Genomic DNA, 57671 nt, shown 5'->3' with positions numbered 1-57671 from the left:
GGTTCGGCGAAGACGGCTGCGTCCAGGGGTTGCTTGAGATGCTGGGCATCGCGTACACGGGGAGCGGCGTGCTCGCCAGCGCCCTCGCGATGAACAAGATCAAGGCCAAGGAGCTCTTCCGGCTCCACAACCTGCCGACGCCGCCCTACTACGTGGTCACCCAGAGCGAGCTGCCCACCCTCGCCGAGAACCACGGAGCGTTCGGCTTCCCCGTGGTCGTCAAGCCCGCGGGCGAGGGCTCGAGCATCGGGGTCTCCGTGGCGGAAGACCTCTCGGAACTGGCCACCGCGTGTGAGCTGGCGCTGCAGCACGACGACGCGGTGCTAATCGAGCGGATGATACCGGGCAAGGAGGTGTGCGTCGCGATCCTGAACGGGCGCGCCCTCGGGGCCATCGGCGTCGTCAGCCACCACGACATCTTCGACTACGAGGCGAAGTACGTCCCGGGCAACGCGCACTACCACGTGCCCGCGCGTCTGTCGCCCGAGCGCTACCGCGGCGTCCTCACCCAGGCCCTGCGCGCGCACCAGGCGCTCGGCTGCACGGGAGTCACGCGCGTGGACATGATCGTGAGCGACCTCGGCAACGAGTACATCCTCGAGGTCAACACGATTCCCGGCCTCACGCCGCAGAGCCTGCTCCCTCGCATCGCCCGTCACGCCGGCCTCGGCTTCGAGGAGCTCGTGGAGGAGATCCTGAAGGGCGCCCGCCTCAATGCCATCGCCTCCGGGCCCCGCCAGGAGCGGCGGTCGGTCCGCGTGGTCTTCCCTGGGCCCGAGCGGCGCTCCATGCTGGCCGGGGGGATCTAACCTCGCACCCTCGTAGGCCGTTGCACGGCGCTTCCTCGCCCTCGCGCCTGCCAAAAAGTTGGTCCCCTCGCTCGCGCCACCTATGATCGGGTGGCCGCATGCAGCCCTCGATGCCCCACGCAGCACCGGCAGAGCGGTGGCTCACGCCTCCGGACGAGAGCGCTTCGCTGCCCGAACCGGCGCTCACCGTCCGCCGCCTGGCGTGGAGCGTCCTCGCCCTGCTCGCCCTGGCGGCCCTCGCGGGACTCGGGTACCGCATCCACCTCGGCACGCTCGCGCACCTCAATCGGACGCTGAGTCGCGGCCTGGGGGTGCCGGTACTCATTCGTGGCGTGAACGCGCGGTGGGGCCCGCAGGTGCTCCTCGAGGGCGTACAGATCGGTCCGTGGATCACTGCGCGCGAACTGCGGCTCGGACTCACCGTCGAGTCGCGCTGGCCCCCGCGCGTCGGCATCCGCGCGGCCACGCTCGTCGGCCCGGTCCTCCAGTGGGACGGAGAGCCGGCACTCCTCGAGCGCCTCCTGGGGGCGCCGCCGGAGCGTCGTCCTCGGGCCCATCCCGCTCCTGCCGCGGCGAGCTCGCGACGAAAGCCTCTCGAGCTTCACGTCGCGGACGGCGCGCTGGCGCTCAAGTTGCGTTGGCGCGGACGGTCCATCGAGCTTCAGGCCGAGCGGATCTGGAGCGAGCCGCGGGGAGCGCTCCAGACGCTGGTGCTCGGACACACCCGGCTCCTCGAGAACGGAATCCCGCTCGCCGATCTGCCCGCCGCCGCGGCCGAGCTGGACGCGCTGCTCGGCTACCGACCGCAGCGCCTCGCCCTCGCCGGCGCGACGCTGCAACCTCCAGGTGGAGGCACGCCGTGGACCGTACCGAGCGCGAAGCTCGTCCGTTCCGGAGGCGCCGTGCGGCTGGACGGGACGCTGGCTCCCGCGCGATCTCGCGGCGGTCGCGTTCGCGTCTCCGGGACGCTGGGCCCCGACCTGTCGCTCTCCGGTGATCACTCGCTGCAGCTGACCTTCCGCGCGCTGGACCTGGGCGCGTTGAGATCCACCTTCCCCGGTCGGCTGACGGGCCTGGCGCTCGAGGGCCGCCTCGAGGGTCAGGTGCACGTCGGGGCCATGGAAGCGCGTGGGGTGCCGGTTCGACCTTCGCTGCGATTCGACCGCGCTCGCGTGCGACATCCGTGGATCGCCGACGGTACGGTGGGACCACTCGACGGCCGCATCGAAGGCGTCGCCTGGGTGAAGGGGGCTCCCCTCGTCGCGCGACTCGAGGACCTGGTCCTGCGCCTGCCACCCCTCGAGCTCCGCGCGCGGGGCACCTTGAACCCCGCGCAGGCCTCGCGTCGGCTCGACCTCGCGCTGCATCTTGCGCCCCTCCCTTGCCAGGCACTGCTCGACCGTGCAGTGGCGAGCGGCTTCGCCCCGCGTCTGGCGGGGATGGCGCTCACCGGTCAGGTGGGCGGAGCCGCGCGGCTCCGACTGGCGGCGACGGGCGTCCTCGGCGACGACGTGGAGGCCGAGGTGACACCGGCTTCGTGTCGCGTGACCAGGGACGCGCCGCGGGCAGACCCGGCGCAGCTGCGGCACGCGGTACGGATGCCGTTGCGCCTCGCCGGTCGACCGACGGGGAGCACCTGGACGATCGGACCCGATAACCCCGCCTACGTCCCTCTCGCGCGTATCTCGCGGCATCTGCGTGCAGCCTTCGTCGTGGCCGAGGACGGGCGGTTCTTCCGTCACGAGGGCTTCGACGGCGAGGCGCTGCGCAAGGCGCTCCTCGTGGACCTGCGGCACGGGAGGTGGATTAAGGGGGCGAGCACCATCAGCCAGCAGCTCGTGAAGAACCTGCTGCTCGACCATCGCCGCACGTTCGCGCGGAAGTTTCAGGAGATGGTGCTCACCTGGCGCATGGAACAGGTGCTCTCGAAACAGCGGATCCTCGAGCTGTACCTGAACATGGTGGAGCTCGGTCCCGGAGTGCTAGGGGTCGAGCAGGCCTCCCAGCGCTACTTCGGTCGTTCGGCCGCCGCCGTCACGCCGCTGCAGGCGGCGCACCTGGCCGCCATGACGCCGAGCCCGGTTCCTCTGGCGCGGCGCTTCGCGCAGGAGCGCCCGGGGAAACCGTGGATGGAACGCCTGGGTCAGCTACTCGCCATGATGCAGCGGGCGGGCAACCTGAGTCGGGCGGAGCGCGCACGGTGGGCCACGGCCCGGCTGGATCTCATTCCCTAAAGAGGGCCCGGCGCCCCCTGCCCTACCCCGCTCACACGCCGAGAAAGAGCCGATTGCCGAAGTTGCGCTCGAGGTCCGCGGCGAAGATCTTGTTCGCCGCGCGCTCGACGTCGTACTCGGCGCGCCGGAACTCGAAGGTGTTCTGATCGGTGTCGAAGATGGTGTAGCTCGCCCGAGGGTCGTAGTCCCGTGGCTGGCCCACGCTCCCCACCGACACGATGTACTTGTAGTTCTCCCGGATCGTGAAACGTGTGGCGACCACCTCGTGCACCTCGGTCGGCGAGAGCGCGAAGGCTTTGCACAGGTGCGAGTGCCCGATGAAGGTCACGCGCCCGAGATCCTCCCAGCAGCAGAGGAGCTGCTGCGCCTGCTCCATGGAGAAGATGTACTCGAACTCCTCGAGGTTCAGCGGGGACCCATGGCAGAACGAGATGTCGAGCTCCCGGTGCTCGTAGGGGAGCGTCCGCAGCCACTCGATGTTCGCCTGGGTCAGCTGCGTCGTGTGGAGGTCGAGAGCGTGGCGGGCGGCCTCGTAGTAGTACGAGTAGTCCATGCGCCCTGCGACGGCCGCGTCGTGATTGCCGAGGATCGTGACCGACGCCGTCCGACGGACGATCTCGGAGCAAGCCTGGGGATCCGCGCCGTAACCTACGGTGTCACCAAGGCACACGTACCGATCGACCGTGTCGGCGGAGTACGCCTTCATCACGGCCTCGAGCGCCTCGAGGTTGGAGTGGGTGTCTGAGAAGATGCCTATGCGCATCTGGGCGGGTCCTCGACCGGGAAAGAAGCCATCATAGCGATGAGGATGACGGCCATCAAGGGGGCGGCGCGCTGGAAATCCTACCGGATCAGGTCGAAGACCAGGGTCCGGCGCTGTCCGGGCCTCAGCGTGACGCGCCGCGGCCGCGCCCGGTAACCGGTTCGCTTGACCGACACCTCGTACGATCCGCCGGGAAGACGCGCGTCCACCGGGGACTCGCCGACCCGCCGTCCCCCGACGAAGACCTCCGCCCAGAGCGGAAGCCCCCCGGAGAGCGTGACCACGCGCAGGTGGGCTAGCCCACTCGTCGGAGGCGCCACGGAGGACTTGCTCCGCCGCTCGCCGGGGAGGTCACGCCGCACCGGCCTTCCCCGGGCCGCAGACGGGGATCCGCCGTCGCGGGATCCTCTCTGGCGGAGCACTGCCCCGTCCACCCGCGGGGCCACGGCTCCGGGGCGGAGAGGCCCCGAGTCGGGGCGCAGCTGGCGCGGCTCGGCCACGCCCTCATCCCGGCCAGGCGTCGCGGACGCGAGTGCCGCAGCTCCCACCTGACCAGTCCCTCCCCGGAGGTCTCTCGGCTCCGACCGGTGCTGGCTCCAGAGGACCGCCCCGATCACGGCCCCCGCCAGCCCGACGACGGCCACACCTGCGGCCACGAGCGTCGGGCGACGCCTCACGCGTCTCAGCTCGCCTGCCGTGGCCGAGAGGGTCGTCTGCTGCCCCGGCCGGTCCGGAGCGACAGGCGCCGTGGCCAGCGCCCCGCCCGCGGCCATCGTACGGGCCGTCGCGAGGCCTGCGTCGGACGCGACGCTCGCGTCTGCCGTCTCCGCGTCCGCCCCCCCGCGCTCCCCCGCGACCTGAGCCGCGTGCCCCGCACGCGCCGCCGTGGGCCGTGGCTGCGCCGCGGCGGAAGCGAGCGCATCCGCCATCTCACGCATGGAGCCGAAGCGCCGGGCGGGCGACTTCGACAACGCCCGGTCGATCACGTGACCCACCGCCTCGGCGAGATCCGGTCTTTGCGTAGAGAGCGGCGGAGCCTGGCCGTGAACGACGTTGTAGAGCACGGCCAGCGTGCTCTCGCCGACGAAAGGGGGACGCCCGGTCAGCATCTCGTACAGGATCGCCCCCATGGCGAAGACGTCGGTGCGGTGGTCCACCTCGGCGCTCCGCCCCTCCGCCTGCTCGGGGGCCATGTAGCTCGGCGTCCCAAGGACCACCTCGCTTCCCGTCAGCACCGAGGCCGACCCGAGGACCTTGGAGATGCCGAAGTCCAGAATCTTCAGCCGGGAAGGCCCCCCGTCGGCGCTCTGACAGAGAAAGAGATTCGGCGGCTTGAGGTCGCGGTGCACGACGCCCCGTCGGTGCGCGGCCTCGAGCGCCGACGCAGCCTGGGAGAAGATCGCCACCGCCTCGTCGAGCGCCAGCGCCCCTCGCCGAAGCAGGTACGAGGCCAGGTCCTCGCCATCGAGATACTCCATCACGAGGTACGGCGTCCCGTCCTCGGTGTGGTTGAAGTCCAGCACCTCCACGATGTTCGGGTGGCCGAGCTCGCTCGTGATCTCCGCCTCGCGTCGAAACCGAGCCACCGCCTCGGGGTTGGACGAGATCGCCGGCGCGAGCACCTTCACCGCGAAACGGCGCCGCACGCGCAGGTGGGAGGCCTCGTAGACGGTGCCCATCCCTCCCTCGCCGACCAGGCGCTCCACCCGGTAGGTCTGCTGGAGCACCTGTCCGACGAGGCCGCTCCCCCTCGCTGGTCCGCGGGACGTCGTCATCATGGGCGGCTCAAACTCTATCACAGCGGACGATCCGCAGCGTCCCGCCACACGCCGCGCCGCGCGGCAGACGCGGCCGGTCGCCTTGCTCCGCGCGATCCGTCTCTGCTACGCTCAGCTCGAGGGCAGCACGAGGGAGCAACGAATCATGACGACTCCGCAACGTTCCCGGTCGCCCGCGCGGCCAGCGGCCAGTGCCGGCGAGAGCGTGCACGACGACGGCGGCGACGCGCTCTGCTCGTGCTGCGAGCCACGAAACCCGCTCGTGCTCCGGCCCGACCTGGGGCTCCTCGCCGACGGCAGCGCCGAGTACGCGCTCTGCGTGCTCCACGAGCCTCAGCCGGTCGTGTATCGCAACCGAGGCGACGGGCTTTACGAGCGGGCACGCCAGCTCTCCCTGAACCCCTCGGGGGAAATCGTCGACGCCCAGGGGCGCGTGCTGGCCCAGGTCTCGGGCGACGCCTTCCAGCGCCTCGCCACCGTGGACGACGACGCGCCTGAGGGGGCTGGGCCGGCGGCGGGCGGCGGAGGCGGAGGCGGTCCCGCAAGCCCCGGAGGCGCGGCCAGACCGAGCACCTATCACGTGGACCTCAGCCAAGACGACTTCTACCGCGCACCGTGAGCGGGCTCAGCCAACAGAAGGCCGTTGGACCGGGGCGCATGCGGCAGTGGGAGCTCGACCTCGACGCCATGGCGCGCGCCGCGGGGTGGGCCCGGCAACGCCCCGAGCTCCTCGCCGAGGAGGTGCGGCCGCTCCTGGCCGGCTTCCCCACCTTCCTCGCCGCCGCAGGGCGTCGCCTCGACAAGGGAAGGTGCTGGGTCGAGGCGGCCGAGCCTCTCCAATGCGACGCCTGTCAGGATCTCATCGTATTCGACCGCGGAACGCGCTGCGCGACCTGCGAACAGCCTGCTCCCGCCGGGGATGTGGTCGGCTTCGTGGGGCGCATCCCGGCCCTGATCACCGGACGCCCCTTCGGCGCCGCGCTGGACCGACGGCTCGAGACGCTCCGAGAGGAAGGCGATACGCGCGCGGCGACGTGGAGCAAGGGGATCCTCTCGGCGGGCGGCCACCGCTACCTCGCACCACGCTACGGGCTGTGGTTTTCCCAGAGCTGGCCCCACTCGGATCCGCCGGTGATGGTCTGGCCGGAGTATTTCGAGGTCCTCGGCATCCCCCCCGACCACGTCTACCACGCGGCGCCCTTCCATCGACTCTGTCTCTTCGCCACGTGGCGCGAGCAGCCGGCCTGTCAGGTGCTCCAGAACCGCGTCGTGCCCCGGCTCCTCATCGATCTCATGGTCGCGGACCTCCAGGCCCTCGACAGGCTGGACGACGCGCTCGACACGCTGGATGTGACGCTCTACCAGCTCTACAACATGGTGGGACGACCGGGGGGCAGCGACCCGCTCCGACGCGTGTACGACGAGCTGGTGGGCGCGTGATCCTGGTCTCCGAAGCCGCGGCGGCGCCCCTCTTCGCCGAGGTGCAGCGCTGGGTGGATCGCGGGCTGCGCGAAGGGGGCGCGCCCCTCGAGTCCTTGCTCTACCCGCTCTCGGCCCTCGTGCCCCGAACGGAGCTGACCTCGCCGCTCGAGCCGGTGCGCCTGGACCAGCTCGCGCACCTCGTGGTGGACGCCGTCGCAGTTCCCCCCGACGGGGCGAAGTCCTTCACCGCCGCCAACTGCCACTTCGCAGGACCCGACCTGGAGGCCGTCAGCGCGAGCTTCAACCGCGAGATCGATGCGGTGCTTTCGGCTCGACCCCGGCTCGGACTCCACTCCAAGCTGCACGCCCACCCCTTCCAGGGGGGCTGCTTCCTCTCGGCCGGGGACCGCTATCACGGCATCGCCTCGCCCGCCGCGCGGCAATGGCGCGAACGTCGCGGCCTCGCGACAGCCATCCTTCACGTCGTCCATCCCGACGACTCCCCGCGCCCGAGCGACGGCCCCTGGCAGCTCGACGCACGGGGCGCCGTCGCAAGCTGCAACGGACGCCCCGTGCGCTGGCGCCTGAATACCTGGGCCACCGACGCTGCCGGAGAGCTGACCGACCTCGGCCCCGCCACCATCGTGGCTCCAGAGCACCCGGCCCTCCTCGCGGCCCGCCGTCCCCCCTACTGGGCCACTCCCGACGGCTCCCGCTGGTGCGATGCGCAGAAGACCGCACTTCGAGCCGCCGGTTACGAGGTCAGTCGGAACCTGCTCGGAAGAGGCTGGCGACGCTACCTGGTGCGCGCTGGCGGACGCCAGGTGCTGATCGCCCTGCCCCCGGACTTCCCCGCGGCGCCGCTGCGCTTGCTCGAGATCCGGCGCGCCTGGTGCAACGACTTCGAGCCGATGGCCGTGCCGGCGTGGATCCTCCGCGGATCTCTCCGCCAGCGCTCACTGGTCCGCCTGGTGCGCCACCTCGGAGCCCCCGGCTCGTGACCGTCGACACCCGAGCCGCGTACTACCAGCGCGTGCGGGCCGTGGTCGGCGACAGCCTCGCCGATGGTCACGCCGCGATCTGGGATCTCGGTTTTGGCTACCTCGCCGCGGAGGCGCTGGCGCGTACCGGGCTCCGCCGGCAGACCTGGTTCGACGGCGGCGCTGCGACAGGCGCCTTCTGCCGCAGCCTCGGGTGGCGGTCCGCGGGCCAGCCCCGCGGACCGGCCCTGTCCGAGCACTGCCAGCGCCACAATCGCTTCGAGCAGAACTGGTCCCTGACGTGTCGCCCTCGCGAGCTGGACGAGCTGCGGCGGGTCCTTTCCGCAGATCCACCGCACGTGCTCCTCGCCCGCGGCGACGAGCACGCCCCGGCTCTCGCGCGCCTGGCTCTCGACCATGGGGTCCCGCTCGTGCTGGCCTTCGTTCCGCGCACCGGGCCGGCGCACGCGCTCCACGTCGTCTGGCTGCCCGGGAGCCGCGTCGACCCGGAGGCCCTCCTGTCGTTCTGCGGGGAACTATCCGCGCTGCCCCAGTTGGATCTGGACCGGCTCGAACACCACCTCGAGGGCCTCGAGGCGCGAAGCGTCGGGCTTTCCCTGGCGCGCTGGATCCTGGCGCGCGACCGGCCGCCACGACCCGACCTCGAAGAGCCCCTGGTCCATGCCGGCGCGGCAGTCCTCCTGCGCGGCGGCCCCGACTGGCCCTGGGCGGTCGGCTTCGCCCGTCCGAGCGGCGAACTTCTCGAACGCCTCGGACGCGCAGCCTCGCCCCGCTACCTCCCGCCCGCCGCGTTCCGGGGCAAGGAGCGCGTGCTCGTGCTCGGCCTCGGCACGGCGAGCCTCCTCTGTGCCGAGCTCGGCCCGTGGGCCAAGCAGCTCCTCGCCGTGGACTGCAAACCCGTCAGCCCCTACAACCCGGTGCGACAGATCTACGGCACGGACTGCATCGGTCAGAACAAGGGAGAGGCGCTCCTCGGGATCCTGGCCGACAGATGGGATCCCACCGGCGCCTGGGAGACTCGCCGCGACGGCGACCTCCTCCTGCGCGTCGGGGCGCAGCATACGCTGGCCACCGCGGAGCTGGAGCTGACCGCCGAGAACGAGGACGCCCGCCGGCGATTTGCCGCGCTGCTGGATGCTTTCCAGCCGAGCCTGGCCGTCGTCGCCATGGGACGAAGCCGTGACGACAACTTCGTCGCCGCCGCGGAGCTGCGCCGCCGAGGGATCCGACATGTGACCCCTACCGCCTTCCCCGGCGTGAGCCACTTCAAGCACATCCTCACCGACGGAAGCCTAGGTCCCTGTTATGACTGCCTCCAGGGGCATCTCGCGATCGACGGCGGCGCAGCGCCGACCCTGCAAGCCGAGGAGCGCGACCTCTTCTACGGCGGAACGCAACCCGCGACCCTCGCGGAGACGCTCCCTTCAGCCCACAGCCTCCTCCGCGTGGTGACCGACCTCGCGCTTCCAGCCGCCGCCCGCCCGCCGTATCTCCTGCGGGAGCTGGCCCACGAACGAAATTGCTGGGTCGGTGCGAACCGCGTGGAGCGACGCCCCGAAGGGTGGCTCTACGGGGTGGCACGGCCCTTCAACCTGGTGACCTACGGCGTCGAGGACCTGGTGGGATCGCGCGCCGAGGAGCGCTGTCCTTGCGGCCGGGTGAACCCCGTTCGACGGGTCTGACCTAGCCGGGGCGGCTCCAGGGCAGCTCGGGCTGCCGACGCTCATGGTATGCTCCGCCCACGATGGCGTTGCCCCACGACGAATCCCTCCAACGGGTCATCGACGAGGCGGGGGAGCTGGCCGCCCGAGGCGGTACACCCTACTCGAGCGGTCACCTGTTGCTCGCGCTCCTCGGGCGCGAAGGGCCCGCACGCCAGCTCCTCCTCGACCGCGGGTTGAGCGCGGGTCGGCTCACAGAACAGCTCACCGCGCTCGGCGCCGACTCCGAGGCGGGCGAGGTCGTGACCCTCGTCCGAGACCGCTGCGCGCGACTGGCCCAGAGCTGCGGCGCGCGCACCGTGGATCCGCTGCACCTGCTCATCGTCCTCTGCACGCTCCGTGAATCGCTCGGGTACCGCACGCTCGCTGGAGCCGGATTGGATCCGGCCAGCCTGCGGAGCGCGGCGCTCGCCGTCGCCACCGGAGGTCCGCACCTCCACCGCCGGAGTACTGCCGCTCGAACTCGACCTCCGTTGTCCGGGACCGTGGCGCCACCTGTGGATCCGGAGTCTCCGCCCGGCGACGCACGCACCCCAGAGGCAGAATCGGTCGCCGAGCCGACGCCCGGCGAGGACGCGACGACCCCTCCGCGGGGACGCCTCCGCCGCCGCGCCGAGGCACGCCGCGACCCGCGCGTCACCCGTGGAGGCTCCGGCGCCTCGGCAGCGGATCCGCCCCGTTGCCTCCCCACGCTCGACGCCTCTCGCTTCCCCACCCTGACCGCGCTCGGTCGGAATCTCTCCCTCGCCGCGGCGCGCGGGGAACTCGAGCCTCTGGTTGGGCGGCGCGCGCTCGTCGAGCAGATCCTGGACATCCTGGGGAAGCGTCGCGCGAATAACCCCTGTCTCGTGGGAGAGCCCGGCGTCGGCAAGACGGCGCTCGTCGAGGGGCTGGCGTACCTGCAGGCCAGCTCGCCGGAGGAGGTGCCCTTTCTCGACGGGCGCCAGCTCGTGGAGCTCAACATGGGGGCCCTGCTCTCCGGCACCCAGCTCCGTGGATCCTTCTCCGAGCGCATGGCCGCACTGCGCGCGGAGGTGGAGGCCGCGGAGGGATCCGTGATCGTCTTTCTGGACGAGATCCACACTCTCGTGGGGGCCGGGGCCGTCGGAGAGGGCGCGCTCGACGCCGTGGGCGAGCTCAGCGCGTCGATGGCGCAGGGCAAGTTCCCCTGCATCGGGGCGACCACCGCCGACAGCTTCAAGCGCTACATCGAGGAAGCTCCGGCCCTGGTGCGCCGCCTCGTGCCGGTGGTGGTCCCGGAGCCCTCCGACGAGGAAACGCTCGCCATCCTGCGCGGCGTGGCCCCGTCGTACGCGCGCCACCACCGGGTCGAGATCCTCCCCGAGGCGCTGGACGCCGCGGTGCGGCTCTCGGGCCGCTACATCACCGACCGCTTCCTGCCGGACAAGGCCATCGGCATGCTGGACCTGGCTGGAAGCCGCGCGCGCCGCCGCGGCCTCAAGACCGTGGGACGGGCCGAGGTCGCGCACATCGTCGCGGAGAGCGCCGGGATGCCGCCGGATCGCCTGCTCATGACCGACACCGAGCGCTTCCTCCGCATGGAGGGCTTCCTGCGCGAGCGCGTCGTCGGGCACGACGAGGTCCTCAAGCGGGTCGCGGAGGTCATCCGCCGGAACTACGCCGGCTTCGCGACCGACCGGCCCATCGGCTCCTTCCTCTTTCTGGGCCCCACCGGGGTCGGCAAGACCGAGCTCGTAAAGGTCCTGGCCGACTTCCTCTTCCAGAACCGCGACGCCCTCTGCCGCTTCGACATGAGCGAGTTCATGGAGCCCCACAGCGTCGCGCGACTCATCGGCTCTCCCCCGGGCTACGTCGGCCACGAGGAGGGCGGCCAGCTCACCGAGGCCGTGCGCGGCAAGCCCTACCAGATCGTGCTCCTCGACGAGGTCGAGAAGGCGCATCGGGAGGTCCTCCAGGTGCTTCTGCAGCTGCTCGACGACGGACGTCTGACGGACGGTCGCGGCCGCACCGTGGACTTTTCCCACACGGTGGTCGTCCTCACCTCGAACCTCGGTAGCGAGCTCTACGAGCGTCGACGAGGCCCGATCGGCTTCGGGCTCTCGGCCAGCTCGGACACCGGGGCGGACGCCGAATGGGAGCGCGTGACCCAGGAGGTGCTGGCCGCCGCACGCCGCGCCTTTCCCATCGAGCTCTGGAACCGGATCGAACAGCGGCTCGTCTTCCAGCCGCTCACGCGGCCGCAGGTGCTCGCCGTGGCCCGCCTCCTCGTCGCCGACTCGAGCCGCCGCCTGGAGCAGGAGAAGCAGATCCGCTTCGAGGCCACCGAGGCCGCGCTGGATTACCTCATCGACCACGGCGGCTTCGACCCCCTGCTCGGCGCGCGGCCGATGCGCACGACGATCCAGCGATTGATCGAAGGGCCTGTGGCAGAACAGATCCTCGCCGGTCGTGCCCGCGCGGGAGATACGCTGCGCGTGGATCGTGAGGGGGAAACGCTGGTGGTGAGTCGGATGCTCGCCGAAGGGGGAACGCGGCCCGAGGAGGAGGGCGGCTCGCGACCGGCCTAGTACGGATGGCCCGTGTTCGGGGGGTGGATCTGCATATTGCCGCCGGAGAGGCACCCCATCTCCTTCACCCACGCCAGATCCGGCGTGACGTCCACGTTCTCCTTGCAGGTCTTGTTCGAGGGCGCCGACTCGGTGCCCTGCCCGTCGGCGTGGTGCACGAGCTTCTTGTCCGGTCCGTACACGTCGATGGCGTAGCGGTCACGCAAGATACCTCCCTCGGCGTGGTCGAAGACCCGGACGTCGAAGAAGTGCCCGTCCTTGCCGTTGAACTTGCCCACGCCGCCGAAGTTCACGTAGTTGGGCTCCGCCTTGGGCACCTGCGGCCCCTTGAGGCTCGGGTACTTCTTGCACGCGATGTACGTCACGCGACCGACCAGGTGGTTCTGCCCGTTGATCGTCGTCCCCGTCACGTCGTGGTGGTCGACGTGGTTCCATTCCCCGCGCACCGGCGCGGCCTTCATCGTCATGGCGTTTCCGCCGAAGCTGTCCCGCGTGTCCCCTTTGCCGAAGGTTCCGCCGCCCGTGAACCAGCACCCTCCCTGCTCGGGCGTGAGCTGCTCGGCGGGCGTCCCGGGTGTCCCGGGCGTCCCGGGAGACGTGGGTTCCGTCGGAGTGTTCACGCCGGGGGTCGTGCCGCTGGTCCCGTCACCCGACCCGGTCTCGTTGAACAGGCACGCCACACCGTCGGAGGTCTGGCAGAGGCCGTTGTCCATCAATTCGTACCGGCTTCGGCCCTCTTCGCTACCAATCGTCCCCCCTTGGCATCCACCGAGGAGAGCGGCCAGTGCGACAGAAGCGGTCCAGCGCGTTTTCATTCGACAGCTCCTCTGCTCGAGTCCGTGGGTAGGCAATGCAACCTTCGGGCCCGGCTGCAGGCCGCAGCCTCCTGTGACTGCGCGCCCCCGGGAATCCAGATTTGCTTAATACTTGCGCATTATTACGCATCATACCGCTCGCGCGGCAGGACTCGGACGACACGCTGAGCCGGAGTTGCCGCAGCGGCGGCGCGCCAGAAATGGCCTAGTTCAGCCCGTTGTGGCGCGCAGGCAGGCTCACCACCGAACCGCGCCCAGCCCCCCCTCCGGGACATAGGACGGAGAGCGACTCCCCGCGTAGATCCCGATCCCTATCCCGGCCCCCGCCACAGCCACGGCCGACACCGCGGTCCAGAACCACCACCGGCGATAGAACGGCCGCGCGACGGCAGATTTTGCCGGAGGCGCCTCGGCCGGAGGGTCCGCTCGCCGGCGCGCGCTCGGAACCCGCGGCGCCGCCGCGACCGGCGGCGACGGATCCACGGGAGCCTCGACCGCCGGAGGTTGAAGTTCTCGCACGATCTCCTCCACCTGCGCCCGCAACGGGGAGGTCGGCGCGGCCTTGAGAAACGCCTCGTAGTAACGAATGGCCTGCGCGCGATCCCCCAGGCCCCGATGCGACTGCGCGATGTTGAGCAGGAACGCGGGGCGCGGATCCAGCTCGTACCCCCGGCTGAACTCCCGCACCGCCGCCGCGTAGTCTCCCTGCGCATAGGCCGCCTTGCCGGCCCGGTGATGCTGGCGGGCCCTAGCCGCAGCGCCCGATGGCTCAGCGCGCGCCGCGCCGCCCCCGTCGAGGCACGGCAGCAGCAGGCAAGCCGCCACCACGGCGAGCCACCCCATCGCACTCCGCAGTCGCCCGAATCGCATCACTCCTCGTAGGGGTCGGTCAGGCCGCCCGCCTTCAGGTCGGGAGTCGCCGGCGCCCCCTCCTTGCGAACGGGACGCGGCGTGGGTCGCCCCGCGCGCGGTGGCCGCGCGGCCACGGGGTCGCGACGTCGCTTCGTCGGTCGCTCACTCGGTACCGGTCCGGCCTTGCGCGCCGGCGCCTCGGCAGCCCGAGGGCCTTTCGACGTCTCGGGGCGCGCTGGGGCTTCGGACTCCGAGGACTCAGGCGCAGGGGGCGCTGCGGGCTTCGGCTCAGGACGTGACGGAGGCCGGTGCACGAGGCCTGGCGCACGCTTCGGCGTCGCCGCGACCGCCTGCGTGCGCTGGGGCCGTGCTGCCGCCTCGGGCGGGCTGACGGCGGCGCTCCCGGTTCCTCTCGGCTCCGCCCGCCGAGCCTGGCCCGCTCCGGGAGGTCCCGGCAGAAGCAACAGCACCGCCACTATCGCCCCGGCGCCGAGCAAGCATCCCAGCGCCACCATCAACATCCAGCGCGGCGCACCGCGCACCGCGCGTCGCGGCCTCGCGCGCCGCCTGAGGGAGCTACCGGTCTGGGTGACCGACCCCGGGCGGAGGCTTCCTTCGAGCTCTTCCGAGAAGGAGTCGTCCTCGAACTCCCCTACGCCAACGCTCGCGAGCGACCGGCGTCCCGAGCCCGCCTCGCGCACCAGCGCCCCGAGCTGCGCAGGGCCGAAGACGCGACCGGCGAGCAGACCCTCCAGCGCCTCGGCCATGCTCTGCGCCGAGGCAAATCGGTCGGCGGGTCGCTTGCTCAGCGCGCAGGCACAAATCCGGTCCAGCTCCTCCGGCAGGTCCGGTCGCACGGACGAGATCAGCGGCGACCTGGCCTGCACGACGTTCGTGAGCGTCAGGTAGTCGGTCTTCCCCTTGAAGAGGCGCCGTCCCGCGAGCAACTCCCAGAGCACCACGCCGGCCGAGAAGACGTCAGAGCGGGCCGTCACGTCCTTGCCTTCGGCCTGCTCGGGGGACATGTAGCTCCACTTCCCCTTCATCGTGCCTGTGCGCGTCTCTTCGCGGTCGATGGCCTCGGCAGCCTTCGCAATGCCGAAGTCCACCACCTTGACCGCCCCCTGAAACGACAGCATGACGTTCCCGGGGCTGACGTCGCGATGCACGAGGCCCAGGGGGCGTCCGTCCCGCTGCAGCACGTGGGCGTAATGCAGGCCCAGGCAGACCTGCAGCATCACGTAGGCCGCTGCCTCGACGGGGACCGGGTTCCGCCGTCCGTAGTGCCTCATGAAGCGCAGCAACGGCACGCCGTCGATGTGCTCCATGGCGATGAAGTACTCGTCGGTTCCGCCGAAGTCGTAGATCTGGACGATGTTCGGGTGCTGAAGCAGCGCGGAGACACGCGCCTCGTCCACGAACATGCGCACGAAGTGCTCGTCCTTGGCCAACTCGGGGAGAATTCGTTTGATCACGACGGGACGCGAGAACCCCTGCATCCCGTGGAGCACGGCCCGGTGCACGGTGGCCATGCCACCGTGCCCGATCTCTTCCAGCAGCTCGTACTTGCCGATCCTCGCCGGCGCGCGCACCAACCAACTCCACAAGCCGTGGCCCGAAGGTTAATGGTGCACCATCGGTCGCCGTCGCGTCAACGCGCCGGCCAGACCTGAGCTACGCGGCCTTCGCCCCACGAGGCGCCGCTGAGGAACCACCGTCGCCGCTCACCGCCCCGAAAGCTGCATGACCACGGATCCTTCGCTGCCCTTCGCGGCGGCGTCGACGACCAGGAAGTACTGCCCTGCCTGCACTCCCTTGAAGACCACCTTCCCGACCGGCTGCCCCGCCGTGGTCTGGCACGCCACCGGAGCGGCATCGCAGGCGAACCCGGGTCCACCGTCCTTGTACAGCGCGAGCACGTGGTTGCCGAACTGGGCGAAGTCGACCGTCACGTCACCCTTCATCGGCAGGGCGAGGCTGACGACGCTGTCCTCGCCGCCCCCGAGCGCGCACCCCGTCGCCTGGTCGTCGACCGAGCCCTTCGTCGTCACGGCAACGTTTCTCGGCGCCCCGGCGAAGGGGATCATGCCCACCACCTGGTCGGGCTTGCACGTCTGTCCCTGGCAGATTGGCTTGCTCGAGCAGTTGCTGTCCTGGCAATCGATCTTGCCGTCCCCGTCGTCGTCCACCTTGTTGTTGCAGATCTCCTGGGCATGGTCGGGCGTAGCGCTCAGCGTCAGGTTCATCGTCCCCTCGCTGCCCGACTTGAAACCCTCGACGATAACGTAGTACTTGCCCGGCTGCAGGTTGGGGAAGATGAAGTTGCACCCGAGGGGACCCGTCTGCATGTCGGCGCAGTTGATCGGCGTCTTGTCGCACGGGTCGCGGGGCTTGCCCGGCAAGAAGAGCCCGATCACGTGGTCCCCTGTCTGCGAGCAGCTCACCTGAAGGCCCGAGACCTGCGGCAGGTCCACCTCGATGACGGAGTCCTTTCCCCCACCCAGCGCGCAAGGCACGGTCTGATCGTTGTTCGCCTTGGTGAGGTCCAGCTTCACCGTCCGAGGCGCCCCTCCCGGCGGGAGCTGCCCCACGCGCTGATCCACGGTGCAGACGGGGCCCGCACAGCCGAGGACGCCGGTGCAGTCGCTGTCCAGGCAATCGATCAGTCCATCCCCATCGTCGTCGATCTGGTTGCCGCAGAGCTCGGGGCCCCGGTTGCGATACGCGCGGAAGGTCAGCCGCACTGACCCTTCACTTCCGGGTCGGATCGCATCCACCACGTAGTAGTACACGCCCCGCTCCACGCTGTCGTACGAGACCAGAAAGCCCGGTCGATGGTTCGAGTCGAAGCACGTTCCGCTGTCGGCCGTGCAGGAGCTGCCCGGGCCGAGGTCGCGGTGCATCCCGAAGACGTGCCACCCCTGCTGCTGCGCCTCGACGGCGATCCCTCCCGCAGCCGGCATGACGACACGAATGACGCGATCGTGCCCTCCGCCCGCCGCGCAGACGAGACTCTGGTCGTCGCCGCCACCCACTGTCGTCACGGTGACGGTCTTCGCCGGCCCGTCGATCACCAGCGTTCCCAGGTTCGCATCCCAGCGGCAGGACTGATTCACGCATGCGGCGTCAAAGGTGCAGTCCAGGTCGCTGCAATCCACCGCTCCGTCGCCGTCGTCATCCTGCGCGTTGCTGCAATGCTCGGGCGTGGCGAGCTGCCCGGTGCTCAGCGTGACGAGCACTGTCCCCTCGAGCCCCCGCGAGAAGGCCTCCGCGAGGAGGTAGTACTCCCCCGCCTCGAGTCCCTTCACGCTGAACGACCCCGTCTTCTCCGATTTCGTGTCGAAACACCCGCGCGAGTTGGCGTTGCACGCCTCGCCCACCCCCGCACGGTAGAGCGCGAGCACGTGGTCCCCAGCCTGCTGCTCGAACGAGATCTTGAGGTCGGTCTTGGCCGTCAGGAGGAAGCGCCCCACGACCTCTCCGCCGCCGGCCGCGGCGCAGGTGGAGGCGTAGACGTCCGTCCCACCGACGGTTCGAAGCGAACGCGCGACGCTGGCACCTCTCGGCGCGATGCTACCGAAGTCGACCGTGGGCTTGCAGCCCTGGCTCTGACATCCGGTGGTCCCCACGCAATCCGGATCCGCGCAGTCCACCGCGCCATCCCCGTCGTCGTCGCGGGAGTTGTCGCAGATCTCCTTCCCCGGCCTGCAGAAGGGCTGAGCGGCGCAGTCGGAATCCTTGCAGTCGGTCAGCCCGTCCTCGTCGTCGTCGAGGCCGTTGTTACACACCTCGGCCCCCGGCTGCTTGCACTTCGGGTGGCGGAGGCAATCGGGGTCCCGGCAATCCACCAGACCATCGCCGTCGTCGTCCTGCTGGTTGCTGCAGTTCTCCTGCCCCGGAGCGCACGCCGGGTTTCCTCGGCAGTCCGAATCGTCGCAGTCGATGGCGCCGTCTCCATCGTCGTCTTGCTGGTTCGTGCACTGTTCCGGGCCCGCGGGGCAGGCGGGGGTTCCCGCGCAATCGGGATCGCGGCAGTCCACGAGACCGTCGCCATCGTCGTCGAGCCGGTTATTGCAGTCCTCGGTCGTGGGCTTGCACGCCGGATCGAGCACGCAGTCGAGGTCCGCGCAGTCCACGAGGCCGTCGCCGTCGTCGTCCTGCCGGTTCGCGCAGAGCTCGAACAGCCCGGCGCACCCCGGCTCCGCCGCGCAGTCGGGGTCCTTGCAGTCCACGCGACCGTCGCCGTCGTCGTCGAGCCCGTTGCCACAGACCTCTGGCCTCGGCGGCTCGTTGCAGCCCGGCTGCCCCAAGCAGTCGGGGTCCCGGCAGTCCACCAGGCCGTCACCATCGTCGTCGGTCTGGTTCCCGCACACCTCGCTCGTCCCGCCATCGGACGTCCCGCCGTCGGACGTTCCGCCGAGGGACGGGGTGCGCCCGCAGGCCGAAAGCAGCAGTGGCGCTGCGACCAGCGCGTAAACCCACGGGGAGTGACGTCCGTTCATCGCTCGACCTCTGTGCCAACGGGGATACGCCACGCGGACGCGGAGTGCAACCAGGCGCCGCGCCCTCCATAACGACCAAGGCGGGGCATTTAGTCCTGCACCAGAGCCCGGAGCCGTGCAAGCTCCTCCGGGCTGGGCGGGCGACTGCACTCCTCCGCCACGGCCACTGCCCCGAGCGTCGCGGCGCGGTACAGGGAAAGCCATTCGGGGGCCACCGCAGCGAGCGCATCGAGGTGGCGCGCGACGGTCACGTGGTCGCCTCGCCGCACCGGCCCCGTCAAGGCCTCGGGCACCCCCACCGCCGCGACGTTCTCGACGGTGCTCCGCACGAGGGCCAGAAGGGCCGACCGCGCAGCCTCCGGAGTCCTCCCCGCGCGAACGAGCAGCCGGGCCGCAGCGGTCCAGAGCACCACCGCGTGGTTGCTCGCCATCACGGCAGCCGCGTGGTAGAGGGGCAGCTCCCCGGCGGACAGCTCCGCCGAGGGAAGGCCGAGGCTCGTCGCCAGCGCGCCGCCCACCTCGACGGCCTCCGGGTCGCCCTCCAGCGTCACGTGCGCGCACTCGAGCGCCGCCGGTCCCCCGGCGCCGGGCGGCACGGCCACGAGCGGGTGGAAGGTCCCCACGGGAAGACGACCGACGAGCGCCGCGAGCGCCTCGTGCGCGGCGATCGCGCCCGCGCAGTGGAGCACCGCTTCCACTGCCGGGCCGAGGACGCCCGGCCGAGCGAGCGCAGCAGCGACCTCCTGCAGCGCGCCATCGCTCACGGCTACGAGGACCACGGCCGCCTGGGAGAGCGAGCGCGGAAGGGGACCGCTGGCGACCTCTACCCCCTGTTCCCGCTGCACCACCTCGGCGCGCGAGGCGCTTCGGGTCCACTGTCCGATGACCCTGAGCCCCGACGAGCGGAAGAGCAGCGCGAGGCCCGCCCCTACGCGACCGGCGCCGACGACGAAGATGCCGGGCCCGGCCGGCACCCCCGATGCGCCCCGCTCAGGGCAGTCCAGCATCGCGGTAGAGCCCGAGTTCGGAGATGTAGCGGAGCACGGCGGCCGGAACCCACTGCGAGACCGATTCACCGGTAGCGAGAGCACTCCGGATCTTCGTCGAGCTGATGTCCGGCAGCAGCGGAGCGCCCGTCGGCGAAGGATAGCCGTCGCGCCCGATGACGAGCAGAGGTGCCAGGCGCTTCACCTCGTCGAAGCGGTACCACGCGTCCGCCTCCTGCAGGATGTCCGCGCCGATGAGGAGCCTGAACGCGTGAGCCGGGTGCCGCTCCATGAGGTGCTGCAGGGTAACGAGTGTGCGACTTCGACCCCCGATGTCGCGTTCGACGGAGTCGACGTGCACCAGCTCGGGTCGGAAGGGGAGCGTCGCCCGACGGCACATCTCCAGCCGATGCTCGAACGGGCACAACCCCTTGTTGAAGGCGTGCTCGTTGCACGGGACGAGCCACACCTCGTCCACTTCGCCGGTGCTGAGGGCCCAGAGGCAGATCATCTGGTGGCCCAGATGGGGGGGGTTGAAGCTCCCTCCGAGGAGCGCCACGCGCGTGGGCGAGCGACCGTCGCTAGACATGGTCACCTTGGCCGCGATCCATCCCGCCGGGCTTCGTTGTGCGCTGCGGGGCCTCGGCCCCTTCGGGTCAGCCGAGGCGGACGGGCTTGAAGGTCGCCTTCCCCGCCGACGAGCGCACCATGAACCGGATCATCTGGCACTTGTGCTTCGCCTTCAGCATGGCCTCGTTCGCCCGGAGCTTCTGTGCCAGGGCAGGCAAGTCGAGCCCCTCGACCGGCAGGTTCAGGCGGCGACGAGCGTCGACGTACTCGGCGTAGAGCCGCCCGTAGTAGACGTCCTCGGGCTCCGACGCGAGCTGCTGCGCCAGCTCGGGAGGCACGGGGCTCCCGTCGAGCTCCTCGATCGAAATGACATCCGCCCGCCAGACCTCTTCCCCCTCGGTCGCCTCTTCTCCCGGCTCGGGACGCCCGAGAAGCCGTGCCAGCATCACGTTCAACGCGTTCGCCAGGCCCTCGAACTCCTCCATCGCGTCGAAGGTGTATTCGAGGTTGCCGTTCATCACCTCGTTCACGCCCAGCTCTAGCCGGTCCTCGGCGCCGACGTAGTGCCGCGCCATCAGCGTAACGACGAGCAGGACGAGGAGCATCATCCCCAGCCCCGACCCGACGATGAGGTATCGAACCTTGACCACCGGCTGCAGCGCCTGATCCATGGAGGCCACGACGGCGAAGCCCGCCGCGCGTCGAGTAGCGGCCGGCGCGACGCCCTTCGCCGCGTCGCCATCGAGAAACACCGCCTCCGGCAGCGGTCCGACGAGCACCTTGTAGCGTTCGCCCTGGATCTGCAGCTCCTGCAGCTCGCTCACCTTCCCCTCGGCGACGGCCTTGTTCGCGAGGCCGCTCTCGCCGAGAATCGCCTTGTTGAGCCCGGCCACGCGCGCCGCATCCTCCGTCGTGTCGCTGCCCGCCACGGTGAAACTCGAGGCCCGGACGGCGTTGTCCAGGAAGTACGCCACCTGCGCGCCGACGTGCCGCCGCGCATCTCGTGCGTAGGCGGCGGTGAAATCGTAGGCGAGTGCCACCGCCCCCCTCACCTGGCCTCCCACGATGATGGGAGCCATCGCGGCACGCATCATGCGGTTCTTCATGACCCAGATGTCGCCGCTGGTGTGCCCCTTGAGGGCCCGCTGCACCACGGGGTAGTCGAGCTTGTCCCCGTACATGTCGTTCATATCCAGGTCGCGCGCGATGACGGCCCCGTCCTTGTCGACGACGCCGAGGAAGTCAGCCTTCTTCTCCTGGCTGCGCAGTTCCTGGTCGAGCTGCGTGATCGCGTCGAACACGGCGGCGCGTCGCTTCTTCTCGTCGCCCTCCTGGATGGCTTTGACGAACTCCGGCCGACGCGACATGGATTGGACTGCGGCAGCCAGCTCGAAGCCGTCGTGCTTGCGCAGGCGAGGCACAGCCAGACTCGCCTGCTCCACCGTAGCGACCACCTCGCGCTCGGCCTGCGTCGCGAGAGGGCCCGCAATGATGAAATAGAGAGCGAAGGTGACCGCGGCCACCACAACGAACGCGGCCACGCCGATCTTGACCTTGAAGGTGGACATGCCTAAGCCCTCTCCTGCTGGACGTCAGTTGCGGCGCGACGGCAAGTAAAGGCGGACGACCGACTAAGATGTGCCCGAGTGGGGCGACCGTATCTTCGCGTCACCGCTAAGTCAAGTAACTATCGAGAGTCCGGCGATTCACCGCGCGGGTCTAGGTGGGAAGTGGCGTCTCTGCCGGTTACGCCTGTTCTGAGGCGTTTCGTCCCAATCCGTGTAGGATACCCGGAACACAGCTCCTACCGCCGGGCAACACGAGGATCTAAGGCAAACCCCGGCTCCCTCTCCCAGACTATCAACACCTTCTCCACACCAGGCCCGGTCCGGAAGGCCTCCGGGCGGGGCGGCGAGCGCTTTCGGCCGCGGACCCTGACTTTTCCTTCGTGCAGCCGACGTTGCGCCCGTGAGCGATGCTCTCGCGGCGGCCTTCTCGACGTGGGGTTGGAGGGAAAACGCGCGTCCTGCGGCTCCCAGGCCGGCTTTCTTGTGGATAAGTCCAAACGCGCCTCGCCGGCCCCGTCGGTGCCTCGCTCTGGAACCTCAAGGCGCCGCGCGGGCCAGGAACCGCTCGAATCCCTCGGCGAGCTCCATGCATCGGTGGTTGCTCAGCCTGGTAAGGGCGCAAAAGTGCAAAGCAAAGCCGTATGGCAGATCCGAAACCAGATACCGCCCCGCGTTCTGAACGTACAGCGTGGCCGACGGCGGCTGATACCGAACGGGGTAGTCCTTGCCCGGGTCGGCGTCCGGCCAGTGTCGGGGGTTATTGAGCGCCGACGGGGGCACCAGCGCCAGATTCAGCGGTCCCACCGACAGGTCCACGCGCAGGCCCTCGTCCCGGAGGTAGAGCGAGTAGGCCTCGCGCGCCCGGGCGTAGCGCTCGGCGATCTTCGCCGCGTCGACCCCCGCCGGCGCCATCACGCGAAGCTGCTCCGCCGCGAAGACCTTGTCTGTCGGTAGCGCCAGCTCGCGCGCGACCCGATGGGGCGCGGGCCAGGCACGGGCCGAGCCTCCGCCGAGGGACAGCCGTGCATCGCGCACCCCTCCCCCTCCGGCGGGTCGTCGCGGCACCGGTCCGACGCCCCGTTGCGACGGCTCGTAGAGTGCCCAGACGACGGCCCCCGCCGAGAGGAGCAGGAGCCCCACAGCGACGAGAAGTGGCAAGGCGTTCCGCCGTGGCGATCGGGATCCTGCCCGACGGGACTTGTCGGAGTCGACACTGCCGACGGAGGTCGAACGCGTGATCCGTCGCGACGTCACGTCCACGGGCACGTGCTGCAGGGCGAGTCGCATCGCGCGAGCGGACTCGAACCGCGCCAGCGCTCGCTTCTCCATCGACCGCGTGAGGACGTGGTCGAGAGCAGCCGGGATGTGCGCGAGCTCGCGCGCCGGTCGCGCCACGTCAGTCAGGTGCTTGCGCATGATCTCGAAGTGCGTGTCACCGTCGAAAGGGGTGCGCCCCGTCACAGCCTCGTAGAGCGTCACTCCGAGGGAATAGAGATCTGTCCGGTGATCCACCTGCTTGCCGCGGACCTGCTCCGGAGACATGTAGCGCACGGTCCCCATCGTCTGTCCCGTCTGCGTCAGCTTCGTGGACCCGACGATCTTGGCGATGCCGAAATCCATCACCTTCACGGCCCCGTCGCCGCGAATGATGATATTCGACGGCTTGATGTCCCGGTGAATCACTTGCTGGTCGTGGGCGTACTCGAGCGCACGCAGGACCTCGACGCCCACGGCGACGACGTCTCCAACGCCCACGCGCCCCTCGCGAGCGATGACCTGCTCCAGCGTGTCTCCCTCGGCAAGCTGCATGATGAGGTACAGGTGTCCCTGTTCCTCGACGAAGTTGTGCAGCAGCACGATGTTGGGGTGCTCGAGTCGCGCGAGCGTTCGCGCCTCGTCGATGAATCGCGCCTTCAGCTCGCGGTGCTGCGCCAGGTCGGGGGGCAACACCTTGACGGCTACCTCCTGGTCGGTCAGCAGGTGCCGAGCGCGGTACACCATGCTCATGCCGCCCTTGCCCAGAAGCTGCGTCAGCCGGTAGGTCCCGAGGACCTCCTGTCCGAGGAGCGCGTCGTCCCCTGCTTCGGCCGCGGCGAGCAACCGGCCGCACTCCGGACAGCTCGCCGCCTCGTCACTCGGGACGTGGCCGCAGACGCAAGTGGGCGACATGGGCCATCATCCAAGCAAAGTCCGCCTCAGCGGTCCAGCGGTATGTGGCTGAGCCGAAGCACCCGACGAAGGTCGCGTCGGTCGTGCACGGCCGGCCGTTTTCTTGCGCCCCGGCTCCTGACAGTGTACAAACACCTACATCTACGCACCTGAGGAGGCCGCCGGATGCAAGCCAAACAAGCCCTCGATAAACGAGCTGATTTCAGAATCTCCGTGGACCTCCTCTTGAACAAATACGTCAAGGGGCGGCCGTACCTCTGCCGCGCGACAAACCTCAGCCGGAGCGGCCTGCTCGTCCACCGGCTGTTCGAGCCGGAGCACGGGGAGACGCGCGTCGGACTGCAGTTTCAGTTGCCCGGCTGCGACCGGGTGATCACCTGCGCGGGTCGAATCGTGTTCTGGGACGAGCAACTCGGCGCGCACGGGGTCGAGTTCACGAGCGTGGCCCCCGAACATCAGGCGCTGCTGGACACGTTTCTTCTCCGATCCATGGATTGGCCTGCCGCCCTCGAGGCCTGACACGCCTCGCAGGCTCGGCCCGGTGCGCCCGCGAGCCACGCGGGGGAAAAGGGGCCCGGCCGGTCTACCATCTCCCGCGGCAGTCCATGCCTTTCGGCATCTTGACATCGCCAAGGGCAGGCACCTAGACTGCGCCTCCAGCCACGGATGGCGCCTGCGCGCCGCCAACCCCACGGGAGGGGAAGTTTGGACCCTAAGCAGAAGAAAACCACCACAGGGCGCGACCTCAGCGACCTGAAGGCCCGTCTGGGGCTCGCCAAGGGCGACGCCGCCCCCGCCGCTCCGACCGCTCCGGCCGCTCACGCCGGCCCGGCCCCCCAGGGGATGCCGGGGGCCCCGGCGCCGGTGATGCCCCCGCCGGGAGTCGTCCCGCCGCCGGGCGTGGGCATGCCCCAGGCCGCGCCGCAGGCCTACTATCAGCCCCAGCCGCCACCCGACGCGCGCAGAGATCCCTTCGCCGTCTCCCAAGGCGGCGCCGCGGCCATGCCGCAGATGGGCATGCGGCCAATCGTAGACGCCGGTCCGCCGATCGAGATTCCCGTAGAAAGAAAGAAATACGGGAAACTCGTGTTTGCCCTCGCGGCCGTGGCCACCCTCCCGCTGCTGGTCGGCTGGTGGTGCGGCCGAATCTACGGCGCCCGGCTGGTCTTCAACAAGACCATCGACGACGCCAAGCAGATTCGCGACGCCACGACGAAACTGGCGGGCATCAGCAAGAAGGTCCAGGACGCTCTGGCAGCTAGCCGCGCGCGCAATCAAAGCCGCGTGGCGTTCGACGCGAAGCTGCAGCAGGAGCTGACGGACGTACTGAAGGCCTCGCCGCAGGCCAGTCTGCAGGAAGCCAAGTCGCTCCAGGATCAGCTCTTCCGCACGAACTACGCCCGCATGGAGGACATCCTCATTAGCCGGCTCTTCGCCTATTACAACAACATGTTGAAGCTCCTGGCGACGACGCAGGAGTTCATCGACGTCGCAGAACGCAACAAGGAGACGGTCGAGCAGTATGTGAAGGACACCTCCGGCGGCGCAGCCCAGCGGAACTACGGCATCGTGTTCGCCTCGGACGAAGGCGCCTATTATCTTGGGCAGATCGTCGAAGTCGGACCACCCAGCTGCCCCGAGAAGGGGAAGAAGTGCAAGGCCTCCGAGGTGAAAGGGTTTCCCGTCCGCGTCGGAAACAGCCGAAGCTGGGATGACCGCCCGGGCAAGTCCAAGAAGATGACGGACATCGTCGTACCGATCGTGCCCGACGAGAACTGGCGTCAGGTAGCCGCGGGCAAGCCCGGGTACCTCGCCTTCAAGGAATACGTCATGCACCTCGGGAACGTCAGCCGGACCGCTGCCGCGCTGGCCAAGGACGAGAAGGAACTCCTCCAAGACCTCAGCAAGCAGGCCAACCGCGCCAAGCTGTTCGCGCCCCTCTAGCCCTTCGCGCCCCTCTAGCCCTTCCCGGAGGCCTCCGCGGCCTCGGGCGACGCGTTTGCCCGTCGTCGAAACCCCGACCCCGAGACTGCCGCGCGCCCTCTACAGTGTTTGGGCGGCGCGGCTACCGCTGCGGAGCGAAGTAGGGCGACGCGCCGGCGTCGTGGTCGGTAGCATCGAGCACCTCGGAGATCTCCGGAATCTCCTCCTTCAGCAGCGCTTCGATGCCCGCCTTGAGGGTGTGATTGGCCGCGCCGCACCCTTGGCAACCGCCGGCCATCTGCACGTAGACCCGGCTGTCGACCACGTCCACGAGCGTGACGAAGCCGCCGTGCATTCCAACGGCGGGATTGATCTGACCGTCGATGACGGCCTGGATCCGCACGCGCAGGTCGTCTACCTGCTGCGTCGGGCTTTCGTTGACGTCTTCTGCTGACATGCTGACTCCCCGGGGCGCGCCCCGCGCCGATAGTGTACCCCCACTCCCCGGGGTGTGGCTACCTCCGCTCTCTAACCCCGCGCTTCGCCCGCCACGACCGGCCCTCCGCGGAACCTGTTCAACTCGGGCGGCCTCTGGGGTTAGACTCCCCCTCCATGACTCGGCCACGAACGCGCGTCCGCGTGGCTAACCCAGCCGACGGTGGCTTCCTGTACTGGCTGGCGAAGCTCTATCTTTTCGGAGCCTGCGCCCTCGTCGCCGTCACCATCGCGTCTCTGCCGGCGATCTACGTCGCCATCGCCTCACACGCCCCGGACCCGCCGGACCTCGCCGCCTACCGCACCGAGGCCGCGCTGGAATCCAAGATCTACGCCCCGGATGGGCAGGTGCTGTCCGTCCTGGTACGAGAACGGCGCGCGCTCGTCGAGCTGCCGGAGGTCCCTCCCCTGCTCATCAAGGCCTTCCTCGCGGCGGAGGATCGGGGGTTCTACCAGCACGCGGGGGTGGATTGGCGCGGCGTGATCCGCGCGGCGCTAGCCAACCTGAAGGCCGGCGGCGTTCGCCAAGGGGGCAGCACCATCACGCAGCAGGTGGCGAAGGCCTACCTCTCACCGGAGCGGACGATCCAGCGCAAGCTCAAAGAGCTCGTGCTCGCACGGCGCATCGAATCGCGCTACTCGAAGGACGAAATCCTCTACCTGTATCTCAATCACATCTTCCTCGGCAGCCAAGCCTACGGAGTCAAGGCCGCGGCAAAGGTCTACTTCGGCCGGGCGCTCGGGGAACTCACCCCGGCCCAGATGGCCACTCTTGCGGGCCTGGCGCGCGCCCCCTCGCGCTACGCCCCGCGGGCGAACCCCGCTGCCGCGCTTCGCCGACGCAATCAAGTCCTGAAGAGCATGCTCGAGGCCGGCTTTCTGGCTCGCCCGGCCCACGACGCGGCCGTCGCGGAGCCCTTGCGCGTGGTGAGCGAGGAGCACGCCGAACCACTGCCGTGGACGCAAGCGTCGCACTTCGTGGAGCACGTGAAGCGGCTAATCGGCGAGCGATGGGGCCGCGACCGGCTGCCTCGCGCGGGCTGGTCGGTGAGCACCACGATAGATCTTCCGCTACAGGAGCTGGCGCAGCAGCGGGTGTGGACCTCGTTGCGCGAGCTGGACAAGCGTCAGGGTTATCGCGGACCTATTATGCGCACACACACCCAGCGGCAGCGCCGTGACCTGCTGCGCCGGGCCGATGCGATCTACGCGCTCGACCAGTTGGTGGTGGACCGCCCCTACGCGGCCCTCATCGAGAGCGTGGCGGCGGGCGCTGCCCGAGGGCGCATCGGGAGTCGCCGCCGAATCACGATCCCTCTGTCTCTCATGGCGTGGGCTGCGCCGTACTCGCGCACCGACGCGGAGAACGATCGCACCATCTCCGCCGCGGGCGAGGCGTTGCGGCCGGGGGATGTCGTGTGGGTCGTGTCGCCCCCGCGGTGGCTACGCCGCCGGGACTGGGGTTCGCGGCGCGAGGCGGAAACGAGCATGGCCCTCGACCAGCTCCCGCGGGTCGAGGGAGCGCTCTATCTCTATGACCACCAGAGCGGCTATGCCCTCGCCATGGTCGGTGGGCTGGACGTCGACCGCAGCAGCTTCAACCGCGCGGTGCAGGCCTGCCGGCAACCCGGAAGCGTCTACAAGCCAGTCTTCTACTCGCTGGCCATGGACAGCGACAAGTTCTCCATGGCCACGATCCTTCAAGACAAGCCCTACGTCCCCGAACCGGGGGAGGACTGGAACCCGCAGAACATCCACGGAACGCTGGACGGCCGGGTGACCTTGCACATGTCGCTCGTGCGGTCCCTGAACCTGCCCGCGATCCAGCTGCTCAACCGCGTCGGAGCCAAGGAGACGGCGCGATGGGCGCGGAGACTGGGCTTCACCACGCCGATCCACGCCGACAGGGCGCTGGCCCTCGGCGCGAGCTGCGTTCGCGTGGACGAGCTCACCCGCGCCTTCGCCACCTTCGCGCGGGGCGGGACCCAGATGGATCCGGTCTACGTGCGCCAAATCCGGAGCCGGAACGACGAGGTCCTCGAAGACCACACGGCACCCGAGGACCCGGTGCTCGGCGAGGGGGACCGCCTCGATCGGCTCTGGGCGCAGAGCGGGACGGCGCGCCCCCAGGTCATCGACCGCCGCACCGCCTTCCTGACGGCGCGACTGCTCCGCGACGCGGTCCTGCACGGTATCGCCGCGCGCTGCCAGATCGTGCCCGCCCCGACGGGCGGGAAGGGCGGCACCAGCAGCGACACCATGGACGTCTGGTTCTCGGGCTTCACCTCCCAGTGGGCGGCTACCGCGTGGATCGGCGACGACAGCTACCAGCGGCCGCTCGGCGAGAAGGAAGCGAGCTACACCACGGCGATTCCGATGTGGGCCAACTTCATGCGCGATGCGGTGGGGAAGCGTCCACACAAGGAGGTCCCGGCCACGGTCCCGCCGGGCCTGAAGGCCGCGGTGATCGACTTCGCGTCGGGGGGCCCGCCCAAGCCCGGCCAGAAGAGCGTGCGCATCTACTACCGTCCCGGGAGCTTCCAGCCGGGAGAGACGCCGCAGCCCGAAGGATAGGAACCCGTCACCGACCCGGCGATCAGATGTCCAGGTCGTCGAGGGGGTTCTTGGAGACCTTCTTCTTCTTGCTGCCCGAGCCGCTGGCAGGCTCGCCACCGGCCTTGCCCTTGCCGCCCCCGGAGGCGCCGCCGCCCGAGCCCGACGAGCCGGCGGCGGGGCCGCTCGAGTCCGACTTGACGGGGACGTTGTGCCCCTTGCCGGTAATCTGGTCCACGACGTCCTCGTTCTCGTCTCCCTTGTTCTCTCCACCCCCCTTGGTGACGGCGTCGACCAGCGGGTCGCCGTAGCTCTTCTTCGGGCTGAACTGCTTCCGACCGTCCTGCACGCCGGCGAGCTCCTGCCGGTCGGTGAGCACGAGACAAAAGTTCCCGTAGAAGCCCGTGTTGTCGATGGCGCGCATCATCGTCCGCCCCGACGCCGGCCATTCCATGTGGTCCATCACCGAGTCGCCCTTGATGGTCGTGCTGTACTTCCGCTCGGCGCGACCAAAGCGGTTCTCCATCGCGGCGGCGAAGTCCTCGAAGCCCTTGCCGTGGTACAGGTCGGAGTTGAAGGCGATGTACACCTTCCACAACCGATCGAAGTGGAAGAAGTAAAAGCGCCGATCCTCCCGGCCCCAGCGCACGAGCATCGACTCGTTGTTCTTGTGGGCAAACTCCTTCTCGACGAGGGACACGTCCCACGGCGTTCGCTTGCCGAGGAAGTGGATCCGCGAGGCCTGCAGCTCCTTGATCTTCTCCATCATCTCGCGACGCAGCTTGTCGTGTTCGAGCGCGTCCTTCGTCTTCTTCAGCCGAGGCTCGTAGTCCAGCCGGATCTGCTTTTCCAGCGTTCCAATGACTTGATTGGCGGTGATGCCCCACTTGAAAGGAGCCATCAGCTTCTCGACGGCCACCCGCTGCTTCTCCGTCGCCACCGCCGGCGGCTTGGCTGCCTTGGCCTTCTTGGCCTTCTTTCGCGCGCCATCGGCGGGCTGCCACAACAGCGCACTCGCAAGGATCAGCGCCAAGGGGAAACGGAATTTCATCGGCGTTCCTCCACCGGTTCGACGGCGCCGTCTGGGCGACGCGCTCTGGACACCAACGAGGTATCGCAACGTAACGATATCGCCAGGTAGCTTATCACTCCGCCTCGAGCGGAACAATGCGCCGAGGCGGCTGGCGGGAGAAAGGCGCTCGGAGTCTGTCCGACGAGGGGCGAGACCGTCAGTCCACGCGATCGGCGTGCGAGCTCCGAGCCTCCGGGGCGGAGGAGCGGCGTCCCTCGGCGGCCCGCTCTTCGGGGCCGCCGACCTTGGGCGAAGACACCTTCTTGTCCCGGCCCAGGATCACCGCCGGCGGCAGCCCGCGAGCGGGAATGGGCTCTTCGGCGTCGGAGTGCTGATGCTCGCGCTCCTGTTCCTGAACCTTGGGCGCCTCGGGCAGGGCCGCGGTGACTCGCCGCCCACGGGCCGCGTCGCGCTCCCCTTTCAGCACCTCGTAGGCGTCCTTGGCGTAGCGGGCCGGCTCGCCCGAGCCCGAGTAGTCCACCCAGAAGGCGCGCTTCTCGCGCACGTCCATGTGCACGAAGGGCGAATTCGGATAGTAGCCCACGCCCACCGCCTCGAGGTTGGCCAGCAGGTAGTCCCGCAGCTTGCGGTTGCTGAGCCCCTCCACGCGGAAGTCCACGGCCTCGCCTCTCGTGTGGTGACTCGTCTTCAGGGCGGCGACCTTCTTGTGGCGAAACCCGCTGTAGACGTAGATCGTGCGCCCCGGAAAGGCGCGAGACACTCGGTGCAGGTTGGCCAGGAGCCGCGGGTTCATCTTGTGGCGGCGCCCGGTCCGCACGCACCGCAGGAACCGCGTCAGTCGCTGCAAAGCTGGGCGCGTGACGCGTCCCTTGCGATCGTAGAGCTGGACGGTGAGCTTTTCGCGGTGGTTCAGGTGTTCGAGCTCCATCGGCGGCGGAGCCTTCTTGAGCTTGACGCGCCGGCGCCCCTTGGAGCGGGGAGCGCGCGACGCATGGCCCGCGCTCGCTGCCAGCCCTTCGGTCGACCTTCCCGCCAGGGCGCCGTCCCCGAGCTCGATCGCCCCCGCAATCAAGAGGGCCGCCACCCCGACGCCATAGACCTTTGCCCGCCGCATGGCCCCAATGGTTACGTCAGGGGGGCCCGACCTGTCAATTTTCTGCGGTGGGGCGCGTGCGGGCGGCCAAGTCTGCGAGGATGTTGAGGGCTTCCAGCGGGGTGAGGCGGTTGACGTCGAGCTGCCGGAGCTCCCGCTCCACCTCGGACCCCGCCGAGGCGGGGGCGCGTGCGGGTCCGCCCGAAGGGCAGGCCCCGGCGGCGAAGAGCGCGAGCTGATCGGACACCGTCTCGGCGACCCGGCCCTGCAGCGGGAGATCGTCGACCACGACCTTCCCTTCGAGCGCCGCGAGCACCTGGCGGGCCCGCGCGACCACCTCGGGCCGCAGCCCGGCAAGCCGCGCTACCTCGATCCCGTACGAGCGGCTCGCCCCCCCGGGAACGAGGCGCCGCAGGAAAACCACCCGGTCGTTCCATTGCTCCACCGCCACAGACAGGTTCACGGCGTGGGGCTTGACCCGCGGCAGCAGGCAGAGCTCGTGGTAGTGGGTTGCGAAGAGCGAGCGGGCGCGGATCTCGTCGTGCAGAAACTCCGCCACGGCCCAGGCGATGCTGAGCCCGTCGTAGGTCGAGGTCCCGCGGCCGATCTCGTCCAGCACCACGAGGCTGCGAGGGGTCGCGTGCCGGAGGATGGCGGCCGTTTCCCGCATCTCCACCATGAAGGTGCTCTCGCCTCGCGCGAGGTTGTCCCCCGCACCGACGCGGGTGAAGACGCGGTCGACGACGCCCAGTCGCGCGCTCCGACAGGGCACGAACGACCCCACCTGCCCCATGATCACCGCGAGAGCCACCTGACGCAGCGCTGTGGACTTGCCGGCCATGTTGGGGCCCGTGATGATGAGCAGCCGCTCTCCCTCGGCGTCGAGCGAGATGTCGTTCGGCACGTACTCGCCGACCGGTAGCGCGGCCTCCACCACCGGGTGGCGCGCGTCCTTCAGTTCCAGCAGCGTGCCGTCGTCAATCTCGGGGCGTACGTAGTCGCGTCGCTCCGCCAGCTCGGCCAGGGCGCAGAGCACGTCGAGGAGGGCCACGCGTTCGGCGACCGCCGTGAGCCGCCGCTCCTGCCGGGCCACTGCGCCGCGGAGCTCCTCGAAGAGCTGTCGTTCGAGCGCCCCCCGACGTTCCTCGGCGGTCAGGAGGCGGGCCTCGTAATCGGCCAGCTCCGCCGTCACGAAGCGCTCCGCGTTCGCCACCGTCTGCTTGCGCTGGTAGTCGTGCGGAACATTCTTGAGGTTCGCGCGCGTGACCTCGATGTAGTAGCCGAAGACCTTGTTGTAGCGCACCTTCAGGGACTGGATGCCGGTCCGCTCCCGCTCCCGCGCCTCGACCGCTATGAGCTCCGCCTTCCCCCCTTCGCACAGGTGGACGAGCGCGTCGAGCTCCGCGTTGACGCCCGGCCGTACAAGTCCCCCCTCCCCGGTGGCGATCGGAGGATCGTCGACCAGCGTCGAGCCGATCCGCCCGGCGAGGTCCTCGAGGTGGTCCTCGGGCAGACGCAGCGGCTCCGGCAGCTCGCGCGCCAGGTCCTGCGCGACGCCCTCCCGCAGCAGCCGACCGAGCTCAGGGAGCTGCCCGAGCGAGAGCCCCAGCCGGCCCAGCTCTCGCGGGGTGGCCTGCTCGACGACGACGCGGGCCGTCAGCCGTTCCAGGTCGTAGATCTCGCGCAAGCGGCGGCGCAGCTCCTGCCGCAGCTCGCGTCGCTCGAGAAGGAGCTCGACCGCGTCGTGGCGTCGTCGAATCGCGCCCACGTCGAGAAGCGGCGAGGCGAGTTCGCGTCGCAGCGCGCGACCGCCCATCGCGGTCAGGGTGAGGTCCATGATCGAGAGGAGGGATCCCTCGCGGCGCCGCTCCAGATTCGATTCGAAGATCTCCAGATGGCGCAGGGCCGCCTCGTCGAGCTGGAGGTGCTCCCGCGGCCGGTAGGGGAGCAACCGGCAGCTCGGCAGCGAGTAGCCGGGCAGGCTCCGCGCCGCGTAGCGCAGCGCTGCGGCTGCTGCCCCTCGCCCGACGGACATGCCGGTGGCGCTGGTCTCGTGCCACGAGGCGCCACATCGGTCGTCCAGCAGCGCCGCATCGGTTGCCGGATCGCCGAATAGGGAGGTCGTCTCCTCCTCACGCGTCCCGGGCGCCACGGACCGCGCGGCTCGGACCAGCGGCGCGAGCCCCGGGGCGTAGAGGAGCTCTTTCGGGCGCAGGCGGCCGAGTTCGTCCAGCAAGGCGGTATCGCCTTCGAGCTCGGTGACGCGGAGCTCGAAGGTGGACAGGTCGAGCGCCGCCAGGCCGTAGCCACCTGCCGCACCGCTCAGCACGACGAGGTAGTTGTTGGTCTTGGCATCGAGGTGGTCGGCGTCGAGGATCAGGCCCGGGGTCATTACCTGGGTCACCTGCCGTCGAACGATGCCGCGCGCGAGGCGGGGATCCTCGATCTGGTCGCACACGGCGACCTTGTGGCCGAGGTCCAGGAGCTTGCGGGCGTACCCCTTCGCCGCGTGAATCGGCACCCCGCACATCGGCACCGGGTCGTCCTTGTTCTTGTCGCGACTCGTGAGCGTCAGCTCGAGAGCCTGCGACGCGAGGACCGCGTCCTCGAAAAACATCTCGTAGAAATCACCGAGCTGGAAGAAGACCACCGCGTCGGGGTGCTGGCCTTTGATCTCCAGGTACTGCCGCATGAGCGGCGTCTCGGGTGCGCTGGCGGCCATGGACCCGCGGATCTACAGCGGGGTGGCGTCGACTGTAAAGAGGAAGGGTCGTCGACCGCGGGCCGAGGGCGCCGGCGGGAGGCGGTCACATCGCGTGCCGCGTGACGTACGCGATGTGGTTCTGGGTCTTCTCGAAGGTCTGTTTCGCCGTCATCGCCGCGTCCCAGGAGCTGAAGTTACCGAGGCGGACGCGATACCACACCCCACGGCCGGGAATGCGCGCCGGGATGATCTGCGGACTCAGCCCCGCCTTGCGGAGCTTCTGGCTGAACTGGTCCGCCTCGCCACGCTCCTGGAAGGAGCTGAGCTGCAGCGTGTAGTGTCCATCGCCCGACTTCGAGGCCGCCTGAAGCTCCTCGGGAGCCGCGGTCTTGCCTTTTGCCGCCGGCGCGCCCTTGAGCCGCCCCTCGCGCCGCGAGGCGACCTCGGCGGTCTTCCCCTTCGCAACCGGCTTTTCGGCCGGGTCGGTCTCACCCTTCTTCGCCTTGCGCACGGTCTCCCGCTCCGGCTCGCGCTCTTCCGACGCAGCGGCGGCCACGGGTGCTGGCGCCTTCTTCTCCCCCGCCTCCTCTGAGACCCCCTTGGGCCTTCTGCCCTTGTTCCCCGCAGCGCCCTTCCCTTCCCCGAGCGCCTCGGGAAAGCTCAAGCGGTCGTCGGGGTTCTCCTGGCTGCCGAGTTGATCGAGCAACGCCAGGGGATCGGCCGCCTGCGGCTTCGGGGCCGGAGGGGCGAGGCGCTTTCCCACGAGCACCCCGAGCGCGAAGACCAGTCCCACGACGACAGCGCTCGAGAAGAAGAGAAGGAAGACGTGGCGGTTGTCGAGAGAGAGCTGATAGCGATCGCGCCACCGCTTCTGGTCCTGCATGACGGCTCCTGCATCCCGCGCTGTACTCATCCTGGCGCGAGAGCCCATTCGGGGTTTTGTCGACGAGATCGATGCTAGGCAGGAGGAGTAGCGCGAGCAACTTTTCTGACGGCAGCAAAGCGCGCGAGCTGCGCGTTGGGCGAGGCGCCGGGCGTAGCAGTGTGACTCGGCGTGCTAGCGCACGACGAAGCTGGAGTTCAACTCCATGGTGAGCTGGTCAAACCGAACGACCTGGCCGCGCGTCCCCGAGCTGCCTGGTCGGTCCCCCATGTCCACCACGTAGACCTGCCCGTCGGGGCCGGGAAGGATCGCCGCCGGCAGCGACAGGGTGGACGACGCGCCGGCCGCCACCATCCGCGCATAACCGCTGCCAACCTGCACGCGGATCGTGAGGCCCCGCTCGGGCATCGGATGCGCCTCGACCGCCGGCGCACCGACGCCGGCATCCACGCGGCTGACCACCGTGCTCCTCGTGGCCAGGTGGCCTAGCCCGAGGCTCAGCCAGAGGTCCGGATTCGCGTAACGCACCACCGTCGCAGGTCCGGGCTCGGGGGGGTTGAGCAGCCGGCCGGTCGTCCCCTCCTTCTCGACGAACCCACCGTACCCCGTCGCCACGCGCTCGAAACACGGGTTGGGCGCGGGGTCCGCAAGAGGCGTCACAGACTGCTCGCACCGCGGTCCCGCAATGACGGGATAGGTCGGGAGGCCGAGAGGGATACGGTCCGCGTACAGCACGCTCCGCGACGCATCGGCACGGCACTCCCCCGTAAGGCTGTCGGCGATCGAACGGCGATAGCCGCCGACCAGGAAGCTGCGCCCCGCACGCACCTCGTACCGCACGACCTGCGTGAAGCAGGGGCTCGTGCGAACGCAAACGTCGCGCCGCCCGGGTAGCCGCGAGCAAACCAGGCCGCGGTCCCGGCACGACTTCTGGGTCGCCGACGGGCTGGGGAGGCGGCATTCGGCGTAGGGCGAGCCGCAGTCGCGGTCCGTCTCGCACGTCGCGGGGAGCTGCTTCGTCGCCGAGCAATCCTCGTCGCGCTTGCACGCGCCACCCACCTCCAGCGGCGGCGGACTGGACGCGCACACCTTCGCCGATCCGTCGAGCGGGGAGAGACACTGGCCGACGCCACCACAATCCTTGTCGCTGTCGCACCCAGGTCGAAAGCATTCGCCGCGTCGGATGGACAGCTCGGGACGCCCCGGCACCGAGCGATCCGCCAGCGCGCAGTAGTGGCCGTCCTGGCAATCGCGATTCTCTTTGCACCCGCCGTCGAGCTGCGGCCTCTGGCGCACGACGACCTGCGGCTCCACTGGGAGGAGGTCGAGAGCAAGCTGCGTCTGACTGGCCCGAACGACGCGGTATTCACGCTTCCCCTGCAGAAAGGGGCTGCACTGCCGGAAGAGGTCATCGGCGCGGCTCGCGTCGAAGCAGAGCCCGAACTCAGCCTGCTGCGCCACGGGCTTGCGGCAAAGTTGACCGAGGCCGCAATCCTCGTCGGCCTTGCAGCCCACGAGCGTCACGATGTCGCCGTGCCGCACGATCCGCCCGCCCTCGAGCTCTCGCCCCTCCACCCCGGCCTGACAGAGCGCTCCGCCCGGATCGGCCAGCGCGAGCTCGGGCCCATTGAGACGAAGCTGCCCGCTGACGCGGTCCACGAGCCGGTCCTCGTAGACCAGGCTCCAGTCGCTGCTCATCGGCTCACCGACGCCGCGGAGGTAGATACCCTGCCCCGGAAGGCTCTGTCCGTTGGTTTCGCTGACGATGACCGGCACTGGCTTTCCCGACGCCCCGCTGATCGCCACCACGCCGGCGTCGGGGACTCCCTCGACCCTGCCCTGCAGTTCGTTGCGCACGCGATGTGGAAGACGGCTCGCGGCCACCGCGGCGCTCGGCCCCGGGACGAAGTTCTCGTCCTCGATGTCCACCACGTAGACGTTGCCGTCGGAGGTCGCGACGAGAGCGAAGACGCCCCGCAGCGGTGCCTTGTAGGGCCCTCCGTCCACACCACCGTCGAGCGGCCTGCGGGGGACCTGCAGGAAAGAGAGCGCCTGCGGGATGCGGCTGCCGAAGCGCAGTCCCGGACCCGTGGCGGTGACCCTACGCGGCGGAGTCTCTGCCGCACCGGCGACGAAACACCGCGCTCGCGGCAAGGGAACGCCACCGTCCTGCACCTTCGCCAGGTCCAGGTTGGTCTCGCACTCACGCTCCAGGTCCGTCGAGACCACCCGCACCGAACGGTCGCGCGTGGCGACGTACAGGAACCGACCGAGGGCGCGCGTGGGAGGGCTCAGCGCGAGGAGGCCGCTCTCGGCGCCGGCCCCCGACAGCAGGATGCGACGGGGGCGCTCGAAGGCCCCGCTCCCGGGGTTCACGTCCACTGCCGTCACGAAGTTCGCGCCCGCCGACGAGACGAAGAGCCGCTCTCCCGTCTCCACCAGGGCGAGCGTGAACGGCAACACACCTCCCGGCGAGGTCTGGGGGAGCGCCACCGCTCCACCGTCGGACGGCGCGCCGCGATCCGACCCTGCGCCGCGGTCCGACGCGGAGACGCCCGCGTCCCGCCGCGCATCGAGGGCGGAGAGGTCCCGCGCTCCACCCTCGAGCCGTGCGGCATCCCTATCGCCAGCAGCGGCATCCTTCGGGGCCGCATCCCGCAGACCGTCCCCGGACGCTCCGTCCCGCGGCGTCGCGTCGACCGCGCGAGCGTCGGGGACGCGCGCCTCCGCGCCCGCCGCGTCCCGCTTCGCGGCATCGGCCGCCGTCGCATCGCGGGGGGCGGGGCCGTCCGCCGCGGCATCCGGCCGACCAGTCTCCCCGCGCAGCGCGCACTCGGCTGGGCAGACGGGGTCGAGCGTCTCCGTGTACCCGTCCTTGCCGAAGACGAGCCCACGCACGAGCTCACCCGTGCGGAGGTCGATCTCCGCGAGGAGCTGGCAGCGCGGGAAGGTCACGTAGGCGCGATAGGGGGCGACGACCGGACATTGGGCGTCCCCTTTGGCGGGCACCGACCCGGGAACGATCGCCAGCGACTGCGGGCGCGCGCGCAGCGGACCTCTGCGGGTGCGCGGCGTGATGCGGGAGACCAGGCTCGACGCGGGCGCCCTGCGTTCACCGGCCGCCTGCTGCAGCACGGCGGGCACGTCGATCACCGCCAGGTCGCACGACCCGGAGTTGGCCGAGACCACGCGGCATCCGTCGGCCGTGGACTTCAGCTCCGTGGGCAGGTCTCCGACGGGGACGAAGCCGTAGCCCGGGCTCTGCGGCTCGAGGTCCACGAGAGGCTCCCCCGTCCCTCCCGCGCGAAAGACGGCCACGTCGCCGCGCGCGACGTTGGCGACGAAACCATACAGAGATCCTCGCGGCGTTCCCCCCGCGGGGGCCACGCACTCGGAGCTCGTCAAGGCCGTCGTGACCCCCGCGTCCCCCACCCGCGCCGCACACGCGAAGGCCAGCGCACCCGGGCGGTTCAGGTTGCGCGTGGTGGTCACGACCTGCTCCTCGGCACAGGCCGCTGCGCAGGTCAGCGCCAGAAGGAGCGGTGCCGCGGCAGCGCGGCTGCGCGGTACTGCGTCGCTGTTCCCGTTCACGGGCATCCGATTCGACTCGCTCACTTCTCGACGATTCGCCGCACGAGGCCGATGCGGAGCATCATCTGCAGGTAGGTCCGGTGCGACGGGTCCAGGTCGATGACCCCGACCGTGTTGTCCGCAAAGTTCGCGATGAAGGCCCGCCGGCGCGCGGGGTCGAGCTCGAGAGCGTTCGGACCACGGCCGGTCGGAATGCGGCCGACGAGCTTCCCAAGCCCCACATCGACGACGAAGATCTCGGCGTCGCGGAAGCAGACCACGAAAGCCAGACGAGCCGTCGGGTCGCCTGGCCGAGCGGGATCGGCGCCGAGTCGCAGGAGCGATGGCTCGGAGCAGACCTCCACTTCCCACAAGGGCTCGAACGGTCGGTCGGGCAAGCGCTCGTTTCGCTCGAGAGCGATGAGCGACGGAGGCGCCCGATTGACGACGAAGAGCTGCGTGCCGCCAGGCCCGACCGCCACGCCGCGCAGGTCGTTCCCCGGGGCGGCGACCCCGAGGCCCTGTCGGGGCGTGGGCACGATGTCCAGGTCTCCGCGAATGACGAAAGAGCCAAGGACGCTGTCCACGCGGCTGCTCACCAGCACCGGGCTTCCCGCGTCGCCGGGGACGGTCGCCGCCAGGTTGAAGCCTCCCCGCACGGACCCCGACGAGGTGAAGAACCCGCCCACCTGGTCGCGGAACTCCACCCCGCTCGGCGTGGAGGCGAAATAGGAGACCTCGCCCCCGGCGAGGTGCGCCAGGTACACGTGGTTCAGCGGCGGCGCCTCGAGGCAGCAGTCGCGCGGCGTGGCAGCGTTCGGGTCGCAGCGCCGTGCCGCCGCGCCGCAGGTGCAGCTCATGGCCGTGCCACCGTCCCGACAGGTACGTCGCCCCCCCTTGGCGTCGATGTGCACCGCCGCGAGCTCGTTGACGTAGATGCCAAAGGGCTCCGTTGCCAGGTCACGCTGCAGCCGGTCCGAGAACTTCACCCGGTAGGGTGCGGCGCAATCCCAAGCGGGGCAGTCGGTCTTACCGGCCTGGCCGCAGCCCGTATCGGGGCTATCGTCGCAGCGCAGGTCCACCCCACCGCCGGCGAGCTCCGTAATCCTGGCCCACAAGAGGTAGTTCTGGCCGCGCACGGGCACGAAGAGGCGTTCGCCATCGCTCGTGACGCGGACCTCGGAGGGGAAGTCGCCGATCCGAAGGGTCGCGCCCGCCTGAACGAACTGCGCCTCCGGGCACTCCCAGCGGCTACTCTCGACGCGATCTGGCCGGCAATCGAGCCGTTTCGACTCCGTGAGCGCCCCGACCTGGCTCAGGTCCGCCGGCAGCGCGCGAAGGTCGAGGGCCATCAGCGTGCCCCCGTTGTAGCGCAGGTCGGCGTTCGAGTTCGTCACGTAGAGCACCGGGCGCCTGGGGTCCATGGCCAGCCCGGTCGGGAAATAGAAGGTATCGCGGCTGGGCGTAACGCCGGGATTCTCGGTAGCGCAGCCGCTCGTGCCGACGGTGCCGAGGAGCAGAACGCCCAGGAGGCAGACGAGAACGGGATGGAGGGACGAGAGGCGCACCAGGTGACCTTTTCCGTCTTGGACACGCCAGGCCATCCCCGGCGTTGCTCGACGGCAAGCGACCGTCGCGTACCCTAGCCGAGGGGCGCCCGGTGTTCAAGCGGCGAGCGAGGGGGCAGTGTGAGGGAACTCCTCGGGGCTACGCGCGCTCGGCGAGGGCGGCCTGTGCGGCCGCCAGCCGCGCCACCGGGACCCGGAACGCCGAGCAGCTGACGTAGTCGAATCCGAGGCGGTGGCAGAAGCCGACCGACTCCGGCTCGCCTCCGTGTTCACCGCAGATGCCCACCTTGAGCGTGCTTCGCACCCCGCGCCCCTTGCGCACCGCCAGCTCCATGAGCTGTCCCATCCCCTCCTGATCGATGCTCACGAAGGGGTCTACCTTGTAGATCCCGCTCTCGATGTAGGAGGGCAGGAAGCGCCCGCCATCGTCACGCGAGATCCCGTAGGTCGTCTGGGTCAGGTCGTTCGTGCCGAACGAGAAGAACTCGGCGTGCTGCGCCAGGCCGTCGGCGACGAGGCAGGCTCGCGGAAGCTCGATCATCGTGCCCACCTGGTACTGCACCTGGACGCGCTGCTCGGCCATCGTCTTCTGCGCGATGCTATCCACGAGCTCGCGCATGATCTTCATCTCGGTGACGTGTCCCGTGAGCGGAATCATGATCTCCGGGTGAACGGCCACGCCCTCGCGCTGCATCGTGCACGCAGCCTCGAGAATCGCCTGCACCTGCATGCCGTAGATCTCGGGATAGGTGATTCCGAGCCGGCAGCCGCGATGTCCCAGCATCGGGTTGAACTCGTGCAGCGCGTGATTGCGATGCTCGAGCTCCTCAACCGTGATCTTCATCTCCTGCGCGAGCTGCTCCATGTCCTCGCGCTTCTGCGGCAGGAACTCGTGCAACGGGGGATCGAGGAGCCGAACGGTGACCGGACGCCCCGCCATGGCGCGGAAGATCCCCTCGAAGTCCTGCCGCTGCATCGGCTGGAGCTTCGCGAGCGCGGCGCGTCGCCCGGCCTCGTCGTCCGCCAGGATCATCTGGCGCACGGCCTGGATCCGGTCGCCGCCGAAGAACATGTGCTCGGTGCGGCAGAGGCCGATGCCCTCCGCACCGAAGGCGATGGACTGCTGCGCCTGGTCGGGCTGATCGGCGTTCGCACGCACCTTCAGACGCCGGAACTCGTCGGCCCACGCCATCAGCTTGGCGAAGCGCTGGTACTTCGCGGACGCCTCCGGCTTAAGCGTGCGCTCGATCGTGACCTGCAAGATCTCCGACGGCTGCGTCTGGATCTTCCCTTCGATCACCTCGCCGGTCGTACCGTCGATGGAGAGCCAGTCCCCCTCCTTCAGCGTGCGCCCCCCGACGGTCAGCTTCCCCTGGGCGTAGCTGATCTCGAGGGCCGTGCACCCCGCGACGCACACCTTGCCCATCTGCCGCGCCACGAGCGCCGCGTGGGAGGTCATGCCGCCCTGCGCCGTGAGGATCCCCTGGGCCGCGTTCATCCCGGCGATGTCCTCGGGACTCGTCTCGATGCGGACGAGGAGCACGCGCTCCCCCTTCCGTGCCCACGCCACGGCGTCGGGTGCCGAAAAGACGATGCGCCCCGTCGCGGCCCCCGGCCCCGCGGGCAGCCCCTTCGCCAGAACCCGCCCCGCGGTGTGAGCGTCGCGCTTGGCCTGCTCGTCGAACTCCGGCGCGAGGAGCTGCGTGAGCTGCTCCGGCTCGATGCGCTGGATGGCGCGGCGGGCGTCGATGATCCCCTCCTCCACCATCTCGACGGCGATGCGAACGGCGGCCACGCCGGTGCGCTTGCCGGTGCGCGTCTGCAGCATCCAGAGGCGCCCTTCCTCGACGGTGAACTCCATGTCCTGCATGTCTTTGTAGTGGCGCTCGAGCCGGCCGTAGATCTCGACCAGCTCCGCGTAGGGCTTCGGCATCAAGCCCTTGAGCTGCTCGATCGGCTGGGGGGTCCGGATCCCCGCCACCACGTCCTCGCCCTGCGCGTTCACCAGGAACTCGCCGTAGAAGACCTTCTCTCCCGTCGCCGGGTCACGCGTGAAGGCGACGCCCGTCCCCGAGGTCTCTCCCGTGTTGCCGAAGACCATGGCCTGCACGTTGACTGCCGTGCCCCAGTCGTCGGGGATCTTGTACATCCGGCGGTACTCGATGGCCCGCTTGTTGTTCCACGAACCGAAGACCGCCCCCACCGCGCCCCAGAGCTGCTCGATCGGATCCTCGGGAAAGTCGCGACCGATGCGCCGCTTGATCTCCGACTTGAAGCGGAGAACGAGGTCCTTCAGGTCCTCCGCCTCCAGCTCGCTGTCGAAGCGAACGCCCCGTTCGCGCTTCTTCTCGTGAAGGATGACCTCGAAGGGATCCTCCTCTCCCTTGGCCTCGGGCTTCAGGCCGAGCACAACGTCGCCGTACATGGCCACGAAGCGCCGGTAGCTGTCGTAGGCGAAGCGGGCGTTGCCCGTGCGCGCGACCAGCGCCTCGACCGTGGTGTCGTTCAGTCCGAGGTTGAGGACCGTGTCCATCATCCCCGGCATCGAGGAGCGTGCCCCCGACCGCACGGAGACGAGGAGCGGGTTTTTGGCGTCGCCGAAGCGCTTGCCGATGATCCCCTCGACGAAGGCCATCGCGCGCTCGACGGAGGGACGGAGCTCCGGCGGGTACTTCTGCCCGTGCGCATAGTAATAGGTGCAGAGCTCGGTGGTGATGGTGAACCCGGGAGGAACCGGAATCCCGAGGTTCGTCATCTCGGCCAGGTTCGCCCCCTTGCCGCCGAGAAGGTTCTTCATCTCCGCGCTGCCCTCCGCCTTGCCCGCTCCGAACGTGTAGACGTACTGAGTCGTGCCCATGCGCTCCTCCTGGCCTTGTGAGAGGCCGGAAGTAAAGCACCGGCCGATCGAGGCTGTCAACGGCCCGCCAGTTGCGTGATGAACGCGAGAGACTTGAGCTCGCCGGTCAGGTGCTGGCGCACGACGTGGAGCATCAGCTCCCTCGCGCCACGGGCGGCCGAAGCCTCAGGCTGCAGCCGGGCCGCCGCCTCCGCGGGAGCACGCCGCAGCGCACGGAGAAGGGACAGCGCAGCACCCGGCACCTGCAGGCCCTCGCCGCTGCAGCGACCGCAAACGACGCCCCCCTGCCGGAGGCTGAAAGCGACCGGCTCCTCCTCGGCCGCGCCGCCGCACACGGTGCAGGCCTCGAGCTCCGGCGCGACGCCGAGCGCCTCGAGGAGCCGGAGCTCGTAGCAGCGCAGCAGGGTCGGCGAGGGCGGGCGCCCCTCGAAGGCTCGTAGCACCTCGAGGACCAGCGCGAACACCTCCGGCTCGGGCACACCGGGGGGAGAGAGCTCCCGCGCGAGCTCCAGAACGTAGCTGCCGTGGGCCAGCTTGACCACGTCGCCCGCGATCCCCCGCCCCAGGTCCTCCAGGCTCTCGAAGCGCTCGACGCTCCAGAGCTCGCCACGGCGTGGGGTCTTGAGCGCCGCCTCCCCCAGCACGAAGGGACCCAGCGCGCCGCCGAAGCGCCGCCGACTGCTGCGCGCCCCCCGGGCGAGGGCCGAGACCTTTCCCGGCCCTTCGCAGATCAGGGTGCACACACGGTCCGCCTCGCCGTAGTCCACGAGTCGCGCGACCAGGGCGCGCGTGATGACCGGGCCCGGCATCGGGTGGCCTACCGGACGACGAACAGGGTGACGATGAGCAGGTAGAGCAGCAGGCCCGTCAGGTCGACGGAGATGGTGACGAACGGGCCGGTAGCCAGCGTCGGATCGAGGCGGATCCGCGCGAATAGGACGGGCAGCAGCGCCCCCAGGGTCGCCGCCGAGGTCACCGCCGCCGCGACCCCCGCCCCCAGGATGACCTCGGCCAGCGGCACCGACGAGAGCAGCGGGGCTCTGAGCTTCCAGACCCACGTGAAGAGGCTCACGACACCACCGCACACGAGCCCGAGGAGGAGGCCCGCCAGTGCCTGCTTGAAGACCTGCGAGGCGAGCGCGCGTCCCTGGATCCCCTGCCCCAGACTCTGGTTCACGATCGTCGCGCTCTGACGGCCGCTGACGCCGGCGAGGGCCAGCACGAGAGGAAGGAAGAAGACCATGGGCAGGTAGGCGCGAAGGCTCGGCCCGTAGGTGGCGAGCAGGAGCGCCCCCACCGCCCCGCCGGTGCAGGTCGCGAGAAGCCACGGGAAGCGGGCCCACAGGGACTGCCACATGGTCTGGGGCTTGCCGGCCTGCGGCCCGGCGCCGGCCATCCGCAGGATGTCTTCCGCCGCCTCTTCGTGGAGCACGTCGATCACGTCGTCGAGCGTGACGATTCCGAGCAGCTTGTTCGCCGGGTCCACGACCGGGATCGCGAGGAGTCCGTAGCGCGAGGCGAGCTTGGCCACTTCCTCCTGGTGCACGTCGGTCTGGATGCTGATCACGTCCGACGTCATGAGGCTCACGAGCCGCGTATCCGGACGATTGGTCACGAGCTGCCGCAGCGAGACGACGCCCTGGAGCTGGCCGTGCTCGTTGACGACATACACGTAGAAGACCATCTCGATCGCCGTGTCCATCCGCTGCAGCTGCTCGATGGCCTCCCGGACGGTGATGTTCTGGTCTAGCGCCAGAAAGCGCGGATTCATGATCCCGCCCGCAGTGGCCGAGTCGTAACGGCTGAGGTCCTCGACCTCGCTGCGCTCGGAGCCGCGCATCCCCTTCAGGAGGTCGTCGGCCGACTCGTTGGGCAGGTGTTCCAGGATGTCCGACACGTCGTCGGGAGCGATGCGGTGCAAGAGATCCACCGCGCGTTCGCGCGGGAGGGCGGCGAGGACGCCAGCGGCGAGGTCCGCGTCTGCGGCGGCCAGCACCTCGGCCCGCTTGTCATCGGAGACGCACTTGCCGAGGAGCTGCAGCCGTTCCGTTTCGGAGAAGTGACTCAGCAGGTAAGCGAGGTCCGCGGCGTGGGTCTTCGCCAGCACCTTCTCGAGCGGCCCCGCGGCCCCGCGGCGCATCAGGCGCTTCAACGTCGCCTGGAGCAGGTTGAGCTTGGGGGTCAGCACGAACGGGACTTTCGCTCAGGCTGCAGCGCCGCAATGCCGTGTCCGAAGCCCGCGTGTCGGCGCGTAGCTCGCAACGGGAGAGAGCTCAGCCGACCCGGCGCCCGGACTCGGGACGATCGTCCGAGCGCGAGGGGACCGCGGCCTGCGTGTCCGAGGGCACTCCCCGACGCCAGATGACCGACAGGGTGATGGACGCGATGATGAGCAGGATGATGACGAAGAGCGCCAGCCCGAAGCGACCGCGGTGTCCGGAGACCTCCGCGGCGGCCTCGCCGACCGGCTCGCTCCGCTCGTCCTCGATGCGCTTCAGGCGTTCGAGGGCAGCGTCGTAGCGCCGGGCAGTGTCCTCCTCCGGCAGGCCGAGGTGCTTCGCGTACGACCTGACGAAGCCGCGCACGAACACCTGCGGGGGAAGGTCGTTCCACGCGCCGCTTTCCAGGCGCTCGAGGGACTGGAGGGGAATCTTGGTGGCCGCGGCGATCTCCGCGAGAGGAATCTGCCGCAGCTTCCTCTCGCTTCGCAGGAAAACGCCGAATTCCCGTTGAGCATCCATGCCACACCGTCCAAGCAGCATCGGGGTCGCGCTCAAATCAGCTTCACGTAGCGTCTACACTCCAACGAGATACAACTCTTGGGGTTCAGCGCTACGCATCGGTCGAACTGCTGTCGTGCTTCTTCGGTTTGACGAAGCCTTCCGTAGGTCAGCCCGAGGAGCTGGAACGGCTCCTGGATCGGGCAGTCCTTGTCATCGGTGACGTGCTTGAGCTCCGTGATGACCTTCGCGTACTCGCGCTCCTCGTAATAGACCTTCGCCAGGCGATAGCGCCCGATGCAGAACTTCGGCTGGTAGAAGAGAGCCTGCCGGAGGTCCCGCGCCGCCCGCACCCGGTCGCCCTTCAGGAAGTAGGCCCAGCCTCGGTTGCCGAGGGCCGTGAAGCGATTGGTGAAGAGGATGTTCTGTAGCGCCTTGTCGCAGTGCTGGATCGCTTCGTCGTAGCGCTTGAAGTGCAGCGCCACGCTCGCCAGGTTGGTCAGGTCCTCGGACTGGATCGTCCGCTCCTGTGCGGCGAGCTTGACCGATCGGGCAAGGTGCTGTTCGGCTCGCCGAAAGCGCTCGTTCGCCACCTCGCGCTGCTCCTGAGCGGCCCGCCCCTCCAGGCACTGCTCACGCTCGAGGAAGTTCATCGCGTGAACCCCCTCGAGGTAGAAGACCACCCCGAGAAGCTGGTGCGCGTCCCGGTTGTCGGGGTCTAGCTCGAGCGCCCGCATCAGCTCGGCCTTGGCGCCCTCGGGGTTGCGCTTGCGCACGAGGTCGGCGGCGAGGAGGTAGTGCGTTCCGGCGAGCTTCGTGTTCCGCTGCGTCGACTGGCCGTCGCAGGCGAGCACGGCCACGCACGACACGACGGCCGCGGCCAGGCGAAGCGCTGCGAATGGCATGCGAACGGAAGGCACGATCACGTACCCCACGAGATGCGCGAGCGGACCAAGCCTCCCGTGCGTCGGAGCCTGGCCTGGACTGTCGCTGACCGCCCGCCCGAAATTGCCCGCTTCCTAGCAGGGTTGGCGCTGAAGTGTCAAGCGGGAAAACCCCTTGTGACGCGTCGGGCCAGGCTCCGTGCCGGGGCCACGCGCCGCGCGGCCCAGCTGGCTTACCGAGGACGTGCGCGTGCTATGGCCGGCGCGAGGAGCCGCAACACTGGCTCGAGAGCATGTGAGGGGCTATACTGGTTTGCACCGGCAGAATACGTCACCCGAACGGCGTACGCGGAGAGGTCATCCATGAGCTTCTGTTTCGCGTTTCTGTCGAACGACGCGGGCCTCCTCGGGCCCGCGCTCTCGCCTTTTCGCGCGGTCCTTCACGAGGCCAAGGGAGCCCCGCACGGCTGGGGGGTCGGATACTATCAGGCCGGCCAACCCCTGCTGCGAAAGCAACCCAAGACTCCCGAAGGGGAACTCGATTTCGTCTCCAAGATCGAGGCCCTCCGCAGCAACTTCATCATCGGCCACCGGGGCGGGCGTCGCGCCGGAGCCCAGAGCACCGAGAACACCCAGCCCTTCCGGTTTCGGAACTGGCTCTTCGCGCACCTCGGGACCGTGGAGCGGTTCGACGAGGTGAAGGCCGGACTGCTCAGCTCGGTGCCCGATTTCATTCGGCGCAACATCCGGGGCGCTACCGAGAGCGAGCATCTGTTTCACCTCTTCCTGGCCTTCCTGAACGACACGGGAAAGATGGACGATCCGCGGGTCAGCGGGGCCGTCGTGGGCCGCGCGCTCGACACGACGGTCGCGTACCTCGACCGCCTGGTAACCGATCGGAGCGGGCCGCCCGCGAGCCACTGCTGCCTGGCGACGAACGGGCGCATCGTGGTCGCCCGCAGCCGCGGCCTACCCCTCCGGGTTACCCGCCACGGCTCATACACGAACGTCGGACGGGGCCCCGATGACCGCCCGCTCAGCTATCCGCACCTGAAGGCCGTGATGCTCGCGGGAGGCTCCATCCCCGAGGCGCCACGCTGGGAGACCGTGGCCGAGGGTCATACCGTGGTCATCGACGCGGAGCTCAACATCGAGTACTCCGTGCCGCAGTGACCCGCCCCAAGACTCGTGGGCTCGCCTGATCCGATAACGTCTCGCGTGCTTGCCGCGCACCTCGCGCGACTCGCGAGTCCGCTGCCCGCTGACCGCGACGCGGCCCAGGCTGCACTCGTGGCGGCCGGAGAGCTCGCCGTCGAGCCCCTCGTCGCCGCCCTCTCGTCGAGCGACCGCACGACGCGCTCCGGCGCCGCACTTTGCCTCGGACGCCTGGGCCACCCGTCCGCGGTGAACGCCCTCCTCGACCTGCTCGACCGCGAGCAGGAGGCCTCCGTGCGTCCGCTCGTGCTGCGCGCGATCGCCGACCTGGCGCGCCCCGGGGCGCCGGTACGGCAGAAGCTCGCGCTCCTCGACGCGCTGGGGGACCAGGATCTCTTCTGCCGTGCACTGGCCTGCCGCGGCCTCGGCCAGGTCGGGGATGCCGACGCGCGCGAGGCGCTTCACCTGGCGCTGCGCGACCCCGAGCCCTGGGTGCGTCAAGCAGCCACGGAGGCGCTACGCGGCGTGGGCCCGTCCGCCGAGGCGCAGGCGCCGCCTCCGGCGGGGGGCGCCGCGCTCGCCACCACGAGGGCCGCGGCCACGGCGGATCCCTCCTCCTCCGACGTCGCGACCTGCGCGCGCTGGCTCATGAGCCTGGATCTGCACACGCAGCGGCAGGCGCAAGCTCGCCTACGCCACTTCGGTGCTCCGGCGATCCCTCACGTAGCGCCGCTCCTGTGGGACGAGCTCCCCTCAACGCGCCGGGCGGCGGTGGAGGTGCTGGGCCAGATCGGCGACGCCTCCGGGCTCCCGCATCTGGCGCGGCTCCTCGAGCTCCCGTCCACTTCCAGCGACCTGCAAGCTGTCGCGCTCCAGGCCGTGGCCCAGATCGCCGCGACGCGGGTTCGGATGCCGGCCGAGCTCTCCGCACGGCTCGAGCAGCTCCGCTCGGCTGCAGATCCGTATGTGCGCGCCGGGGCGATTGCGGCTTCCATCCGCGGCGGCGGGCCGGGACGGGCCCATGCGGTGCGAGCGCTGCTGGACGACGAGGAGGAGTGGGTGCACGAGGCGGGCTGCCGGGCCCTCGCCGAGTCGCTGACCCTCGAGGACGGCGAGCTCCGGGACCTGCTGGTCGACGGTCTCGCACGCCTGACGGACCCGACCGCGCTGACCTACCTCCTCGGCGCGCTCGCGCGGGTCGTGGATCCCGACCACGACGAGGACCGGCAGGTGGTCGGCCCGGCCAGCCACTTCCTGCGCCACACGCACCGCGCAGTACGGATCGCGTCGGCCGCGCTCGTGGCCCAAGTTGGGCGAGACCTGGATCCTCGCACGCTCAAGGATCTGCTGGACCTCGCGGAGGAGGAGGCGAGCGAGGCGGGCCCCCTGGTGGAGGCGCTGCCGCAGCTGTGCCGCCTCGGAGATCCGCTGCCCGCAGCCACTCTCCGCCGGATCCTCCTCGGGTCGGATCCCGCGCTCGCGAGGCAAGCGGCCCGTGCGCTCGCACGCCTCGGAGGTCGCGCCGCCGTCGACGCCCTGGTGGAGGTGGCCAACGGGCGACACGGTGGCGCGGTGGCGCTCGCGGCGCAGGAGCTCGCGCACCTCAATCCCGACGCCGAGGTCGTCGCCGTGCGGGACGCTGCCGGTCGCTGGGAGCGGCGCCTCCTGCTGCGCTGCACCTGCGCCGCTCACCTGCGCTGGGTCGAGCGCAACGACCGCGAGGAGCTCCGCTGTCCCTCCTGCGACGCGGAGTACGCTATGGCTCCCTCGGGCAAGGTCTTCGCCGCGGACCGCACTCCGTTCGGCCTCTGCCTCTGTCCGACCTGCCGCCGCAAGCAGGTGCTCGTTCGCCGGCCGGAGGGCGAGACGCTCGTCTGCCCCGTCAGCGCGGAGGTGCACGTTCGCCCCTTCGATCATCCGCGCCAGCTCCGCCGCCTGGCGGAGCTCCCTCTCGGCGCGTGCCACTGCTGCGTCGAGCCGCAGCCCCTCGTCCGACAAAACGACCGCGTGGTCTGTTACCGGACGCGCGAGGAGCACGTGGCCGCCGCGCGGGGCTTCCTCCTCGCCCGCGGGCAGGTGCCACCCGACGTCTCGAGCATCAACCAGGCGCTGCTGGACGGAACCCTCGGCATCGGAGAATCGGGGACCGTGGCCGTCGTGGGGCGACGCGACGAGGAGGGTTAGCCGCCCCGGCTCGCCCCGCACGACGGATCTCCCCGTCTGGAAATCAAAGAGCCTCCGGTCCTCATGGTGACCGCCCCACGCCCCACGAGCCGGCCCACGTCGCGTGATGTTTGCGGATTTCTTCGCGCGGGGCGTGGCATGACGGTTGCTCGTCTTCTCCGCCATGACCAAGGCCCTTCTGATCCTGTCCACCGTGGTGGGGGTGAATCTCGCGCATGCCGACGGCGGTCCAAAGACCCCCCTCGACGCGTTTCGGCGCGTCGTCGGAGGCGACCCCGGCCTCCGCGTGGTCCAGGGAGGCAACGGGATCCTGCGCATCCTCGGCGGCGGCCAAGGGCCGCTCACCGTCCGCCTCCTCGAGGAGCCCCAGCCGCAATGGCTTCGTCCGCCGAATCTCGTGGACCTCGTCCTCGGGACCCGGGCACACGGGTGCCAGCGCCACACGCCCACGACGGGCGCCGGGGTGACCCAAACGCCCGTGCCGTGCCACACCTTCGGCGATCAGGTCGGCGCCTACGTGAAGCGACTCCTCCTGCCCTGGTAGCTCGGCGCGGCTGCGCCCGGCGCCTCAGTACACGGCGAAGAGGTGCACCACCCCTCCCTGCGGGTCGAGCGTCGTCGGTGTGCCGCCTCCTAGCTGCACGGCCTTGAGCGTCGTGCGGTCCACTGCCCCGCCAGAGGCGTGAACCACCGTCTGACCATCGGCGGTGAAGCGCAGCGTGTCCGCAACGTAGCGGGGCACGGCGGTGAAGGCGCGCGCCGGCCCCGCCGACGGGGGCGACAGCCTCCATAGGTAGCGGAGCTCCGGATGGCCACCCGCCGAGAAGACGAGCGTCCCGCAGTCCTCCGTCAAGGTCAGGTCGCGCACGATCCACGACGCGCCGCTCGGGTGGGCGAGGCTCGTGAGCCGCGTCGCGCTCCCCCCCTGCTCCAGGCGGAGGTGGAACACCTCCTCCTGATAGATTGCGACCCGCGGCTGAGCGACGAAGTAGAGGTCCCCGGAGGCCGCGCAGTGGACGAAGCTGCCACCGGTCGACGCCACGTAGGCTTGGCTCGTGACCGGAAAGGGGGTCCCGCCGGGAAGTCGAAGGCCCCGCAGGTCTCGTGCCCCCGTCAGGCTGTCCTGTTCGATCCAGTAGAAGTGCGTGCGACCGGGGCTGGTCCACGCCCCTCGGGGGGCGAAGCGACCGGCCCCGTCGAACGGCGCCTTGATGGAGCCATAACCGGTCAGGTTGGCAAGCCGCCCGCTCGTGAGCTCCCAGCGGTAGAGATCCATGCGCCCCGGGCCCGCCCCCGCCATGAAGAGCAGCGTGGCGTCGTCGGGGAACCACAGGTTGACGAAGGCCACCACGGCGTCCTTGAAGCGACCAGGGTCGCTGAGCTGCGCCGTAGCGCCGCCCACCTGGGTCGGCGCGACAAAGAGCTCCGGCTTCCCCTGCACCTCCTTCACGTAGGCCAGCGCCTTTCCCGTGGGCGACAGCGCCAGCTGTCCTCCCTCGGCGCCGAAGACCTCCCCCCGAGGGGCGAGGCTTCCCGCACTGGGCGTCACCCGGCGGGCCAGGCCAGTGGCAACCTCGACCACGAAGAGATCGGCCGCCCCGGCGTTCGCACCAGCAGGAACGAGCAGGCGGGATTCGTCCTCGCTCACGGCCAGTTGGTCGCCGATCCAGGCCGAGGCCCGACCTCGCGCGCGCGACACCAGCACCTCCTCGAGAGGAGCGGCGCCCGTGAGCGGCGCCCGCAGCAGTGTCGCCGCGCCGCGGTCCGTCTGCCCCACGACGTAGAGCCAGCCTCCGACGACCGTCAGGGACCGCGCCTGCAGGCTGCTCACCGCCACCGCCGAGGGCAGTACCAGGGAGCTCCCTCCGCCGGGCAGTGGCTGCCCGTCGGTCCGGAAGAGCACCACGCGATCACCCTTCTGCGCGGCGACTCCCACACGGCCATCGAGGCTGAGCGCCACGTGCTCGGCCAACGTGTCCGCGTACACGCCTGCCGCCTCGTGGACCACGCGCAGAATCCCACCTGGAGTGATCACGAGGAGGCCGGAGGTGCCGGTGAGCTTGCGGTGAAAGTAGTAGAGCGTGCCCAGTGTCCCGGGCAGCCGGATCCCGCGAAAGGGCCCCTCTCCGTCGGGACGAGCGAGATCCCGCCGGACCGGGAGCAGTCCGTGCAGCGACGCCAACCTGAGCCCGTCGAAGTCCACCAGCCCGGCAAAGCCGGGAACCGGCGCGGGGGTCCCGCGGCCGTCGGTCGAGACGGTGCGCAGCCCGAACGCGTCCGAGTCGCTCGTGACCACGTAGAGCGCCGTTCCCGCGGAGAGCGCGGCGTCCACGGTGCCGATGTCCCCTATCCCCTCGCCGTACTGGGCGTCCCGAAGCGCGTCCGTTCTGCCCGCCTCGCGCCACGCATCGCCTCGACCGTCCCGCCGGCCCTGCGCCCCATCCACTGCGCCGGACGCATCGCCTCCACCGTCCGCTCCCGGCGTGCGGGCTCCGCCGCAGCCGAGCGCGAGGACGCCACACAATGTCACGGAAAGCCGCATCGCCGGGGGCATCATAGCCGCCCCCCGGGAGGAGCGTCCATGCCACGCGCGCCGCTTCGCCCCGCCGACGGAAGCGCGCGGGCCCCGCCGCACGCGACGGCGTGGCCCCGCCCGCTACGGCTGTTTCAACGGCGCCGCGGTTTCTGCTAGGCTGGGGCGCCCCCCCGCCACGGGGTGGGGCACTCGTCGGGACCTGGAGATGCAAATGGGCATTCTGGACGAACTCGCGTCGGCGACCGGTGACAAGCAATCCAACGGCGAGATGGTCAAGCGCTGCATCGACATGCCGGCGCTCCTGCACAGCATCGCCGAGGGGCTGCGGACAGGGACCCCCAAGGCGCGCGTGGACTGCGCCGAAATCCTGGTCGAGGTCGCCCGCCGCAGGCCGGAGCTCCTGGGGAGCTTCGTGAACGACTTCCTCGACGCCAGCCGCGACGCGACGAAGCGCATCGCCGAGCTTGGATTCGAGGGGCTCGTCCTCCTCACGCCGGTGCAGCCGGCCGAGGTCTTCGCGGAGCGAGAGTACCTGCTCGGGGTCGCGAAGGAGGGGAACCTGCACGGCGCCTCCGCGCTGGCCTCGCTGTGCGGGTTGAACGCCAACTACCGAGGCAAGCTCCTCGGAACCGTCCTGCGGCTGCTCGCGGGCGTGCAGGACAAGGACCTCCCCAAGTGGGTCACGGCACTGGCTCCGGCGGTGGAAGGCTCCGCGGACGCAGTGAAGCGTCTCACCTCCACGGTTCAACCTCGGCGGGCCGCGCTTCCCGAAGCGGCAGCCAAGAAACTCGACAAGGCGATCACGAAGCTGGAACGTTCGACCGCCAAGCGGTGAGCAGCGCCTCAGCGCAGAGAGATCACCCTGCGCAGCGTCTTCCCCTTCGCGATGCGCAGCCTGAGCGTGCGTCGCAGACTCCGCTCCGGGTTCACGAGCTCGACGGTGTGCGTCCCCGCAGCCAGCTTCAGTGAGAGGACGGGGGTCGGTCGCGCGAGCTTCCGTCCGTCGATGGTCACCTCCGACCATGGGACGCTGTTGAGGCTCAGGTACCCGAAGCCGGCCGAGGCGGCGCGCGGAGGCCTCGGCGGTCGCACCACGGCGCGCGCCACACCCGCGTCAGACGGCCTCCCGGGGCGTCTCCCCGCCGGCACCTCTGCCACCGCGCCATCCGGCGGCTGCGCCGCCCTCGGACGTAACGACGCGCTCGCCACAGCGACGGGCCGCGGCGCTGTCGCGCGTGACGCGGTGGGGACGGGGTCCGGGGCGGACCGCACCAGCGAGCGCACGACGAGGCCCACCGACGTCGCCAACAGCAGTACGCCTCCCAGTGCGACCGGCAGCAGCCACCGGCGTCGCGCGGGCGTGATGGCCCCGGACGGGTCCTCCTGAAGCACTCGGGTCAGGAACTCCGAGTGGAAGGTCTCCGCCGCGGCGCGAATCACCTCGAGGTCGGCCGGGCCCGGCAGCTCCACCAGTCCGGAAACCTCTTCGGGTCCCCCATCGTCGGGGGGCTCCTCCTCCCGCACCTCGGGCAGCACCGACGCCGTTCGCTCGGGCTCGAGCCCCACCTCCTTCAGCAACCCGGCCACCCGCGCTCCGAGCGGACCCGCGTCTCCCGCACCCTGGGCTGACCTCGCCCGCAGAAGGAAGCCTTCGAGGGCCTGCAGCATCTCGTGCGCCGACGCGTAGCGCGCCGCGGGCTCTCGACGCAGAGCCCGCGCGACGATGGCCCGAAGTTCCTCGGGCGCGGCCTCGGGCACCGGCGGCACGTCGGCCGCGCGCGCCAGGGCGAGCACCTCCCGCGGGTCGTTCCCCGGATAGGTCCGGCGTCCGGCCAGCATCTCGTGCAGCACGAGGCCCGTCGAGAAGATGTCCGTCCGGTGATCCACGGGAGCGCGCAGCGCCTGCTCGGGCGACATGTACGAGACCGTGCCCGTCAGGCGCCCCGAGGTGTCCGCGCGCCCGGCCAGCTTCGCCACGCCGAAGTCCACGATCTTCACCTCGCCCTCCCGGGAGAGGAGGATGTTGGTGGGCTTCACGTCGCGGTGGATGATGCCTGCCGGCTGGCCTCGATCGTCGGTCTTGCGGTGAGCGTAGTCGAGTCCCTTGCACACCTCGGCAATCACGTGCGCCGCGAGCTGCGGATCGAGGCGCTCGCGGCGTTTCCGCAGCGTCTGCAGGAGCTCGTGGAGCGACGTCCCCGAAACGTACTCCATCGCGATGTAGAGGTCCGCACCCACGCGCCCGAAGTCGAAGACGGGGACGACGTTGCCGTGGCTGAGCGTGACGAGGAGTTTCGCCTCGTTCACGAAGAGATTCGTGAAGTAGGGGTTCACGAGGAGCGCGGGGTCCAGCCGCTTGATCACCAGCGGCTTCACGAAACCCTCCGCGCCGAAGGACTTGGCCAGGTAGATCTGGGCCATGCCCCCGTAGGCCAGGAGCTTCGTCAGCCGATACCGGCCGAAGCGCGCGGGTAGGTCGAGCGGCGTGCTGGGCGTCGCGTCGAACGGCGAGGGCGTTGCAGCGCCCACCGAGGGAGAAGCCATGAGCTCGATTGACCGGCCGGAACCCTGAACCTATCATACCGCAAGTGACCGACTACACGCAGAGCCGACCCGGCCAGCTCCTCGGGCTGGTGGGCACGATGTGCGCCGCCCTCTCCTGCGGATCGTCGGCTCCGCCCCCTGGGAAGGTCTACCTGGAGGTTCGACTGCGCACACCGGCGACGCCCAACCCGTTCGAAGGCGTCGTGCGCGTGCGCCTCACCGCAACGGGCGTCGGCATGACCGAATCCAAGGTAGAGGCCCCCCGCAGCACGGGCGAAGTGCTCCTGCCGGCGCTCCCGCTAGGGGCGGGGCGCGTCCTCCGACTCGAAGGGCTGGACGCGACGGGAACCGTCCTCTCCACGGGTCAGACCGCTCCCTTCGCGGTCACGGCCACGACCCCGGACGCGGTGACGATCTTCTTCAGCAGGGTGGACCGCTTCTCGGCGCTGGAGGCGCAGCTCGCCCAGCCGCGCTCGGGCCACACCGCCACCGCGCTCGCCGACGGCCGCGTCCTGATCGCCGGCGGCACGGGAGCTCAGGGCGTGCTCGCCAGCGTCGAGCTCTACGACCCCCAGACGGGACGCTTCACGCGGCTCAAGGATCTCCGCCGGGCGCGCACGCATCATGCTACGGCTCGGGTCGGCGATCGCGTGGCGATCGTCGGGGGGGAGAATGGAACTCCACTGACCAGCGTCGAGCTCTACCATCCCGATCGCGGTTCTGAAGCGGAGCTCCAGCTCAGCATGCCACGTGCCGGCCACACCGCGACGGCTCTCCCCGACGGCACCGTCCTCGTCGTAGGCGGTCCCGAGGAGAAGGGGAAGCCCCCCGAGTCGGCGGAAGTCATCGACCTGTCGGCCCCGAGCGTCCGGCCGGCCCCGCGCCCGAACCAAGGACGACGCGATCACGTGGCCGCCCTCGTCTCGGGCGGTAAGCTCCTCATCGCCGGCGGGAGCAAGGAGCCACCCGCACCGAACGCCGCCGAGGGCCTCCTCGACGACGCGAGCCTCTACGACGGCGGGGCGAGGAGCTGGAACCACGGCGTCGCGCCCCTCCCCGCGCCTCGCGCGCGCGCTGCCGGCGCCACGCTCCTCGACGGTTCGGTGCTGGTCGCGGGCGGAAATGGGCCTGGAGCCTCACGCAGTGCGGCGCTCTACCGCGGAGGGAGCTGGCAAACGCTGGCGCTCACCGCCGACCACGTGGACCTGGCCGTCGCACCGCTACCCAGGGGGGCGCTCGTCGCGGGTGGTGCCTCGACTCCGCTCGCCGAGGTCTTCGAGGCGGGGCGCATGCGCCCCGTGGCCGGCGCTGACCTGGGATCCGAACGCCGTTTTCTGACTCTGACCTCGCTCCCCGACGGTACGGTACTCGCCGTCGGTGGCCAGCAGGGTGGGACTCCCCGTGGCGATGCGTTCATCTTCAAGGCGCGCTGACCGCCGGGCTCCGTCGAGCCGACCGGCGATCGCACGCCGCGTGCCCCTCCCCGGCCTGCTCGCGTGGCTGCTGCTCTGCGCCGCGCTTCCCCACGCCGGCTGCGCAACGACCTCGCCGCGGAGCGCCCCCTCGGGCCTCGGCAGCCAGCCGGGTCAGGACCGCATCTGGGTCGTGCGCGAGGGCAGCTGCTGCGAGCCGACCGCCTCCGCGGCGGCCGAGGAGCTCCTGCGTCGCGTCGCCCAGCGGCGACGAGCGACCCTGGTCCCCGTGGCCCGTGGCGCGGTCTCGGGGCGCACGACGCGCTCCGGCGACGACGTCCGACAGGTCCTCGGGCGTGCCGTCTCGCTCTACGTCGCCCTGAGCACGACCAAGCTCCGTCGAGAACTCGAGCGCGCGCAAGCCGTCGTGGACCGCACCGCGGGCGAAGGCCTCGTGGCGCGCGAACTAGCACAGCTCCAGCTCCTCCTCGGCGCGCTCGCCCACGCCGAGGGGAATAGCGAGCGCGCCCGGCACCACTTCCGTCTCGCCGTGGGGCACGACCCGGGCCTTTCACCCGATCCGGACACCTTCTCGCCCGCGATTCGCACCGAACTCTCTCGCGCCCGGAGCGCGCGCCGCCCGATCGACGTCGTGATCCGGTCGGTACCGCCGGGGGCGCAGATCCTCTTCGACGGCGCCCCGAGCGGGGTGACCCCCCTGACCCTGCGCGCCACCTCCGACGGCGAGCACTACCTTCGCCTGGAGGCCCCCTGTTACCGCCCGTGGACCGACCGGGTCCGGTTCCGCAACGCGGCGCACCTCGAGGCGCGGCTCGAGCCTCGGCCGGCCACCGAGCTCGCCACGATCTTCGAGACCCAGGCCGAAAACCGCGCGCAGGCGGCGGCGGTCCTCGGAGGAGCCGGCGTGGCCCTCGTCTCGGCCAGCGACGGAGGCGCTCAGGTGGAGGTCTGGTCCCCCCACGCGGCGCGACCGTCGGGCGCTCGCCGGGTTGGTCCCGCGACGCCCCCCGAGGAGCTCGACCGCGCGGCGGGAGAGCTCGCCAGCTTTCTCGCCCCGGGGCCGACCCCCGAGCGGCCCGAGGAGGGCAGCCGCCGCCCGGGCTTCTTCCGACGAACCTGGTGGGTATGGGCCCTCGTGGTCGGCGTCGCCGCCCCGGTGGCCATCGCCGTCCCTCTGGCGGTGAGCGGTGGGAGCAGCACTCCCTCGGATCCCGACCGGCCCGTGCGTCTTCGCCTCCCCTGAGGGCCCCCCACGGGGTGCCCCGGGGCCGCCTTTACGCGCCGCCCGACCCGGGCTCGTACTTCTTCCTAATCCCGAGGAGCTGGATCTTCCGCACCAGCGTCCGGAGGGGCATGTCCAGCGCCTTCGCCGTGTCCGTTTGGTTCCAGCCGTGGGCCTGCAGCGCGTCCAGAATGAGCTGCGCTTCGTAGCGCTTGAGCTTCGCCTTGAGGTCCACCGCGGCGCTGTCGACGGGTTCGAGGGCCGGGCCACCGCGGGGCTCGGTCGCCTTTCGCACCCGCTCGGAGAGGTCGTCCACGCCGATCACTCCGTCTTGAGCGATCACCACGGCGCGCTCGATCACGTTCCGAAGCTCGCGAACGTTGCCGGGCCAGCTGTACCCCTGGAGCAGCGCCTCCGCCGCGGCGTCGATCCGCTGGATGCGGCGCCCATTCGCGGCATTCGCAAGAGCCATGAAGTGCCGCGCCAGCGGCAAGACCTCCGAAGCCCGCTCGCGGAGTGGAGGCAAGCGGACGGTCATCGTGTTCAGGCGGTAGAACAGATCCCAGCGAAAGGTC

Annotated in this window: 41 protein-coding genes (2 of these 41 running past the window's edge); 16 read left to right on the top strand and 25 right to left on the bottom strand. The window is 70.1% G+C overall.

Going from position 1 to position 57671, the window contains the following annotated elements; all coding sequences use genetic code 11:
• Both IT371_02855 and IT371_02850 read left to right on the top strand, forming a co-directional pair.
• A protein-coding gene (locus IT371_02855) for a D-alanine--D-alanine ligase (GenBank protein MCC6746568.1) crosses the window boundary here: on the top strand, positions 1-809 show its 3' portion. It extends 199 nt beyond the left edge of the window; the window shows 809 of its 1008 coding nt (coding positions 200-1008); its start codon lies beyond the left edge, outside the window; its stop codon occupies positions 807-809.
• Positions 810-919: 110 nt separating this feature from the next.
• Entirely contained in the window at positions 920-3043 is a 2124-nt protein-coding gene (locus tag IT371_02850; GenBank protein ID MCC6746567.1) for a transglycosylase domain-containing protein, read from the top strand.
• Positions 3044-3074: 31 nt separating this feature from the next.
• Here IT371_02850 and IT371_02845 read toward each other — a convergent pair whose 3' ends face one another.
• Together IT371_02845 and IT371_02840 are read right to left on the bottom strand one after the other, a co-directional pair.
• Entirely contained in the window at positions 3075-3806 is a 732-nt protein-coding gene (locus IT371_02845) for a metallophosphoesterase family protein (protein MCC6746566.1), read from the bottom strand.
• A gap of 80 nt (positions 3807-3886) precedes the next feature.
• Positions 3887-5584 (bottom strand): protein kinase, encoded by a 1698-nt coding sequence (locus IT371_02840; protein MCC6746565.1) that lies wholly within the window; start codon positions 5582-5584, stop codon positions 3887-3889.
• 145 nt (positions 5585-5729) lie between these two features.
• On the opposite strand from IT371_02840, the gene IT371_02835 reads away from it, so the two are divergent.
• From IT371_02835 to IT371_02815, 5 genes are all read left to right on the top strand, one after another.
• The gene (locus IT371_02835; GenBank protein ID MCC6746564.1) at positions 5730-6203 is read left to right on the top strand and encodes a hypothetical protein; all 474 of its coding nucleotides are present in this window, start codon (positions 5730-5732) and stop codon (positions 6201-6203) included.
• Between the two features lie 38 nt (positions 6204-6241).
• Positions 6242-7024 (top strand): hypothetical protein, encoded by a 783-nt coding sequence (locus IT371_02830; protein MCC6746563.1) that lies wholly within the window; start codon positions 6242-6244, stop codon positions 7022-7024.
• Entirely contained in the window at positions 7021-8007 is a 987-nt protein-coding gene (locus IT371_02825) for a hypothetical protein (protein MCC6746562.1), read from the top strand. Before IT371_02830 ends, IT371_02825 begins: the two co-directional genes overlap by 4 nt.
• Positions 8004-9689: a hypothetical protein gene (locus IT371_02820; GenBank protein MCC6746561.1), complete on the top strand. Its 1686-nt coding sequence runs from the start codon at positions 8004-8006 to the stop codon at positions 9687-9689. The genes IT371_02825 and IT371_02820 overlap by 4 nt, the downstream gene beginning before the upstream one ends.
• 62 nt (positions 9690-9751) lie before the next feature.
• Positions 9752-12277 (top strand): ATP-dependent Clp protease ATP-binding subunit, encoded by a 2526-nt coding sequence (locus IT371_02815; protein MCC6746560.1) that lies wholly within the window; start codon positions 9752-9754, stop codon positions 12275-12277.
• Here IT371_02815 and IT371_02810 read toward each other — a convergent pair.
• The 8 genes from IT371_02810 to IT371_02775 all read right to left on the bottom strand — a co-directional run bounded on the left by IT371_02810 (position 12274) and on the right by IT371_02775 (position 23739).
• Entirely contained in the window at positions 12274-12990 is a 717-nt protein-coding gene (locus IT371_02810) for a hypothetical protein (GenBank protein ID MCC6746559.1), read from the bottom strand. The genes IT371_02815 and IT371_02810 overlap by 4 nt on opposite strands.
• 339 nt (positions 12991-13329) lie before the next feature.
• Positions 13330-13962: a tetratricopeptide repeat protein gene (locus tag IT371_02805; GenBank protein ID MCC6746558.1), complete on the bottom strand. Its 633-nt coding sequence runs from the start codon at positions 13960-13962 to the stop codon at positions 13330-13332.
• Positions 13962-15536 carry a protein kinase gene (locus IT371_02800; protein ID MCC6746557.1) on the bottom strand — a complete coding sequence of 525 codons (1575 nt, stop codon included), beginning with the start codon at positions 15534-15536 and terminating at the stop codon, positions 13962-13964. Before IT371_02800 ends, IT371_02805 begins: the two co-directional genes overlap by 1 nt.
• A gap of 132 nt (positions 15537-15668) precedes the next feature.
• Positions 15669-18446: a hypothetical protein gene (locus IT371_02795; GenBank protein MCC6746556.1), complete on the bottom strand. Its 2778-nt coding sequence runs from the start codon at positions 18444-18446 to the stop codon at positions 15669-15671.
• 89 nt (positions 18447-18535) lie between these two features.
• Positions 18536-19453, bottom strand: a complete 918-nt coding sequence (locus tag IT371_02790; protein ID MCC6746555.1) for a DUF2520 domain-containing protein — start codon at positions 19451-19453, stop codon at positions 18536-18538.
• Positions 19437-20021 carry a nicotinate (nicotinamide) nucleotide adenylyltransferase gene (gene nadD / locus IT371_02785; protein MCC6746554.1) on the bottom strand — a complete coding sequence of 195 codons (585 nt, stop codon included), beginning with the start codon at positions 20019-20021 and terminating at the stop codon, positions 19437-19439. The genes IT371_02790 and nadD overlap by 17 nt, the downstream gene beginning before the upstream one ends.
• Positions 20022-20088: 67 nt before the next feature.
• Positions 20089-21570, bottom strand: a complete 1482-nt coding sequence (locus tag IT371_02780) for a hypothetical protein (protein MCC6746553.1) — start codon at positions 21568-21570, stop codon at positions 20089-20091.
• 537 nt (positions 21571-22107) lie between these two features.
• The gene (locus IT371_02775; GenBank protein MCC6746552.1) at positions 22108-23739 is read right to left on the bottom strand and encodes a serine/threonine protein kinase; all 1632 of its coding nucleotides are present in this window, start codon (positions 23737-23739) and stop codon (positions 22108-22110) included.
• 165 nt (positions 23740-23904) lie between these two features.
• On the opposite strand from IT371_02775, the gene IT371_02770 reads away from it, so the two are divergent.
• Positions 23905-24258, top strand: a complete 354-nt coding sequence (locus tag IT371_02770) for a PilZ domain-containing protein (GenBank protein ID MCC6746551.1) — start codon at positions 23905-23907, stop codon at positions 24256-24258.
• Positions 24259-24405: 147 nt separating this feature from the next.
• Positions 24406-25683: a hypothetical protein gene (locus IT371_02765; GenBank protein MCC6746550.1), complete on the top strand. Its 1278-nt coding sequence runs from the start codon at positions 24406-24408 to the stop codon at positions 25681-25683.
• 121 nt (positions 25684-25804) lie between these two features.
• On the opposite strand, the gene IT371_02760 is transcribed toward IT371_02765, so the two are convergent.
• The gene (locus tag IT371_02760) at positions 25805-26119 is read right to left on the bottom strand and encodes a NifU family protein (protein MCC6746549.1); all 315 of its coding nucleotides are present in this window, start codon (positions 26117-26119) and stop codon (positions 25805-25807) included.
• Positions 26120-26301: 182 nt separating this feature from the next.
• On the opposite strand from IT371_02760, the gene IT371_02755 reads away from it, so the two are divergent.
• A complete protein-coding gene (locus IT371_02755) occupies positions 26302-28731 on the top strand; it encodes a transglycosylase domain-containing protein (GenBank protein MCC6746548.1) in 2430 nt (809 codons plus the stop codon).
• Positions 28732-28753: 22 nt separating this feature from the next.
• Here the strand turns inward: IT371_02755 and IT371_02750 are convergent, their stop codons facing one another.
• The 11 genes from IT371_02750 to IT371_02700 form a co-directional block, all read right to left on the bottom strand.
• Positions 28754-29761: a hypothetical protein gene (locus IT371_02750; GenBank protein ID MCC6746547.1), complete on the bottom strand. Its 1008-nt coding sequence runs from the start codon at positions 29759-29761 to the stop codon at positions 28754-28756.
• A 178-nt stretch (positions 29762-29939) separates the two neighbouring features.
• Positions 29940-30857, bottom strand: a complete 918-nt coding sequence (locus IT371_02745; GenBank protein ID MCC6746546.1) for a YcbK family protein — start codon at positions 30855-30857, stop codon at positions 29940-29942.
• Between the two features lie 34 nt (positions 30858-30891).
• Positions 30892-33558, bottom strand: a complete 2667-nt coding sequence (mutS, locus tag IT371_02740) for a DNA mismatch repair protein MutS (GenBank protein ID MCC6746545.1) — start codon at positions 33556-33558, stop codon at positions 30892-30894.
• A gap of 85 nt (positions 33559-33643) precedes the next feature.
• Positions 33644-34423 (bottom strand): SPOR domain-containing protein, encoded by a 780-nt coding sequence (locus tag IT371_02735; protein MCC6746544.1) that lies wholly within the window; start codon positions 34421-34423, stop codon positions 33644-33646.
• Positions 34424-34597: 174 nt separating this feature from the next.
• Positions 34598-38038 (bottom strand): hypothetical protein, encoded by a 3441-nt coding sequence (locus tag IT371_02730; protein ID MCC6746543.1) that lies wholly within the window; start codon positions 38036-38038, stop codon positions 34598-34600.
• Entirely contained in the window at positions 38035-39597 is a 1563-nt protein-coding gene (locus IT371_02725; protein ID MCC6746542.1) for a hypothetical protein, read from the bottom strand. The genes IT371_02730 and IT371_02725 overlap by 4 nt, the downstream gene beginning before the upstream one ends.
• Before the next feature lie 103 nt (positions 39598-39700).
• Positions 39701-42418: a pyruvate, phosphate dikinase gene (locus IT371_02720; protein MCC6746541.1), complete on the bottom strand. Its 2718-nt coding sequence runs from the start codon at positions 42416-42418 to the stop codon at positions 39701-39703.
• A gap of 56 nt (positions 42419-42474) precedes the next feature.
• The gene (recO, locus tag IT371_02715) at positions 42475-43227 is read right to left on the bottom strand and encodes a DNA repair protein RecO (GenBank protein MCC6746540.1); all 753 of its coding nucleotides are present in this window, start codon (positions 43225-43227) and stop codon (positions 42475-42477) included.
• An 8-nt stretch (positions 43228-43235) separates the two neighbouring features.
• Complete coding sequence (gene mgtE, locus IT371_02710) at positions 43236-44606, bottom strand: magnesium transporter (GenBank protein ID MCC6746539.1); 1371 nt, start codon at positions 44604-44606, stop codon at positions 43236-43238.
• A gap of 85 nt (positions 44607-44691) precedes the next feature.
• Positions 44692-45159 (bottom strand): helix-turn-helix domain-containing protein, encoded by a 468-nt coding sequence (locus IT371_02705; GenBank protein MCC6746538.1) that lies wholly within the window; start codon positions 45157-45159, stop codon positions 44692-44694.
• A 32-nt stretch (positions 45160-45191) separates the two neighbouring features.
• The gene (locus IT371_02700) at positions 45192-46043 is read right to left on the bottom strand and encodes a tetratricopeptide repeat protein (GenBank protein MCC6746537.1); all 852 of its coding nucleotides are present in this window, start codon (positions 46041-46043) and stop codon (positions 45192-45194) included.
• A gap of 342 nt (positions 46044-46385) precedes the next feature.
• Here IT371_02700 and IT371_02695 point away from each other — a divergent pair, with 342 nt between their 5' ends.
• The 3 genes from IT371_02695 (at position 46386) to IT371_02685 (ending at position 49905) form a co-directional block, all read left to right on the top strand.
• Entirely contained in the window at positions 46386-47195 is an 810-nt protein-coding gene (locus tag IT371_02695; protein MCC6746536.1) for a class II glutamine amidotransferase, read from the top strand.
• 45 nt (positions 47196-47240) lie between these two features.
• Positions 47241-49361: a HEAT repeat domain-containing protein gene (locus IT371_02690; protein ID MCC6746535.1), complete on the top strand. Its 2121-nt coding sequence runs from the start codon at positions 47241-47243 to the stop codon at positions 49359-49361.
• A gap of 163 nt (positions 49362-49524) precedes the next feature.
• Positions 49525-49905, top strand: coding sequence for a hypothetical protein (locus IT371_02685; GenBank protein ID MCC6746534.1), 381 nt, complete (start codon positions 49525-49527; stop codon positions 49903-49905).
• Between the two features lie 24 nt (positions 49906-49929).
• Here IT371_02685 and IT371_02680 read toward each other — a convergent pair whose 3' ends face one another.
• Complete coding sequence (locus IT371_02680) at positions 49930-51891, bottom strand: hypothetical protein (GenBank protein ID MCC6746533.1); 1962 nt, start codon at positions 51889-51891, stop codon at positions 49930-49932.
• A gap of 217 nt (positions 51892-52108) precedes the next feature.
• Here IT371_02680 and IT371_02675 point away from each other — a divergent pair, with 217 nt between their 5' ends.
• Positions 52109-52732, top strand: a complete 624-nt coding sequence (locus IT371_02675; protein ID MCC6746532.1) for a hypothetical protein — start codon at positions 52109-52111, stop codon at positions 52730-52732.
• Positions 52733-52740: 8 nt separating this feature from the next.
• Here the strand turns inward: IT371_02675 and IT371_02670 are convergent, their stop codons facing one another.
• The gene (locus IT371_02670; protein ID MCC6746531.1) at positions 52741-54441 is read right to left on the bottom strand and encodes a protein kinase; all 1701 of its coding nucleotides are present in this window, start codon (positions 54439-54441) and stop codon (positions 52741-52743) included.
• Between the two features lie 44 nt (positions 54442-54485).
• Between IT371_02670 and IT371_02665 the strand changes: the two genes are divergently transcribed.
• Both IT371_02665 and IT371_02660 read left to right on the top strand, forming a co-directional pair.
• Positions 54486-55874: a hypothetical protein gene (locus IT371_02665; protein MCC6746530.1), complete on the top strand. Its 1389-nt coding sequence runs from the start codon at positions 54486-54488 to the stop codon at positions 55872-55874.
• A 40-nt stretch (positions 55875-55914) separates the two neighbouring features.
• A complete protein-coding gene (locus IT371_02660) occupies positions 55915-57117 on the top strand; it encodes a PEGA domain-containing protein (GenBank protein ID MCC6746529.1) in 1203 nt (400 codons plus the stop codon).
• Positions 57118-57148: 31 nt separating this feature from the next.
• On the opposite strand, the gene IT371_02655 is transcribed toward IT371_02660, so the two are convergent.
• Positions 57149-57671 carry the final stretch of a sigma 54-interacting transcriptional regulator gene (locus IT371_02655; protein ID MCC6746528.1) on the bottom strand. The gene runs 1169 nt beyond the window's last position, so only the last 523 of its 1692 coding nucleotides appear in the window; its start codon lies beyond the right edge, outside the window; its stop codon occupies positions 57149-57151.

The organism is Deltaproteobacteria bacterium (assembly GCA_020848905.1).
GTDB lineage: Bacteria > Myxococcota_A > Polyangia.
The sequence above is the reverse complement of the archived record's forward strand: the minus strand, read 5'-3'. Positions and strand labels throughout refer to the sequence as shown.

Coding starts and splice junctions, on each gene's coding strand:
- mutS (MCC6746545.1), bottom strand. CDS start 33,558: ATGGCCGCCAGCGCACCCGAGACGCCGCTCATGCGGCAGTACCTGGAG.
- recO (MCC6746540.1), bottom strand. CDS start 43,227: ATGCCGGGCCCGGTCATCACGCGCGCCCTGGTCGCGCGACTCGTGGAC.
- IT371_02845 (MCC6746566.1), bottom strand. CDS start 3,806: ATGCGCATAGGCATCTTCTCAGACACCCACTCCAACCTCGAGGCGCTC.
- IT371_02670 (MCC6746531.1), bottom strand. CDS start 54,441: ATGGCTTCTCCCTCGGTGGGCGCTGCAACGCCCTCGCCGTTCGACGCG.
- IT371_02830 (MCC6746563.1), top strand. CDS start 6,242: ATGCGGCAGTGGGAGCTCGACCTCGACGCCATGGCGCGCGCCGCGGGG.
- IT371_02760 (MCC6746549.1), bottom strand. CDS start 26,119: ATGTCAGCAGAAGACGTCAACGAAAGCCCGACGCAGCAGGTAGACGAC.
- IT371_02735 (MCC6746544.1), bottom strand. CDS start 34,423: ATGCAGGACCAGAAGCGGTGGCGCGATCGCTATCAGCTCTCTCTCGAC.
- IT371_02675 (MCC6746532.1), top strand. CDS start 52,109: ATGGGCATTCTGGACGAACTCGCGTCGGCGACCGGTGACAAGCAATCC.
- IT371_02780 (MCC6746553.1), bottom strand. CDS start 21,570: ATGTCCACCTTCAAGGTCAAGATCGGCGTGGCCGCGTTCGTTGTGGTG.
- IT371_02850 (MCC6746567.1), top strand. CDS start 920: ATGCCCCACGCAGCACCGGCAGAGCGGTGGCTCACGCCTCCGGACGAG.
- IT371_02790 (MCC6746555.1), bottom strand. CDS start 19,453: ATGCTGGACTGCCCTGAGCGGGGCGCATCGGGGGTGCCGGCCGGGCCC.
- IT371_02770 (MCC6746551.1), top strand. CDS start 23,905: ATGCAAGCCAAACAAGCCCTCGATAAACGAGCTGATTTCAGAATCTCC.
- IT371_02720 (MCC6746541.1), bottom strand. CDS start 42,418: ATGGGCACGACTCAGTACGTCTACACGTTCGGAGCGGGCAAGGCGGAG.
- IT371_02695 (MCC6746536.1), top strand. CDS start 46,386: ATGAGCTTCTGTTTCGCGTTTCTGTCGAACGACGCGGGCCTCCTCGGG.
- IT371_02775 (MCC6746552.1), bottom strand. CDS start 23,739: ATGTCGCCCACTTGCGTCTGCGGCCACGTCCCGAGTGACGAGGCGGCG.
- IT371_02805 (MCC6746558.1), bottom strand. CDS start 13,962: ATGCGATTCGGGCGACTGCGGAGTGCGATGGGGTGGCTCGCCGTGGTG.
- IT371_02750 (MCC6746547.1), bottom strand. CDS start 29,761: ATGAAATTCCGTTTCCCCTTGGCGCTGATCCTTGCGAGTGCGCTGTTG.
- nadD (MCC6746554.1), bottom strand. CDS start 20,021: ATGTCTAGCGACGGTCGCTCGCCCACGCGCGTGGCGCTCCTCGGAGGG.
- IT371_02725 (MCC6746542.1), bottom strand. CDS start 39,597: ATGGCCTGGCGTGTCCAAGACGGAAAAGGTCACCTGGTGCGCCTCTCG.
- IT371_02745 (MCC6746546.1), bottom strand. CDS start 30,857: ATGCGGCGGGCAAAGGTCTATGGCGTCGGGGTGGCGGCCCTCTTGATT.
- IT371_02700 (MCC6746537.1), bottom strand. CDS start 46,043: ATGCCATTCGCAGCGCTTCGCCTGGCCGCGGCCGTCGTGTCGTGCGTG.
- IT371_02705 (MCC6746538.1), bottom strand. CDS start 45,159: ATGGATGCTCAACGGGAATTCGGCGTTTTCCTGCGAAGCGAGAGGAAG.
- IT371_02765 (MCC6746550.1), top strand. CDS start 24,406: ATGGCGCCTGCGCGCCGCCAACCCCACGGGAGGGGAAGTTTGGACCCT.
- IT371_02835 (MCC6746564.1), top strand. CDS start 5,730: ATGACGACTCCGCAACGTTCCCGGTCGCCCGCGCGGCCAGCGGCCAGT.
- IT371_02685 (MCC6746534.1), top strand. CDS start 49,525: ATGACCAAGGCCCTTCTGATCCTGTCCACCGTGGTGGGGGTGAATCTC.
- IT371_02795 (MCC6746556.1), bottom strand. CDS start 18,446: ATGAACGGACGTCACTCCCCGTGGGTTTACGCGCTGGTCGCAGCGCCA.
- IT371_02840 (MCC6746565.1), bottom strand. CDS start 5,584: ATGATGACGACGTCCCGCGGACCAGCGAGGGGGAGCGGCCTCGTCGGA.
- IT371_02815 (MCC6746560.1), top strand. CDS start 9,752: ATGGCGTTGCCCCACGACGAATCCCTCCAACGGGTCATCGACGAGGCG.
- IT371_02810 (MCC6746559.1), bottom strand. CDS start 12,990: ATGGACAACGGCCTCTGCCAGACCTCCGACGGTGTGGCGTGCCTGTTC.